Source organism: Streptomyces sp. NPDC091292 (assembly GCF_044757265.1).
Taxonomy (GTDB): domain Bacteria; phylum Actinomycetota; class Actinomycetes; order Streptomycetales; family Streptomycetaceae; genus Streptomyces.
In genome coordinates, this window is the sequence record NZ_JBIVUQ010000004.1 from 1 (window position 1) to 56,660 (window position 56,660).

General features: G+C 71.6%; 51 protein-coding genes (1 of these 51 running past the window's edge). 19 read left to right on the top strand and 32 right to left on the bottom strand.

Going from position 1 to position 56,660, the window contains the following annotated elements:
* Positions 1-196 (top strand): hypothetical protein (locus ACIQNU_RS14155; protein ID WP_401365657.1); only part of this gene is annotated, 196 nt, incomplete at its 5' end.
* Between the two features lie 413 nt (positions 197-609).
* Positions 610-1,632 (top strand): tryptophan--tRNA ligase, encoded by a 1,023-nt coding sequence (trpS, locus tag ACIQNU_RS14160; protein WP_401365659.1) that lies wholly within the window; start codon positions 610-612, stop codon positions 1,630-1,632.
* Here trpS and ACIQNU_RS14165 read toward each other — a convergent pair.
* On the bottom strand, positions 1,583-2,563 hold the full coding sequence (locus tag ACIQNU_RS14165; protein WP_401366388.1) for a GlxA family transcriptional regulator: 981 nt from the start codon (positions 2,561-2,563) through the stop codon (positions 1,583-1,585). The genes trpS and ACIQNU_RS14165 overlap by 50 nt on opposite strands.
* Positions 2,564-2,778: 215 nt before the next feature.
* Between ACIQNU_RS14165 and ACIQNU_RS14170 the strand changes: the two genes are divergently transcribed.
* Positions 2,779-3,369, top strand: a complete 591-nt coding sequence (locus ACIQNU_RS14170) for a cysteine hydrolase family protein (protein ID WP_401365661.1) — start codon at positions 2,779-2,781, stop codon at positions 3,367-3,369.
* A gap of 16 nt (positions 3,370-3,385) precedes the next feature.
* On the opposite strand, the gene ACIQNU_RS14175 is transcribed toward ACIQNU_RS14170, so the two are convergent.
* Positions 3,386-4,360 (bottom strand): transcriptional regulator, encoded by a 975-nt coding sequence (locus ACIQNU_RS14175; RefSeq protein ID WP_401365663.1) that lies wholly within the window; start codon positions 4,358-4,360, stop codon positions 3,386-3,388.
* 58 nt (positions 4,361-4,418) lie between these two features.
* Here ACIQNU_RS14175 and ACIQNU_RS14180 point away from each other — a divergent pair, with 58 nt between their 5' ends.
* On the top strand, positions 4,419-5,729 hold the full coding sequence (locus ACIQNU_RS14180) for an MFS transporter (protein ID WP_401365665.1): 1,311 nt from the start codon (positions 4,419-4,421) through the stop codon (positions 5,727-5,729).
* Here the strand turns inward: ACIQNU_RS14180 and proC are convergent.
* From proC to ACIQNU_RS14195, 3 genes are all read right to left on the bottom strand, one after another.
* Positions 5,668-6,504: a pyrroline-5-carboxylate reductase gene (gene proC / locus ACIQNU_RS14185; protein WP_401365667.1), complete on the bottom strand. Its 837-nt coding sequence runs from the start codon at positions 6,502-6,504 to the stop codon at positions 5,668-5,670. The two genes, ACIQNU_RS14180 and proC, sit on opposite strands and share 62 nt — an antisense overlap.
* A gap of 165 nt (positions 6,505-6,669) precedes the next feature.
* A complete protein-coding gene (locus ACIQNU_RS14190; RefSeq protein WP_401365668.1) occupies positions 6,670-7,407 on the bottom strand; it encodes an ABC transporter permease in 738 nt (245 codons plus the stop codon).
* Positions 7,404-8,270, bottom strand: coding sequence for an ABC transporter ATP-binding protein (locus ACIQNU_RS14195; protein ID WP_401365669.1), 867 nt, complete (start codon positions 8,268-8,270; stop codon positions 7,404-7,406). Before ACIQNU_RS14195 ends, ACIQNU_RS14190 begins: the two co-directional genes overlap by 4 nt.
* Before the next feature lie 281 nt (positions 8,271-8,551).
* Here ACIQNU_RS14195 and ACIQNU_RS14200 point away from each other — a divergent pair, with 281 nt between their 5' ends.
* A complete protein-coding gene (locus ACIQNU_RS14200; RefSeq protein ID WP_401365670.1) occupies positions 8,552-10,162 on the top strand; it encodes a SulP family inorganic anion transporter in 1,611 nt (536 codons plus the stop codon).
* Here the strand turns inward: ACIQNU_RS14200 and ACIQNU_RS14205 are convergent.
* The gene (locus ACIQNU_RS14205) at positions 10,123-10,875 is read right to left on the bottom strand and encodes a class I SAM-dependent methyltransferase (RefSeq protein WP_401365672.1); all 753 of its coding nucleotides are present in this window, start codon (positions 10,873-10,875) and stop codon (positions 10,123-10,125) included. The two genes, ACIQNU_RS14200 and ACIQNU_RS14205, sit on opposite strands and share 40 nt — an antisense overlap.
* Before the next feature lie 61 nt (positions 10,876-10,936).
* Complete coding sequence (locus ACIQNU_RS14210) at positions 10,937-11,491, bottom strand: EamA/RhaT family transporter (protein WP_401365673.1); 555 nt, start codon at positions 11,489-11,491, stop codon at positions 10,937-10,939.
* A gap of 149 nt (positions 11,492-11,640) precedes the next feature.
* Between ACIQNU_RS14210 and ACIQNU_RS14215 the strand changes: the two genes are divergently transcribed.
* Positions 11,641-13,881, top strand: a complete 2,241-nt coding sequence (locus tag ACIQNU_RS14215; protein ID WP_401365675.1) for a protein kinase — start codon at positions 11,641-11,643, stop codon at positions 13,879-13,881.
* A 50-nt stretch (positions 13,882-13,931) separates the two neighbouring features.
* On the opposite strand, the gene ACIQNU_RS14220 is transcribed toward ACIQNU_RS14215, so the two are convergent.
* The 5 genes from ACIQNU_RS14220 to ACIQNU_RS14240 form a co-directional block, all read right to left on the bottom strand.
* Entirely contained in the window at positions 13,932-14,219 is a 288-nt protein-coding gene (locus tag ACIQNU_RS14220; RefSeq protein WP_401365676.1) for an SH3 domain-containing protein, read from the bottom strand.
* Between the two features lie 207 nt (positions 14,220-14,426).
* The gene (gene ilvD, locus ACIQNU_RS14225; protein WP_401365678.1) at positions 14,427-16,277 is read right to left on the bottom strand and encodes a dihydroxy-acid dehydratase; all 1,851 of its coding nucleotides are present in this window, start codon (positions 16,275-16,277) and stop codon (positions 14,427-14,429) included.
* A 1,187-nt stretch (positions 16,278-17,464) separates the two neighbouring features.
* Entirely contained in the window at positions 17,465-18,106 is a 642-nt protein-coding gene (locus tag ACIQNU_RS14230) for a TetR family transcriptional regulator (protein WP_401365680.1), read from the bottom strand.
* Complete coding sequence (locus ACIQNU_RS14235; RefSeq protein ID WP_401365682.1) at positions 18,103-18,927, bottom strand: sugar phosphate isomerase/epimerase family protein; 825 nt, start codon at positions 18,925-18,927, stop codon at positions 18,103-18,105. Before ACIQNU_RS14235 ends, ACIQNU_RS14230 begins: the two co-directional genes overlap by 4 nt.
* 555 nt (positions 18,928-19,482) lie before the next feature.
* The gene (locus ACIQNU_RS14240; RefSeq protein ID WP_401365684.1) at positions 19,483-20,403 is read right to left on the bottom strand and encodes a hypothetical protein; all 921 of its coding nucleotides are present in this window, start codon (positions 20,401-20,403) and stop codon (positions 19,483-19,485) included.
* Positions 20,404-20,474: 71 nt separating this feature from the next.
* On the opposite strand from ACIQNU_RS14240, the gene ACIQNU_RS14245 reads away from it, so the two are divergent.
* Positions 20,475-21,407, top strand: a complete 933-nt coding sequence (locus ACIQNU_RS14245) for a Ppx/GppA family phosphatase (RefSeq protein ID WP_401365686.1) — start codon at positions 20,475-20,477, stop codon at positions 21,405-21,407.
* A gap of 11 nt (positions 21,408-21,418) precedes the next feature.
* Here ACIQNU_RS14245 and ACIQNU_RS14250 read toward each other — a convergent pair whose 3' ends face one another.
* Positions 21,419-23,179 carry a hypothetical protein gene (locus ACIQNU_RS14250; RefSeq protein ID WP_401365688.1) on the bottom strand — a complete coding sequence of 587 codons (1,761 nt, stop codon included), beginning with the start codon at positions 23,177-23,179 and terminating at the stop codon, positions 21,419-21,421.
* A gap of 243 nt (positions 23,180-23,422) precedes the next feature.
* Here ACIQNU_RS14250 and radA point away from each other — a divergent pair, with 243 nt between their 5' ends.
* Positions 23,423-24,832 carry a DNA repair protein RadA gene (radA, locus tag ACIQNU_RS14255; RefSeq protein ID WP_401365690.1) on the top strand — a complete coding sequence of 470 codons (1,410 nt, stop codon included), beginning with the start codon at positions 23,423-23,425 and terminating at the stop codon, positions 24,830-24,832.
* A 68-nt stretch (positions 24,833-24,900) separates the two neighbouring features.
* Positions 24,901-26,025 (top strand): DNA integrity scanning diadenylate cyclase DisA, encoded by a 1,125-nt coding sequence (disA, locus tag ACIQNU_RS14260; protein ID WP_401365692.1) that lies wholly within the window; start codon positions 24,901-24,903, stop codon positions 26,023-26,025.
* An 885-nt stretch (positions 26,026-26,910) separates the two neighbouring features.
* Here disA and ACIQNU_RS14265 read toward each other — a convergent pair.
* Positions 26,911-27,732, bottom strand: coding sequence for a hypothetical protein (locus ACIQNU_RS14265; protein WP_401365694.1), 822 nt, complete (start codon positions 27,730-27,732; stop codon positions 26,911-26,913).
* 202 nt (positions 27,733-27,934) lie between these two features.
* Here ACIQNU_RS14265 and ACIQNU_RS14270 point away from each other — a divergent pair, with 202 nt between their 5' ends.
* The 5 genes from ACIQNU_RS14270 (at position 27,935) to cseC (ending at position 32,695) form a co-directional block, all read left to right on the top strand.
* Positions 27,935-28,918, top strand: a complete 984-nt coding sequence (locus ACIQNU_RS14270) for an A/G-specific adenine glycosylase (RefSeq protein ID WP_401365696.1) — start codon at positions 27,935-27,937, stop codon at positions 28,916-28,918.
* A 296-nt stretch (positions 28,919-29,214) separates the two neighbouring features.
* On the top strand, positions 29,215-29,754 hold the full coding sequence (locus tag ACIQNU_RS14275) for a SigE family RNA polymerase sigma factor (protein WP_401365698.1): 540 nt from the start codon (positions 29,215-29,217) through the stop codon (positions 29,752-29,754).
* Positions 29,755-29,774: 20 nt separating this feature from the next.
* Entirely contained in the window at positions 29,775-30,437 is a 663-nt protein-coding gene (locus ACIQNU_RS14280; protein WP_401365699.1) for a hypothetical protein, read from the top strand.
* Between the two features lie 84 nt (positions 30,438-30,521).
* Complete coding sequence (cseB, locus tag ACIQNU_RS14285) at positions 30,522-31,238, top strand: two-component system response regulator CseB (RefSeq protein WP_401365700.1); 717 nt, start codon at positions 30,522-30,524, stop codon at positions 31,236-31,238.
* A 32-nt stretch (positions 31,239-31,270) separates the two neighbouring features.
* A complete protein-coding gene (cseC, locus tag ACIQNU_RS14290) occupies positions 31,271-32,695 on the top strand; it encodes a two-component system sensor histidine kinase CseC (RefSeq protein ID WP_401365701.1) in 1,425 nt (474 codons plus the stop codon).
* 19 nt (positions 32,696-32,714) lie between these two features.
* On the opposite strand, the gene ACIQNU_RS14295 is transcribed toward cseC, so the two are convergent.
* The 3 genes from ACIQNU_RS14295 to ACIQNU_RS14305 form a co-directional block, all read right to left on the bottom strand.
* The gene (locus ACIQNU_RS14295) at positions 32,715-33,164 is read right to left on the bottom strand and encodes a VOC family protein (protein WP_401365702.1); all 450 of its coding nucleotides are present in this window, start codon (positions 33,162-33,164) and stop codon (positions 32,715-32,717) included.
* 73 nt (positions 33,165-33,237) lie between these two features.
* A complete protein-coding gene (locus ACIQNU_RS14300) occupies positions 33,238-33,666 on the bottom strand; it encodes a helix-turn-helix transcriptional regulator (protein WP_401366389.1) in 429 nt (142 codons plus the stop codon).
* 141 nt (positions 33,667-33,807) lie between these two features.
* Positions 33,808-35,451, bottom strand: coding sequence for an MDR family MFS transporter (locus ACIQNU_RS14305; RefSeq protein WP_401365704.1), 1,644 nt, complete (start codon positions 35,449-35,451; stop codon positions 33,808-33,810).
* Positions 35,452-35,666: 215 nt separating this feature from the next.
* Between ACIQNU_RS14305 and ACIQNU_RS14310 the strand changes: the two genes are divergently transcribed.
* A complete protein-coding gene (locus ACIQNU_RS14310; protein WP_401365706.1) occupies positions 35,667-36,272 on the top strand; it encodes a TetR/AcrR family transcriptional regulator in 606 nt (201 codons plus the stop codon).
* An 83-nt stretch (positions 36,273-36,355) separates the two neighbouring features.
* Here the strand turns inward: ACIQNU_RS14310 and ACIQNU_RS14315 are convergent, their stop codons facing one another.
* Positions 36,356-37,033, bottom strand: coding sequence for a M23 family metallopeptidase (locus ACIQNU_RS14315; RefSeq protein ID WP_401365707.1), 678 nt, complete (start codon positions 37,031-37,033; stop codon positions 36,356-36,358).
* Between the two features lie 491 nt (positions 37,034-37,524).
* On the opposite strand from ACIQNU_RS14315, the gene ACIQNU_RS14320 reads away from it, so the two are divergent.
* A complete protein-coding gene (locus tag ACIQNU_RS14320) occupies positions 37,525-40,470 on the top strand; it encodes an NACHT domain-containing protein (protein WP_401365709.1) in 2,946 nt (981 codons plus the stop codon).
* 90 nt (positions 40,471-40,560) lie between these two features.
* Here the strand turns inward: ACIQNU_RS14320 and ACIQNU_RS14325 are convergent, their stop codons facing one another.
* The gene (locus ACIQNU_RS14325) at positions 40,561-43,089 is read right to left on the bottom strand and encodes an ATP-dependent Clp protease ATP-binding subunit (RefSeq protein WP_401365710.1); all 2,529 of its coding nucleotides are present in this window, start codon (positions 43,087-43,089) and stop codon (positions 40,561-40,563) included.
* A 432-nt stretch (positions 43,090-43,521) separates the two neighbouring features.
* Here ACIQNU_RS14325 and ACIQNU_RS14330 point away from each other — a divergent pair, with 432 nt between their 5' ends.
* Entirely contained in the window at positions 43,522-44,163 is a 642-nt protein-coding gene (locus ACIQNU_RS14330; RefSeq protein ID WP_401365712.1) for an SCO3374 family protein, read from the top strand.
* Here the strand turns inward: ACIQNU_RS14330 and ACIQNU_RS14335 are convergent.
* From ACIQNU_RS14335 to ACIQNU_RS14380, 10 genes are all read right to left on the bottom strand, one after another.
* Entirely contained in the window at positions 44,136-44,477 is a 342-nt protein-coding gene (locus tag ACIQNU_RS14335; protein WP_401365714.1) for an Lsr2 family protein, read from the bottom strand. The genes ACIQNU_RS14330 and ACIQNU_RS14335 overlap by 28 nt on opposite strands.
* Positions 44,478-44,720: 243 nt before the next feature.
* A complete protein-coding gene (locus ACIQNU_RS14340) occupies positions 44,721-45,254 on the bottom strand; it encodes an amino-acid N-acetyltransferase (protein WP_401365715.1) in 534 nt (177 codons plus the stop codon).
* A 9-nt stretch (positions 45,255-45,263) separates the two neighbouring features.
* Positions 45,264-45,758, bottom strand: a complete 495-nt coding sequence (locus ACIQNU_RS14345) for a BlaI/MecI/CopY family transcriptional regulator (protein WP_401365717.1) — start codon at positions 45,756-45,758, stop codon at positions 45,264-45,266.
* Positions 45,759-45,883: 125 nt separating this feature from the next.
* Positions 45,884-46,057 (bottom strand): hypothetical protein, encoded by a 174-nt coding sequence (locus ACIQNU_RS14350; RefSeq protein ID WP_401365718.1) that lies wholly within the window; start codon positions 46,055-46,057, stop codon positions 45,884-45,886.
* Positions 46,058-46,070: 13 nt separating this feature from the next.
* Positions 46,071-46,799 (bottom strand): hypothetical protein, encoded by a 729-nt coding sequence (locus ACIQNU_RS14355; RefSeq protein WP_401366391.1) that lies wholly within the window; start codon positions 46,797-46,799, stop codon positions 46,071-46,073.
* A 122-nt stretch (positions 46,800-46,921) separates the two neighbouring features.
* The gene (locus ACIQNU_RS14360; protein WP_401365719.1) at positions 46,922-47,719 is read right to left on the bottom strand and encodes a type III pantothenate kinase; all 798 of its coding nucleotides are present in this window, start codon (positions 47,717-47,719) and stop codon (positions 46,922-46,924) included.
* 5 nt (positions 47,720-47,724) lie between these two features.
* Positions 47,725-48,747, bottom strand: a complete 1,023-nt coding sequence (gene nadC / locus ACIQNU_RS14365; RefSeq protein WP_401365721.1) for a carboxylating nicotinate-nucleotide diphosphorylase — start codon at positions 48,745-48,747, stop codon at positions 47,725-47,727.
* A 3-nt stretch (positions 48,748-48,750) separates the two neighbouring features.
* Positions 48,751-50,475, bottom strand: a complete 1,725-nt coding sequence (locus tag ACIQNU_RS14370) for an L-aspartate oxidase (protein WP_401366392.1) — start codon at positions 50,473-50,475, stop codon at positions 48,751-48,753.
* An 86-nt stretch (positions 50,476-50,561) separates the two neighbouring features.
* Positions 50,562-51,491, bottom strand: a complete 930-nt coding sequence (panC, locus tag ACIQNU_RS14375) for a pantoate--beta-alanine ligase (protein WP_401366394.1) — start codon at positions 51,489-51,491, stop codon at positions 50,562-50,564.
* 128 nt (positions 51,492-51,619) lie between these two features.
* Positions 51,620-52,561: a Rossmann-like and DUF2520 domain-containing protein gene (locus ACIQNU_RS14380; protein WP_401365722.1), complete on the bottom strand. Its 942-nt coding sequence runs from the start codon at positions 52,559-52,561 to the stop codon at positions 51,620-51,622.
* Positions 52,562-52,697: 136 nt separating this feature from the next.
* Here ACIQNU_RS14380 and ACIQNU_RS14385 point away from each other — a divergent pair, with 136 nt between their 5' ends.
* On the top strand, positions 52,698-53,849 hold the full coding sequence (locus tag ACIQNU_RS14385; RefSeq protein ID WP_401365724.1) for a threonine aldolase family protein: 1,152 nt from the start codon (positions 52,698-52,700) through the stop codon (positions 53,847-53,849).
* A gap of 65 nt (positions 53,850-53,914) precedes the next feature.
* Here the strand turns inward: ACIQNU_RS14385 and ACIQNU_RS14390 are convergent, their stop codons facing one another.
* Positions 53,915-54,136 carry a hypothetical protein gene (locus tag ACIQNU_RS14390; protein ID WP_401365725.1) on the bottom strand — a complete coding sequence of 74 codons (222 nt, stop codon included), beginning with the start codon at positions 54,134-54,136 and terminating at the stop codon, positions 53,915-53,917.
* Positions 54,137-54,301: 165 nt separating this feature from the next.
* Here ACIQNU_RS14390 and ACIQNU_RS14395 point away from each other — a divergent pair, with 165 nt between their 5' ends.
* Entirely contained in the window at positions 54,302-55,429 is a 1,128-nt protein-coding gene (locus tag ACIQNU_RS14395; RefSeq protein WP_401365727.1) for a DUF5937 family protein, read from the top strand.
* A 44-nt stretch (positions 55,430-55,473) separates the two neighbouring features.
* On the opposite strand, the gene ACIQNU_RS14400 is transcribed toward ACIQNU_RS14395, so the two are convergent.
* Together ACIQNU_RS14400 and ACIQNU_RS14405 are read right to left on the bottom strand one after the other, a co-directional pair.
* Positions 55,474-56,106 (bottom strand): AAA family ATPase, encoded by a 633-nt coding sequence (locus ACIQNU_RS14400; RefSeq protein ID WP_401365729.1) that lies wholly within the window; start codon positions 56,104-56,106, stop codon positions 55,474-55,476.
* A 96-nt stretch (positions 56,107-56,202) separates the two neighbouring features.
* Positions 56,203-56,660: the 3' portion of a response regulator gene (locus tag ACIQNU_RS14405; RefSeq protein WP_401365731.1), read on the bottom strand. Its footprint extends 220 nt past the window's final position; 458 of the gene's 678 nt are visible here — the last part of the coding sequence; its start codon lies off the right edge, out of view — the gene reads right to left on this strand; it ends in the stop codon at positions 56,203-56,205.

The window sequence follows — 56,660 nt, forward strand, 5'->3', positions numbered from 1 at the left end:
ATATCTGGCGTTGACTTTTAGCACGCTGTTGAGTTCTCAAGGAACGGACGCTTCCTTTGTACTCACCCCAGAACACTCTCTGCGGCTTTCCTCCGAGCTTCCCTTCGGTGTTTCCGACTCTATCAGACTCTTTCAGAACCTGATCCCCAGTCAGCGGGGTCCGTCTTCGCGGCTGTTGGGCCGTTCCGACGAGTGAGACTTTAGCGGAATCTCGGCTCCCGAGCTAATCGGGCTGCGTTCTTCGAACGCGGATTCCTCATTACGCAAAGACGCAAGAAAACGTATCGACGACGGATCGTCGATCGCTAGTTGGTTGGTGCGGAATGACTGTCCGGGGACCGACCGGAAGTCGGCGCTCACGTCGGACAGCCCGGAGAACATTACGTAGGCGAGGGAAGTGTGTCAACTCGGTGCCGGGTCGGGCCCGGATGCGTAGTCTTGAGGGCGTGACTACGCATGCGTACACCCAGCAGTGGTGGGCCGCCTGACAGGCGGCCGAGTTCACGTATGCGCTCAACGGCCGCCGCCCCGGCGGCCGTTTTTCGTTCTCCTCCTGGAGTCCTGGAGCCCGGCCGGCGGGTAGCGGTGGCCCGACCAGGAGGTGGAGAGATGACACGGGTCTTCAGTGGGGTCAAGCCGACGGGGCATCTGACGCTGGGGAACTATCTGGGGGCCGTTCGGCGGTGGGCCCAGGTCGATCAGTACCGCTCCGACGCTCTGTTCTGTGTGGTCGATCTGCATGCCCTGACCGTGGATCACGATCCCGGGCGGGTACTGCGGCTCAGTCGGCAGGCGGCGACGCTGCTGCTCGCGGCCGGCCTCGACCCCGAGCAGTGCACCGTGTTCGTGCAGAGCCATGTGGACGAGCACGCCCGGCTCTCGTATCTGCTGGAGTGCGTCGCGAACGACGGTGAGATGCGGCGGATGATCCAGTACAAGGAGAAGTCTGCGCGGGAGCGGGAGCGGGGCGGGAGTGTGCGGCTGTCGCTGCTGACGTATCCCGTGCTGATGGCGGCGGACATCCTGGCGTATGCGGCGGACGAGGTTCCGGTGGGCGACGACCAGACGCAGCATGTCGAGCTGGTGCGGGATCTGGCGGTGCGGTTCAACCAACGGTACGGACATACGTTCGTGGTGCCGCGGGCGACGCGTCCGAAGGTGGCCGCGCGGGTGATGGATCTTCAGCAGCCGATGTCGAAGATGGGCAAGTCCCACGAGAGCGCCGCCGGGATCGTCTATCTGCTGGACGAGCCGGACGTGGTGCGGAAAAAGATCATGCGGGCCGTGACGGACAGCGGGCAGGAGGTCGTGTACGACCCGGAGAACAAGCCCGGGATCTCGAATCTGCTGGAGATCCTTGCCGCCTGCGAGGCGGTTCAGAACTCGGGTGCGCAGAGTGGGAACCCCGAGGCGCTGAGCGGTGTACACACTACGTACGGGGCTTTGAAGAAGGACACCGCCGACGCCGTGGTGGAGCTGCTGAGGCCCGTGCAGCAGAGGCATAAGGAACTGATGGCTGATCCCGCGTATGTGGAAGGGGTGTTGCGGCGGGGAGCCGAGAAGGCGAGGGCGATGGCCAGACCTACGGTCGACGCTGCCTACCGAACGATCGGTCTTCTCCCGCCTGCCTGAAGGAGGCGCGGTAGGAGCGGGGGCTGGTGGCGAGGCGCGATGCGAAGTGCTGACGCATGGTGACCTCGCTGCCGAAGCCCGTGCGGTGGGCGATGTCGGGCATGGGGAGGTCGGTGCGTTCGAGGAGTTTCTGGGCAGCGGCGATGCGCTGGTCGAGGAGCCAGCGGAGAGGGGTGGTGCCGGTCGCGGAGGTGAAGTGGCGGGCGAAGGAGCGTGGTGACATGCCGGCCTGGTGGGCGAGGTCGGTGACGGTGAGCGGTTCGTGGAGGTGACGGAGGGCGTATGTCCGGACGGATGCGAGGGCGTCGGCGTCGCGGTCGGCGCGGGGAGTGGGGTGCTCGATGAACTGAGCCTGGGTTCCGGTGCGGAAGGGGGCGGTGACCATCGATCGGGCGATGGCAGCGGCTGCTTCGGCTCCGTGGCTCAGCCGGACCAGATGCAGGCACAGGTCGATTCCGGCGGCGGTGCCCGCAGCGGTCCAGATGTTGGCGTCCTCGATGAACAGGGCGTCGGGTTCGACGGTGACGAGGGGGTGATGGGCGCGGAAGAGGTCGACGAGGTTCCAGTGCGTGATGGCGCGGCGGCCGTCGAGTAGGCCGGCCTGGGCGAGCGTGAACGCGCCGCCGCAGAGGGCCGCGATGGTGGTGCCGCGTGCGTGAGCGCGGCGGAGTGCGGCGAGTACGGGTTCCGGTGCGGGCGTCAGGTGGTCGTCGAGGCCGGGGACGACGATCAGGTCGGCGCGGGGCAGCCAGTTGAGGGTGCGATCGGGGGTGAGGGTGAGGGAGCCGCGCATGGGGACGGGCGCGGGGTCGGCGGCGACGCGCCGCAGGTCGAATGCGGGGACGTCACGGTCGGTGCGGTCCGTGCCCCAGACCTCTGTGATGACGGAGACGTCGAAGGCGCGGATGCCGGGGAAGGTGAGGAGGGCGATGCGTTGCGGGGCGGCGGTGTCCGCTGCGGCGTCTGCCGGGTCTGCGTCGGGGGCGCGCGTGGGGGTGCCGTCGGCGTGGGTCCCGGTGGTACCGGGGGCGGCGGTACGCGGCTCGGCGGTGGGTGTCGTCGGAGTGGGCACGGTGGCAGTAAACCATCGATCGCTGACTTTTGTGGCTCTGGGGTGCGGTGCTGCGGGGCGGCAGGATCGTGCGTATGGAGATCACAGGGAATGCGGCGCTGATCGTGGTGGACGTGCAGAAGGGCTTCGAGGAGCCGGGCTTCTGGGGGCCTCGGAACAATCCGGGGGCCGATGGCAACATCGCCTCGCTGATCGGTGCCTGGCAGGCGACGGGACGGCCGGTCGTGTTCGTACGGCACGACTCGGTCTCGCCCGGGTCGCCGTTGCGGCCGGGGCAGGAGGGCAATGGACTCAAGGAGTACGTCGAGGAGCGGCGTGGGAAGGGGGGAGCGGCGGAGCTGTTCGTGACGAAGAGTGTGAACTCGGCCTTCTACGGGACGCCGGATCTGGATGCCTGGCTCAGGGAGGCGGGGATCTCGCAGATCGTGGTGGCGGGGATCCAGACCAATCAGTGCGCGGAGACGACGGCGCGGATGGGCGGGAATCTGGGGTACGACGTGGTGTTCGCGTGGGATGCGACGTACACGTTCGATCTGGAGGGGCCGTTCGGCTGGCGGTTGGGGGCGGAGGAGTTGGCGCGGGCGACGGCGGTGTCGCTGCACGGTGGGGGGTTCGCGAAGGTGGTGATGACGGAGGAGGTGGTCGCGGGGGCGCTCGGGGGGTAGGCGCGGCCCGTCGGGGTCAGGGCGGGGGTTGGGGGCGGATCAGGGTTTCGCCGGTCGGGGTGCGGTAGTAGAGGACCGAGCGGCCTGTGCGGCGGCGGGCGATGAGGTGGGCGTCGTGCAGGACCTTGAGGTGGCGGCCGACCGAGCCGAGGCCCTGGCCGGTGAGGGCGGTGAGTTGGGTGGTGCTCTTGGGGGTGTCGAGGAGGGCGAGGACGGTGGCGCGGGCGGGGCCGATGAGGCGGCGCAGGCTCTCGGGTGCGTGGGTGGGGGTGAGGGGGTCGGCGAGGGCGCCCGCGCAGGGGTAGACGACGGCGTGGCGGTGGCCGGAGTCCCAGGAGACCCAGCCGTGGCGGGGGGTGACGGGGACGAAGAAGAGGTGGGAGCCGGTGAGGTCGCGGGGCGGGTACTCGTGGGCGTTGACCTGGAGGCGGCTTTGGCCGAGCCAGCGCATGCCGGGGCGCATGTCGTCGATGGCGGCGGCCCAGCCGCCCTGGGCGAGGTGTTGGATGCGGGCGACGACGTCGGCTTCGAGGATGCGGCGGCGGCGTGGCCAGTCGGGGAGGACGGTTTCGGTCCAGACCCAGTCGAGGAGGTCGGCGGTGCGTTCCGGCAGGTCGGGGCGGTGGAGGCGGGCTGGGAGGGGGCCGGCGAGGGAGAGGGTGAGGTGGGCGTGGGCGGCCTCGGGGGGTGTGGCGCGGATGGCGGCGAGTTCGTCGTGGAAGGTGGGGGCGCCGTCGCCGGTGGGGGTGGGGGTGAGGAAGTCGGCGAGCCAGGCGTGGCCGAGGGCGGAGCGGATGAGGAGGGCGGTGACGGGGTCGGCGGCGAGGCGGTCGCGGTAGGCGGGGCGGTGGGTGGTGAACCAGGGGTGGTCGCCGGGGTGGGAGGGTTCGCCGCGTTCGAGGGCGATGAGGGCGGCGGTGGCCTCGGCGAGGGGGGAGACGACGAAGCGGCTGCTCGCGAGGGTGTCCGCGGTGATCTGCCACCAGCCCATGGTTTCGCCTCCCCGCGAAACATTAACGCTCCTGGGGTGGGCGGCTGAGACTCCCGGCATGCGGACGTATCGGGAGTTGTTCGGGGCGGCGGAGTTCGGGCCTTTGTTTCTGACGAGCACGTTGAAGGTCGCGGCGTCGACGGTGAGTGGGCTGGCGTTGGGGACGCTGGTGTATGGGGCGACGGGGTCGCCGTTGCTGGCGGCGCTGAGCATGTTCGGGCCGTCGTTGGCGCAGGTGGTGGGGGCGACGTTGTTGTTGTCGGCGGCGGACCGGTTGGCGCCGCGGGCGGCGTTGTCGGGGCTGGGGTTGGTGTTCGGGGTGGGGACGGGGGTGCAGGCGGTGCCGGGGATGCCGGTGTGGGGGATGTTCGCGATCGTGCTGGCGTTGGGGGTGGCGGCGTCGGTGCGGGGCGGGGTGACGTACGGGCTGTTGAACGAGGTGCTCGCGCGGGACGGGTTTCTGCTCGGGCGGTCGGTGATGAACATGTCGGTCGGGCTGATGCAGGTGTGCGGGTACGCGGTCGGGGGTGTGCTGGTGGGGGCGTTGTCGGCGCGCGGTGCGCTGGTGGTGGGGGCGGTGCTGTATCTGGGGTCGGCGGGGGTGGCGCGGTGGGGGTTGAGTGCGCGGGCGGCGCGGGCGACGGGGCGGGTGTCGCTGCGGGAGAGTTGGCGGGGCAGTGTGGCGTTGTTGTCGTCGCGGCCGAGGCGGTACGTGTATCTGGCGCTGTGGGTACCGAACGGGTTGATCGTGGGGTGTGAGGCGCTGTTCGTGCCGTATGCGCCGGAGCGTGCGGGGGTGCTGTTCGCGTGTGCGGCGGCGGGGATGCTGGTCGGGGACACGGTGGCGGGACGGTTCGTACCGCGGGGGTGGCGGCGGGTGGATGCGCCGTTGCGGTTGTTGCTGGCGACGCCGTATCTGGTGTTCGTGCTGGAACCCGGGTTGCCGGTGGCGATGGGGGTGGTGGCGCTGGCGTCGGTGGGGTTCGCGGCGACGCTGTTGCTCCAGGACCGGTTGATGGCGCTGACCCCGGAGGAGTTGAGCGGTCATGCGCTGGGGCTGCATTCGGCGGGCATGCTCACGATGCAGGGGGTGGGGGCGGCGCTGGCGGGCGCGGTGGCCCAGGTGACGTCGCCGGCGACGGCGATGGCGGTGATGGCGGGCGTGTCGGTGGTGGTGACGTTGGGGTTGTCGCGGGGGCTCCGGGACCCGAAGCCCCCGCGCTCCGATCCGGGTCCCGGCTCCTGTTCGGGCTCCTCTTCGGGCTCCTGTTCCGGCGCCGGGTCCCGAGCGCGGGCGGTCCCGGTGTTCAGTTGGTGCCGGAGGCCAGTTCGCGGCTGCGGTCGCGGGCCGCTTCGAGGGCGGCGATGAGGGCGGCGCGTACGCCGTGGTTCTCCAGCTCGCGGATGGCGTTGATCGTCGTGCCGGCCGGGGAAGTGACGTTCTCGCGGAGTTTGACGGGGTGTTCGCCGCTGTCGCGGAGCATCACGGCGGCGCCGATCGCGGCCTGGACGATGAGTTCGTGGGCCTTGTCGCGGGGCAGTCCGAGGAGGATGCCGGCGTCGGTCATGGCCTCGACCAGGTAGTAGAAGTAGGCGGGGCCCGAGCCCGAGAGGGCGGTCGCCGCGTCCTGTTGGGTCTCCGGGACGCGGAGGGTCTTGCCGACGGCGCCGAAGATCTTCTCGGCGCGTTCGAGGTGCCGGCCGGTGGCGTGGGTGCCCGCCGAGATGACGGACATGGCCTCGTCGACGAGGGCGGGTGTGTTCGTCATGGTGCGGACGACGGGGGTGCCGTCGGGCAGGCGTTCCTCGACGAACGTCGTGGGGATGCCGGCCGCGCCGCTGATGACCAGGCGGTCCGTGGGGATGTGCGGGGCGAGTTCGTCCAGGAGTGAGCCCATGTCCTGCGGCTTGACCGTGAGGATCAGGGTGTCGGCGGTCTTCGCGGCCTCCGGGTTGGTCACGGGCGTGACGCCGTGCCGGATGCGCAGCTCTTCGGCGCGTTCCGGGCGGCGGGCCGTGACCAGCAGGTCGGCGGGGGCCCAGCCGCCCCTGATCATGCCGCTGAGCAGGGCCTCGCCGATCTTTCCGGTGCCGAGGACTGCGACTTTGTCAACTTTGTCGACTTTGTCTACTTTATGGCTCATGCTCATGAGGGGTGCCCTTCGGGCTTCGGGGGTGCGTGGTCCGGGTGGTCCGGGGTCCGACCTCGTTCCCATCCTCGCAGAACTCCCCCGGGGTCCCCGGAGTCCCCGGTCGGCCAGGACCCCCGTACACCTCCCAGCCCCGTACACCTCACCCCCGTACCCCTCTCACGCCGTGCGCCGTCGTAGTGTCGCCGCGCCCAGGGTCAGGACCAGGAGGGCGCAGCCCGCCACGATCACGGTGTCGCGGACGAAGTCGCCGGTGATGTCGGAGTGGTGGAGGACCTGGTTCATGCCGTCGACGGCGTAGGACATGGGCAGGACGTTGGAGATCGCCTCCAGGATGGGTTGCATGTTCGGGCGGGCGGTGAAGAGGCCGCACAGGAGCAGTTGAGGGAAGATCACCGCGGGCATGAACTGGACCGCCTGGAACTCGGATGCCGCGAACGCCGAGACGAACAGGCCGAGGGCGGTGCCGAGCAGTGCGTCGAGCAGGGCCACCAGGAGGAGCAGCCAGGTGGAGCCGGTGACGTCGAGGCCGAGGCCCCATACGGCGAGCGCGGTGGCGAGGACCGACTGGACGACGGCGAGGGCGCCGAAGGCGAGGGCGTAGCCGGCGATGACGTCGGCCTTGCCGATCGGGAGGGCGAGCAGGCGTTCGAGGGTGCCGGATGTGCGTTCGCGGAGGGTCGCGATGGAGGTGACCAGGAACATCGTGATCAGCGGGAAGATGCCGAGCAGCGAGGCGCCGATGGAGTTGAAGGTGCGGGCGCTGCCGTCGAAGACGTAGCGGAGCAGGAAGAGCATCACGCACGGTACGAGGATCATCAGGGCGATCGACCGCGGGTCGTGGCGGAGCTGGCGCAGGACGCGGGCCGCGGTGGCGAGGGTGCGGGAGAGGTTCATCGGACCGGCTCCTTGGCGGGCGCGTCGCCCTGGGCAGGGGGGCCGCCGACCGTCGCGGCGGATGTCATGGCGGCGGCCTCGTCCACGAGGCGCAGGAACGCGTCCTCGACGGTCTCGGTGTCCATCCGGTGCCGCAGGGCGTCGGGCGTGTCGTCGGCGAGGATCTCGCCCTCGCGCATGAGGAGCAGCCGGTGGCAGCGTTCGGCCTCGTCCATGACGTGCGAGGACACCAGGATGGTGACCTGGCGGTCGGTGGCGAGTGCGTGGAAGAGGTTCCAGAGGTCGCGGCGGAGTACGGGGTCCAGGCCGACGGTCGGCTCGTCCAGGACGAGCAGTTCGGGGGTGCCGAGGAGGGCGACGGCGAGGGAGACGCGGCTGCGCTGGCCGCCGGAGAGGTTGCCGGCGAGGGCGTCGGTGTGCGAGGTGAGGTCGACGTCGTCGATGGCGCGGGTGACGTGTTGCCTGCGGCGTTCGGCCGCCGGGCGGCCCGGGTCGAGGATCGCGGCGAAGTACTCCAGGTTCTGGCGCACCGTCAGGTCGTCGTAGACCGAGGGGGCCTGGGTCACGTAGCCGACGCGGGAGCGTAGGGGTTTGGCGCCCGCCGGGTGACCCAGGACGTCCAAGGTGCCGGTGACCTTGGCCTGGGTGCCGACGATCGCGCGCATCAGGGTCGACTTTCCGCATCCGGACGGGCCGAGGAGTCCCGTGATCTGGCCCCGGGGGACCGTGAAGTCGATGCCGTGCAGGACGGTACGGGTGCCTCTGATCACGGTGAGGTCGGCGGCGGTGACGCATGCGCCGGGCTTGGCGGGTGGGGCCGTGTCCGGAGGCGGTCCTTGTGGGTGAGCCGCGTAATTCATCATGCGATGAATAATCCACCGGAGGGTGTCGCGCGTCAACCGAAGGCACGGGACGTGACGGCACACCGCGGGAGTCGGTGACCGGGGCGAGGGGCGCGTCAGGCCGTTTCTGGGTGAGCCCCGCGCGGGGTTCGCGCCCCCGCCGCCTCCTCACTCCCGCCGTCACACATCCGCAACACCCCGCTCCCGTTCGTGGCAACTCCCCTTGCTGACAATGGATTTCAGTGCCGTGACGTCCCCCGCCGACCGGCACCCACGCACCCCCTCACCCGGAGGTGCACCTCATGCGCGTCCCGTTCAGCCGTGGCCCGTCCGCCCAGAGCCCTTTCAGCCGTGGCCCGTTCACCCGTGGCCCGCTCGCCCGAATATCGCCGACCCGCATACCGTCCGGCGCCCGCGCCGACTTCGCCGCCTCGCTCGTCGTCTTCCTCGTCGCCCTGCCGCTCTGCGTCGGCGTCGCCGTGGCCTCCGGGGTCCCCGCCGAACTGGGGCTGATCACCGGGATCGTCGGAGGGCTCGTCGCCGGGGCGCTGCCCGGCAGCAGCCTCCAGGTCAGCGGGCCCGCCGCCGGGCTGACGGTGCTCGTGTACGAGGCGGTACGCGCGTACGGCGTCGGCACGCTCGGGCTGCTCGTCCTCGGCGCCGGGCTGGTGCAACTTGCCCTCGGCGCGGCCCGGCTCGGCCGCTGGTTCCGGGCCGTGTCGGTCGCCGTCGTCCACGGCATGCTGGCCGGTATCGGCCTGGTCCTGGTCGCGGGCCAGATCTACGCGATGGCCGACGCGCCGGCGCCCGCGACCGGCCTCGCGAAACTCGCCGGGCTGCCCGGGTTCGCGGGCCTCGCGCAGCCCGTCGCCCTCGGCGTCGGCTGCGGCACCCTCGCCGTACTGGTCCTCTGGCCCCGTTGGCGGCGCGGTGCGCGGCTGCTGCCCGCGCCGCTGGTCGCCGTCGGGCTCGCGTCCGCCGCGACCGCGCTGCTCGATCTTCCGGTGCGCCGGATCGAGGTGGGGGCGCTGCTCGACGCCGTACGGCCGCCGTCGGATGTCGGGCGGCTCACGGAAGTGGGCGTCATCGGCACGGTCCTCGCCTTCGCGCTGATCGCGTCCGCCGAATCGCTGTTCAGCGCGGCGGCCGTCGACCGGCTGCACGACGGACCGCGCACCGACTACGACCGGGAACTCGTCGCCCAGGGCGCGGGCAACACCGTCTGCGGGCTGCTCGGCGCGCTGCCGATGACCGCCGTGATCGTGCGCAGCGCGGCCAACGTCCGCGCGGGCGCCCGCACCAAGGCGTCCCGGATTCTGCACGGGGTGTGGCTGCTCCTGTTCACCGCGCTGCTCCCCGGGCTGCTCGGTTTCATCCCGGTGGCCGCGCTGGCCGGGCTGCTCGTGCACGCGGGCTGCAAGCTCGTCCCGGTGCGGGAGCTGGGGCCGCTGTGGCGGACGCATCGCGGTGAGGCGGTGATCCTCGCGGTGACGGCCGGGGCGATCGTCGTCGGGAACCTGTTCGAGGGCGTCCTGATCGGGCTCGCCCTCGCCGTGGCCAAGACGGCGTGGGACATCAGCCATGTGCACGTCGAGACGGTGGACCGGGGCGCCGAAGGGCTGGTCGTACGGGTCACCGGCAACGCCACCTTCCTGCGGCTGCCCAAACTGCTCGACGCCCTGGAGGCGCTGCCCGCCGACCGTGCCGTACGGCTCGACGTCGGTGGGCTGCGGCACGTCGACCACGCGTGTGCGGCGGCGCTGGAGGGGTGGGAGCTGGGGCGGGCCCCCGTGAGGGCCCCCGTGACGGAGACCGGCGGAGAGGCCGGCGCGGGGACCGGTGCAGGGACGACCGGCGGAGAGGCCGACGGCGGTCAGGACGGGCGGTGCGCGAGCAAGAGGTCGACCGTGTAGTACTCGTCCACCACCCCGTGCGGGAAGATCCGCGTCAGCTCCGTCCGCTCCTCGGCGAGGAACTCCGCAGCGCCCTCCTCGCCGAGGACCAGGAAGAGCGAGTGGCTGCCGAGGTTCGCCAGATGCGTGTCGAGCGGGACGCGGCGGCTCCAGGACACCCGGTGCCGTACGAAGTCGACGGCGCCGGAGAGCCCGTGGGTGCGCTCGGCGGTGCCGTGGGCGCCGGTGCCCGCGCCGAATCTGCGCTCGACACGGGCCTCCTGAGCGGCGACCCACGGCACGGTCCGGTCCGGCACGTTCCACCACAGGGCGAGCGCGCCGCCGGGCCGCAGTACGCGGACGGCCTCCGGGACGGAGCGTTCCGGATCAGTCCAGTGCCAGGACTGGGCGTAGGTGAGGAAGTCTGCCGAGGCGTCCGCGATCGGCAGGGCGTTGCCGTCGCCGCGCACGATCGGTACGCCGGGCAGGGCGCGGCGGAACTGGGCCGCCATTCCGTCGCCCGGCTCCACGGCGACGACCTGGGCCCCGCGCGCGTACAGCTCGGCGGTCGCGATGCCGGTGCCCGCGCCGACGTCGATCACGCGGGCGCCCTTGAACGGGTGGCCTGCGAGTTCTTCCACGGCGTCGAAGAGGGCGGGCGGGTACGAGGGGCGGTTGGCGGCGTACTGGGCCGCGGCGGCGTTGAACGAGTGAGCGCGGGAGGTGGCGTCCATAGCGGACATCCTCGCGGGCGGCGGCGCCGGACGTCAGCCCCGGAACCGAGGGGGACTCAGGTCACCCGCGGCTCTTCTTGGCCGGGTTCCCGGTGCGGCGGCCCGCGCGGCGCTCGTACCGCGCCATGGCCTCCTCGTACTCGGCGCGGCGCAGGCCCTCGCCCGGGGCCTCGACGAGGCAGCGCACGAAGTACGCGAGGAGGCTGCCGACGAAGCCGATGGCCAGCAGGCCGCGCAGCGCGTCCGGCTCGTCCGGCTCGGGCCGCTTCACGTACCCCTGCCAGGTGCGGCGGAAGGCGAGGGCGCCGCAGATCGCGAACATGACGACCGTGAGGACGCTCACGAAGGAGCCGACGGCCGCGATCGTCAGGCCCTGGAAGGCGAAGCGGAGTACCAGGGCGCCGGCGACGGCGGCGAGCAGCGCCGCGGTGGCGGCTGCCGCGCGGCGGGCCGCGTAGCCGCCGTCGTGCCGCAGCCAGGTCGTGCCGAAGAAGCGGAGGGGTTCGGGGCGGGGGCCCGCCGTCGTGGCTGAGGCATCGGGAGTGGCGGCGGGGACGGCTTCGGTCGTGGCCGGGGCGTCGGTGGGGCGTTCGCGGGTTCCGGAATGTTCGCTCACGGGTCGATTATCACCTCCGGTCCCGCACATACGGAGCTGCCGCTACCGCACCGGCGATGCCGGATCCCCGCACCCGAACCGCTAGTTTGTTCAGAGCCGACGGCACGCGACACGGCACGGGACAAGGGCGACAGGGGAGGTGGGCGGCGGTGGAACTGCGCGGAGGGGACCCGGAATCCATCGGCGGCTACCCGCTGGAGAAACGGCTCGGCGCGGGTGGCATGGGCACGGTCTATCTGGCGCGTACGGCGTCGGGACGGCCCGTCGCGATCAAACTGATCCACCGGCAGTTCGCGGACGACGAGGAGTTCCGCATCCGCTTCCGGCAGGAGGTGTCGGCGGCCCGCCGGGTGAGCGGTGTGTTCACGGCGGCCGTGGTCGACGCCGACCCGGAGAGCGACCACCCGTGGATGGCCACCGCGTACATCACCGGGCCGACGCTCGCCCAGCGGATCGCCCAGAACGGCGCGCTGACCGGCGCTGAGCTGCGGACCCTCGCGATCGGGCTCGCCGAGGCGTTGCGCGAGATCCACCGCGCGGGCGTGGTGCACCGCGACCTGAAGCCGTCGAACGTCGTGCTCTCGCCGGACGGCCCGCGCGTCATCGACTTCGGCATCTCGCGCGCGGCGGGGAACCAGACGCTCACCATGACGGGCCGCGTCATAGGGACGCCGCCGTTCATGTCGCCGGAGCAGTTGCAGTCGCCGCGTGAGGTCGGGCCCAGGTCCGACGTGTTCTCGCTGGCCACGCTGCTCGTCTACGCGTCCACCGGGCAGGGGCCGTTCGACGCGGACAGCCCGTACATGACGGCGTACCAGGTCGTGCACGAGGCGCCGGAGCTGCGGGCCGTGCCGGAGATGCTGCGCGCGATCGTGGAACCCTGCCTGGCCAAGGAGCCGGACGGACGGCCGTCCGCCGACGAACTCCTCGGACGGCTGCGGGCCCTGCCGGAGGACCTCGGGCCGACCGCCGAGGAGTCGGGTACGGCGAAGGTCGACGAGGACACGCAGGCGCTGACGGACGCCACGGACCCGACTCCTACGCCCACGTCGTCCACACCCCCGGAAGGTTCCGCGCGCCGGTCCCGTCCGTCCCGGCCGAGCGCCCGTACCCGCCGCCGTAGCGTCATGGCCGTCGTCGTGACCGTGGCCGCCATCGCGGGCGGGGTCGCGCTGCTGAAGTCCGGTGGGGGCGCGGACGCGCAGGAGCCGGTGGCGGACCGGAGCACGTCGGACAGCCGGATGGCGTCGCCCACCGGGGCCGCGCTGCCGGACGGGTTCCGGCCGTGGCTGCGGACCGTGCGCGGCGGGCAGCCGGACATCCCCGACGAACTGCGCTGTGTCGCGCACGACACCGCCGTGTACTGCGGGGGCGGGGGTGTCCTGGCCACACGGCTGCGGGCGTCCGACGGCAAGGAGATGTGGCGCCGCACCAGCCCCGGGGTGCCGATGCAGGGCGTACGCCTCGTGGGCGCCACCGACGACACGGTCATCGGCTACCGGATGCCCGCCGACAACTCCGACCGGTTCGAGATCGTGGCCCTCTCGGCGGACAAGGGCCGGGAGCGGTGGAACGCCCGGGTCGGCGGCAGTGCGACGACCCTCACCGGGCAGTCCGACCTCGCCGTCGTGGCCGGCACCACCGTGCTCTCCGTGGACCCTGAGCGGTCCCGGATCGAGGCGCGTTCCGCGCGCGACGGCACGGTGTCGTGGACGAGCCCGTTCCGCGCCGGTACGGAGTGCGTGCCGTTCGTGGCGGGCGGCACGCCGTTCGCGATGTGCTCGCCGCGGGCCGAGGTCGATGCGGGTGAGGTCGACAACGCGACCGTGCACACGCTCGACGTGAAGACCGGGGCGCTCGGTGCCGCGATGGCGGTCGGGCAGCGCGCCCAGCCCATGGGCACCGTCGCCGGGCGGCTCGTCCTGCTCCAGGAGCACCGGGTCGGCCCGGGGTTCGACGGCTGGTCGAAGATCGTCAGGGTCGACCCCGCGACCGGCGGCGTCACCTCGGTGCCGGTCAAGCGGTACTCGGGTACGACGGCGGGGTTCGCGGGCGGCACGCTCTACTTCGCCGGGGTCACCGGGCGGGTCAGCGCGGTCGACCCGGCGAACGGGAAGGAGCGGTGGTCGACGCAGACCGCCGCCGAGTCCGCGTCCGGGCCGGTCGCGGCGCACGGGGCCGTGTACTTCAGCTCCGCGAGCGGGCGGGTCGCCGCGCTCGGCGTGCGCGACGGCGCCCTGCTGTGGGGCACCGATCCGCGCGCGGACAGTGTCAGCGGTGAGGTGAACGCGAGCGCGCGGGTGGTGGTCGCGGGCCGTGCGCTGGTCGTCGCGGCGGGCCAGAACACGGTGTTCTCCTTCGACGCGGCCGAGCCGCCGAAGACCGGCTGAGGTCCCGGCGGCCCGGTAGCGGTAGGACGTGTACGGGTGTCAGGGACCGGTCAGCAGCGCGGCGCCACGTACCCGTCGTTGCCCGTACGGACATAGGTGTCGGACACATAGCGGCCGGTGCCGATGCGGTCCCAGATGGCGGAGGTCCCCAGGGGACCGGTGATGGTCTGGCCCGAGGTCTGGCAGCCGATGCTGACGCGGGCGCCGGAGGCGAGGCTGCCGACCTTGGCGTACTGGGTGCCGGGGCCGGAACGGACGTTGACGTCGGCGACGACCGGGTAGGTCGCCGCGGCGGCCAGGGTGGTGGTGGGCTCTGGTGCCGTGAGGTTCTCGCTCATGGTTGTCTCCCCCCGTGGAGCGCGATGGGCGGTTTCCGGCCAGTGGTACGGGTGAGCGTACGGGGGCCGGAGCGCCGCCCGTTGTCTTTACTTACTCCATACAGACGCCCCCCATCGGCGAACAGTTGCACGATGAGGGGCGTAGAAAGCCTGTATTTCCGGGGCTTTTCCGGGGCTTCTCCGGGGCTTCTCCGGGGTCGGCGGGGGTCAGCCGAGCTGGCTCACATCGCGCACGGCGCCCTTGTCGGCGCTCGTCGCCATGGCCGCGTAGGCGCGCAGCGCGGCCGAGACCTTGCGCTCGCGGTTCTTCGGCCGGTACGCCCCGGCCAGCGCCGTGCGCCGCTCGGCGAGGGTCGCGTCGTCCACGAGGAGGTCGATCGTGCGGTTCGGGATGTCGATGCGGATGCGGTCGCCGTCCTCGACGAGCGCGATCGTGCCGCCGGACGCGGCCTCCGGTGAGGCGTGCCCGATGGACAGGCCCGACGTACCGCCGGAGAAGCGGCCGTCGGTGATCAGCGCGCAGGACTTGCCGAGGCCGCGGCCCTTGAGGAACGACGTCGGGTACAGCATTTCCTGCATACCCGGGCCGCCCTTGGGGCCCTCGTAGCGGATGACGACGACGTCGCCGTGCGTGATCTCCTTGCGGAGGATCTTGTCGACGGCCTCCTCCTGGGACTCGCAGACCACGGCCGGGCCCTCGAAGGTCCAGATCGACTCGTCGACGCCGGCCGTCTTCACGACACAGCCGTCGACGGCGAGATTGCCCTTCAGGACGGCCAGACCGCCGTCCTTCGAGTACGCGTGGGCGACATCGCGGATGCAGCCGTTCGCCGCGTCCGTGTCGAGGGTGTCCCAGCGCTCGGACTGCGAGAACGCCTCGGCGGAGCGGACGCAGCCGGGCGCCGCGTGCCACAGCTCCCACGCGTCGTCGGAGGTGGCGCCGCTGCGGATGTCCCAGGCGTCCAGCCACTGCTTGATGGACGGCGCGTGGACGGTGTGCACGTCCTCGTTGAGCAGACCGCCGCGGTACAGCTCGCCGAGGATCGCCGGGATGCCGCCCGCGCGGTGCACGTCCTCCATGTAGTACGTGGTCGTCGGCGCGACGTTCGGCGCGACCTTGGCCAGGCAGGGGACGCGGCGCGAGACGGCGTCGATGTCGGTGAGGTCGTAGCCGACCTCGGCCTCCTGGGCGGCGGCCAGCAGGTGCAGGATCGTGTTCGTGGAGCCGCCCATGGCGATGTCGAGGGCCATGGCGTTCTCGAACGCGGCGTGCGTCGCGATGTTGCGCGGCAGCACGGAGTCGTCGTCCTGCTCGTAGTAGCGCTTGGTCAGCTCGACCACGGTGGCGCCGGCCCGCTCGTACAGCGCCTTGCGGGCGGTGTGGGTGGCGAGGACGGAGCCGTTGCCGGGGAGGGAGAGGCCGATCGCCTCGGTGAGGCAGTTCATCGAGTTGGCGGTGAACATGCCGGAACAGGAGCCGCAGGTCGGGCAGGCGTTCTCCTCGATACGGAGGATGTCCTCGTCCGACACGTTCTCGTTGACGGCGTCGCTGATGGCGTTGATCAGGTCGAGTTTGCGGACCGTGCCGTCGACCAGCGTGGTCTGGCCGGCCTCCATGGGGCCGCCGGAGACGAAGATCGTGGGGATGTTGAGGCGGAGCGCCGCCATCAGCATGCCGGGGGTGATCTTGTCGCAGTTCGAGATGCAGATGAGGGCGTCCGCGCAGTGCGCCTCGACCATGTACTCGACCGAGTCCGCGATCAGGTCGCGGGACGGGAGCGAGTAGAGCATGCCGCCGTGGCCCATCGCGATGCCGTCGTCCACGGCGATGGTGTTGAACTCGCGCGGGACGGCGCCGGCGGCCTTGATCGCTTCGCTGACGATACGGCCGACCGGCTGGAGGTGGGTGTGGCCGGGCACGAACTCGGTGAAGGAGTTGGCGACCGCGACGATCGGCTTACCGATGTCCTCACTGGCTACCCCGGAGGCCCGCATCAGGGCGCGGGCGCCCGCCATGTTGCGGCCGTGGGTGACTGTGCGAGACCTCAGCTCGGGCATCGTCGCTCGCTCCTTCGGGGCCGACGCTCAGCCGCGCGGGTGAGCGGGGGCTTCTGTGGGGTGGGGTGGGGTGGGGTGGGGTGGGGTGAGGTGGAGTGGGGTGGGGTGGGGTGGAAGTCGATGAGGCGGAATAGCTTGTGCCGAGGGTACGCCCGTGGGGGGCGGGGTTGGGGAGGGGTCCGACATTTGGGATGACTGTCTCATGGGGGCGGGGCCCTCCGGGGGTGGGTGGGGATTTCGGGGGTGGGGGATCGGGGGAAGGGTGATCGGGGGCGGGGGTGATTGGGGCTGGGGTGATCGGGGCTGGTGGGGGGCGAGGGCTGGGGTTCGACAGTGGGGTTCCGGGGTGGGGGGCGAGGGGAGGGGTGGTTTGGTGGGTGGCCGGGTGTGCGGTGAGGGTGGCGGCGGGGGCGGAGGGTTGACCCTGGCGGGTCGAGGGCGGGGCGGGTGGATGCCGTCGGGGTGGGGCGCCGGGGTGGGGCGGGGCTGCCGACGACTAATGACTCACCCAGGCAGACCGGGACAACGCAGGTGGATACCACGGGGCAGGACGCCATGGCGGGGCGGGGCTGTCGATGGCGATTGACGAACCCTCTCGGACCGGGAATGAGGCGGGTGGGTGCCGCCGGGCGGGGCTGCTGACGGGGAATGACTGAGCCTGGCTGACCGGGACGCGGCAGGTGGGTGCCGGGGCGGGGCGGCAGGGCGGAACAGGGCCGCCGACGACTAATGACTCACCCAGGCAGACCGGGACGAGGCAGGTGGATGCCACCAGGCGGGGCGCCGGGGCGGGGCTGTCGATGGCGATTGGCGGACCCTCTCGGACCGGGAACGAGGCGGGTGGGTGCCGCCGGGCGGGGCTGCCGACGGGGAATGACTGAGCCTGGCGGGTCGGGAGCGAGGCGAGGTCGGGGCGGGGTGGCGTTGGCGGGGCGCAGCGTCGGAGCCGTGTGCCGCCGGAGCCCTCCGCGCTCCCGACCAGGCCGCTCCCGCCCCGGCACCTACCCGCCGTCCGTGCGCCGCCGGGGCTGGTGATCGCTTCCGGCGGTCCGGCCCGGCAGTCCCCTTCCGCGACCTGGGGCTCTCGCCCTGGCCACGGGCGGGCGACGACAGGCACGGACCCGGCAGGGTCGCCTCGCGGGAGTCGGGCCGGGTGCCGCTGCGGGAAGTGGAAGCGACCTTGCCGGTCAGGCGTGGGGGTCCGGATCTGTCAGGTAGCGCTGGAGGGTGGGGGCGACCAGCTTGACGATCTGTTCCGGGTCGGCACCCGCCAGGGGTTCCACCCGGACCACGTAGCGCAGGATGGCGATGCCGATCATGTGGGACGCGGCGAGTTCGGCGCGGAACTTCGGGTCGGGGACGTCCAGATCCCGGGCGACGCGTTCCAGGATCTGGCGTAGGACGAACTGGCGCAGGATCTTCGCCGCCGCCTCGTGCGTCAGCGCCGAACGGATGACGGCGAGCAGCGGGGCCCGGGTGGCCGGGTTCTCCCAGATGGCCAGGAAGTTACGGGCCAGCCGTTCGCCGATGCCCTCGCTGCCGCGCCCGAGGATGGTGGTGAGCAGCAGCGCCGGCTCGAACGACACCTCGATGGCCGCCGCGAAGATCTCGTCCTTGGTACCGAAGTAGTGGTGCACCAGCGCCGGATCCACCCCGGCCGCCTTGGCGATGCCCCGTACCGAGGTCTTGTCGTAACCGCGCTGCGCGAACTCCTCGCGGGCGGTGCGCAGGATGCGTTCGCGGGTGTCCGGGCCGTCCGCCGTCTCCTCGCGGGTGGGACGGCCCCGGCGGCGCGGGGCGGGGCCTTTGCCGTCGGCGGTGCCGGTCATGAGCGGTGGGCCTTGACGGCCGACGCCAGGTGGAGCCGGGTGAAGGCAAGGGCCTCGGCGAGGTCGGCCTCGCGTTCGGCGCTGGACATCGCGCGGCGCGTATTGACCTCGACGACGACATGGCCGGCGAAGCCGGTGGTCGCCAGGCGCTCCAGGACCTCGCCGCAGGGCTGGTTGCCGCGGCCAGGTACGAGGTGTTCGTCCTTGCCCGACCCCGTGCCGTCGGCGAGGTGGACATGGCCGAGGCGGTCGCCCATGCGATCGACCATGGCGAGCGCGTCGTTGCGGGCGGTCGCGGTGTGGCTGAGGTCGATCGTGTAGTGCCGGTAGTCCTCGGTGGTCGGGTCCCAGTCGGGCGCGTACGCGAGCATTTCGCGGTCGCGGTAGCGCCAGGGGTACATGTTCTCGACGGCGAACCGTACGTCCGTCTCGCCGGCCATCCGCCAGATACCGCGGACGAAGTCACGGGCGTACTGGCGCTGCCAGCGGAAGGGGGGGTGGACGACGACGGTGGAGGCGCCGAGCTTCTCGGCGGCGGCCCTCGCGCGCTGGAGCTTGACCCAGGGGTCGGTGGACCAGACGCGCTGGGTGATGAGGAGGCAGGGGGCGTGTACGGCGAGTACGGGGACGCGGTGGTAGTCCGAGAGGCGGCGCAGGGCCTCGATGTCCTGGCTGACGGGGTCCGTCCAGACCATGATCTCGACACCGTCGTATCCGAGCCGCGCGGCGATCTCGAAGGCGGTCGCCGTCGACTCCGGATACACCGAGGCCGTGGACAACGCGACCTTCGCATCCGGGATCCGCACGACTGGTTCTGCCACGAGGGACAGCGTACGGGGCGCGGCGCTGGCTGGACCGGGGACGGCGGGTGCCCGCGGCGCCGACCGGGGAGGATCCCCGGACCCCTCCTTGTCTCGGGCGGGGGCGACCTTGCCATTCCCTGGCGGGGGTGGGGCTTGGCGTCGCCGGGCGGCGGGAGGGGGTGACCCTGGCGGGTCTACCGCCTGTCGACCAGACGGGCGGTCGGGGATTCCGCCGGACACCCGGCACGGGGGCTGGGGCCCGTGGCGGCGGGAGAAGGTGACCCTGGCGGGTCCACCGCCTGTCGACCAGACGGGCGGTCGGGAATTCCGCCGGACACCCGGCGTGGGGGCTGGGGCCCGTGGCGGCGGGAGAAGGTGACCCTGGCGGGTCCACCGCTTGTCGACCAGACGGGCGGTCGGGAATTCCGCCCGGACACCCGGCACGGGGGCTGGGGGCCGTGGCGGCGGGGAGAAACGACCCCGGCGGGTCGACGGCCTGCCGACCAGGGCGGGGCGGTCGCGGGGGTTCCGGGCGAGTGGCCGTTCCTCTTTCCCGCCAGGGTGACGGCAAGGTCAGGGCTTTGGTGGGGGGTCCGCCGGGTGGGGGGCCAGGAGGGGGAGGTGGGCGGCGAGGCGTTGTTCGCAGAGGGTTGCCAAGTGGTCGTAGCCCGCCTTGCCCATCAGTTCGGTCAGCTCCGCGCGGTAGGAGACGTAGACCGGGTCGCCCGCGCCGTGCGCCGACGTCGCGGACGTGCACCACCAGTGCAGATCGTGGCCGCCGGGGCCCCAGCCCCTGCGGTCGTACTCACCGATCGACACCTGGAGCACCCGCGTGTCGTCGGGCCGGTCGATCCACTCGTACGTCCGGCGTACCGGCAGCTGCCAGCACACGTCCGGCTTGGTCTCCAGCGGTTCGCGGCCCTCCTTGAGGGCGAGGATGTGCAGCGAGCAGCCCGCGCCGCCCGCGAAACCGGGGCGGTTCTGGAAGATGCAGGAACCGTTCCAGCGACGGGTCTGCCGGTCGCCGTCGCCGCCGTCTTCCTCGTCGGCCTCCTGGGTCCAGCCCGACTCCGTACCCACGTCGTGGTGCTGCCAGATGTCCGGCGTGAGCCGTGCCACATGGCCCGCGACCCGCTTCTCGTCGTCCTCGTCGGAGAAGTGGGCGCCGAGCGTGCAGCAGCCGTCGTCGGCGCGGCCCGCCTCGATGCCCTGGCAGCCGCTGCCGAAGATGCAGTTCCAGCGCGAGGTCAGCCACGTCAGATCGCAGCGGAAGATCTGCTCGTCGTCCGACGGGTCCGGGAACTCGACCCAGGCGCGCGCGAAGTCCAGCCCCTGTTCGTCGGGCGCCCCGGCCCCCTTCTTCCGCCCCTTCGTCACCCCGGGCACCGCCACCGCATCCTTCAACGCCTTACCCGCCTTACCCGACCCCCGGCTCTTACCGGAATGACCGGAACCACCGGGATTGCTGTCCTTCGCCTTTTTCGTCTTGGGCACGTGTCCAGGGTATGCGCGCGGGAGGGCTCCCGCGGACGTCACGGTGCCGCACGCGCAGTAGCGTTCCGTACATGAGACTCGGTGTCCTCGACGTGGGTTCGAACACAGTGCATCTGCTCGTGGTGGACGCCCACCCGGGTGCCCGGCCGCTGCCCGCGCACTCGCACAAGGAGGAGCTGCGGCTCGCCCAACTTCTGGACGCGCGAGGTGCCATCGGCCCGGAGGGTGTCGCGCAACTGATCTCGACCCTGCACGACGCGCTCCAGTCCGCGGAGGACAAGGGCGTCGAGGATCTGCTGCCGTTCGCGACGTCGGCCGTGCGGGAGGCCAGCAACGCGGACGAGGTACTGGCCCGGATCGCCGCCGAGACCGGGGTCGAGCTTCAGGTCCTCACCGGCGAGGAGGAGGCCCGGCTCACGTTTCTCGCCGCCCGCCGCTGGTTCGGCTGGTCGGCCGGGAAGCTCCTGGTGCTGGACATCGGCGGGGGGTCGCTGGAGATCGGGTACGGGATGGACGAGGAGCCGGACGCGGCGGTGTCGCTGCCGCTGGGCGCCGGGCGGCTCACGGCCGGATGGCTGCCTGGGGATCCGCCCGACGCGGCGGACGTACGGGCGCTGCGGCGGCATGTGCGGGCACAGATCGCGCGGACGGTGGGCGAGTTCGCGCGGTTCGGGAAGGCGGACCACGCGGTGGCCACGTCGAAGACGTTCAAGCAGTTGGCGCGGCTGGCGGGGGCCGCGCGGACGGCGGACGGGCTCTACGTCCAGCGGGAGCTGAAGCGGGAGTCCCTTGAGCACTGGGTGCCACGGCTCGCCGCCATGACGGTGGACGAACGGGCCGAACTGCCCGGCGTCTCCGACGGCCGCGCGAACCAGCTCCTCGCCGGCGCCCTGGTCGCCGAGGGCGCCCTCGATCTCTTCGGTCTGGAGTCGGTGGAAATCTGCCCGTGGGCGCTGCGGGAGGGCGTCATCCTCCGCCGTCTGGACGCCCTCCCGGGACTGTGATCCACGACGGTCTACCGTCCCTCCGTCCCCCCGTCGGACGGCGGCGCCGACCCGCCCGGGTCGGACGGGTCGGACGGGCCACCCGGGTCGGAGGGCGTCGGCTCCGACGGTGAGGGTGTGCCCGGGTCGCTCGGGCTCGGGCCGGGGTCGGTCGGGGTGCCCGGATCGGTCGGGGTCGGGTCGGGGGTTGAGGGAGTGCCGGGGTCGGTCGGGGTCGGGTCGGGGTGCTGGGTGTGCGGCGGGCGGTGCGGTCGGCGGCCGTGCCCCTCGACGAGGATCACCGCGCCGGAAGGGTCGATCGCGATCCGCGCGCTCCAGTGGCCCCGGGGTGCGGCGCGGTGGTCGACGTACACCTGAAGCGTGAACGACTCGCCGGGTGCCAGGGTTCCCGAGGAGTGGCTGAGGCGGAGCCAGGAGGCGTTCACTCGGGCGGACCAGTTCACCGGTGAACCCCCGGACGCCGTCAGCGTGACGAGGGTGGTGCCCCCGCCGGGCCGCGCGTCCACGGTGAGCCGCCCGGGGCCGGTCCCGGCCCGGGAGGGCGACGCTCCGGGGCTGATCACCTCGACCGACACGTCCGGCGAACCGTCGCCTGTGGTGAAGTGCGGGTCGGGCGTCGTCTCCGCGTTCCCCGCGTTCTCGTACGCGTCGCCCCGCCGCTCCCCGCCGGGCCCGCCGGGCTCCTCCGACTCGCTCGCCGTCACGGACCGCCCGTCGGTGCCCTCGCCGGTCACCGGGGCGCCCCGGTAGGCGGCCCACAGGGCGAGGACGGGGGCGGCGACCACGGTCGCGACGACCGTCGTGGTGACGGCCCGCGCGCGCAGCCGGTCGCGGCGCGCGGCCCGGTCCTTGGGGTCCATGGGGAAGCCGCGCCGGTCGAACCGGGGGCCGCCGCCCCGCGCGCGTGGAGCGCGGGCCAGCGCTGCGTGCAGCGCCGCGCGCGGGGCCACGATCACGGGCAGCGCGCCGGGGCTGACGGCGGTGCCCGGCCAGGTGCCGGGCGACGCGCGTTCGGCGGTACGGCGGCAGCGCGGGCAGTCGTCCACGTGCCGGACGAGTTCGCCGCGCAGTGCGGTGCCGAGGAGCAGTTGGTCGTCGCCGGTGAGCCGGGCGACGCTCGGGCAGGTGCCGGTCTCGACGACGGCGAGGGCGGCGCGGGTGCGTTCGACCTCACAGGCGGCCGACGCGAGGAGTTCGCGGGCGCCGGAGAGGTCGAGGCCGGTGACGGCGGCGACCTCGGGTGCGGAGAGCCGGTGGCGGACGGCCAGTTCGAGGGCTTCGCGCTGCTCTGGTGTGGTGCCGGCGGCCTCCGGCCAGGCGAGCAGGGCGAGTTCGCGGCGCCGCTGCCGTTCGGTCTCCTCGGGGAGGGGCGCGGGAGCGTCCGGGGCGTGGCCCGCGCGCGTGGCACTGGTCGATCCGGTGGGTGCGGTGGGTGCGGTGGATCCGGCGTGACGTTTCCTCTTGGCTTCGGCCAGCTTCCGCAGACAGGCCCAGCGCGCCAGGGCGTAGAGCCATGCCCGGCGGTCTGACTCGGCCTCCGGGCCGCGCCCGCCGCGCCGTTCGGCGAGGGCGAGGACGTCGGCGAGGGCCGCCGTCGCCGCGTCGTGGTCGCACAGGACGGACAGGCAGTACGTGAACAGGCCGTCCAGATAGGGCTCGTGGAGCGCGGGCGGGCGCTGGGGCACGGTACGGGGCGCTTCCGGCTTCCGCGCGTCCCGGTGCGCCCGGTGTGCGCCGGTGGTGTGCGTGGGGGTCTGCGTCCTGCTGCTCATCACCCGTGCGACCGTACGGTGCCCCCGAAGGGCCCTTCCCGGGACTTGAGCGTATTTAATCCTTACGGGTGAACAGATCCCTCGATAGGGGACAGGAACCCCCTATTCCATGGCCTGGCCTCTCACGGAGCGCGGCCGGAACGCCCCGGAAGACCCGGTTCCGGCGTTCCGCCGCCCGGAGGAGGGCACAGGGAGCACGGGGGGAGCACGGGACTGTCGGTGGGGCCGGTTACGGTTCGGTCCATGGCCACCCGTACGAAGACCGCCAAGGACCGTCCGTCCTACCGCTGCACCGAGTGCGGCTGGCAGACGGCCAAGTGGCTCGGCCGCTGCCCCGAGTGCCAGGCGTGGGGGACGGTCGAGGAGTACGGCGCGCCCGCGGTGCGTACGACGGCGCCGGGCCGGGTCACCACGTCGGCCGTGCCCATCGGCCAGGTCGACGGCCGGCAGGCGGCGGCCCGCTCCACGGGCGTGCCCGAGCTGGACCGCGTCCTCGGCGGCGGTCTCGTACCGGGGGCGGTCGTCCTGCTCGCCGGTGAGCCCGGCGTCGGCAAGTCCACCCTCCTTCTGGACGTCGCCGCGAAGGCCGCGAGCGACGAGCACCGCACCCTGTATGTGACGGGTGAGGAGTCGGCGAGCCAGGTGCGGCTGCGCGCGGACCGCATCAAGGCCATCGACGACCATCTGTATCTGGCCGCCGAGACCGATCTCGCCGCCGTGCTGGGGCACTTGGACGCCGTGAAGCCGTCCCTGCTGATCGTGGACTCCGTACAGACCGTCGCCTCACCGGAGATCGACGGCGCGCCGGGCGGCATGGCGCAGGTGCGGGAGGTCGCGGGCGCGCTGATCCGCGCGTCGAAGGAGCGCGGCATGGCCACGCTCCTTGTGGGCCATGTCACCAAGGACGGCGCCATCGCGGGCCCGCGCCTCCTGGAGCACCTGGTCGACGTGGTGCTGTCCTTCGAAGGCGACCGGCACGCGCGCCTGCGCCTGGTCCGTGGCGTCAAGAACCGGTACGGCACGACGGACGAGGTCGGCTGTTTCGAGCTGCACGACGAGGGCATCACGGGCCTCGCCGACCCTTCGGGCCTCTTCCTCACCCGCCGGGACGAGCCGGTGCCCGGCACCTGTCTGACCGTCACCCTGGAGGGCCGTCGCCCTCTCGTCGCCGAGGTCCAGGCCCTCACCGTCGACTCGCAGATCCCCTCGCCGCGCCGCACCACGTCCGGTCTGGAGACCTCGCGGGTGTCGATGATGCTGGCCGTCCTGGAGCAGCGGGGCCGGATCAGCTCCCTCGGCAAGCGGGACATCTACTCCGCGACGGTCGGCGGGGTGCGTCTCTCGGAGCCCGCCGCCGACCTCGCCATCGCGCTCGCGCTCGCCAGCGCCGCGAGCGACACTCCTCTGCCGAAGAACCTCGTCGCCATCGGCGAGGTCGGCCTCGCGGGCGAGGTCAGACGGGTCACGGGCGTCCAGCGCCGGCTGTCCGAGGCGCACCGGCTCGGCTTCACGCACGCCCTCGTACCGGGCGATCCGGGCAAGATCCCGGCCGGTATGAAGGTCACCGAAGTCGCCGACATGGGGGACGCGCTGCGGGTCCTACCGAGGAGCCGTCGCCGAGACGCCCCACGGGAGGACGGAGACCGCCGGTAGACTTTGCCCCGGTCTCGCCCGTCCGTGCGAACAACGGGCGCCCACGAACCCGCGACCGGAGGAGAGCAGTGGCAGCCAACGACCGGGCAGCAGCTCCCGGAAAGTCCGGCGGTAGCTCCGGTTCCGATGGGCTGATGCGTGCCGCCCTGAGCGCGGTCGCGCCCGGCATGGCGCTCCGCGACGGCCTGGAACGCATCCTCCGCGGCAACACCGGCGGGCTCATCGTCCTCGGCTCGGACAAGACGGTCGAGGCGATGTGTACGGGCGGTTTCGTGCTGGATGTCGAGTTCACGGCGACGCGGCTGCGGGAGCTGTGCAAGCTCGACGGCGGCATCGTCCTCGACAAGGACATCACCAAGATCCTGCGCGCCGGGGTGCAGCTCGTCCCCGATCCGACGATCCCCACCGAGGAGACCGGCACCCGCCACCGCACCGCCGACCGCGTCAGCAAGCAGGTCGGCTTCCCGGTGGTCTCGGTCTCCCAGTCGATGCGGCTGATCGCGTTGTACGTGGACGGGCAGCGGCGGGTCCTGGAGGACTCGGCGGCGATCCTGTCCCGCGCGAACCAGGCCCTGGCGACCCTGGAGCGGTACAAGCTCCGTCTGGACGAGGTCGCCGGTACGCTCTCCGCGCTGGAGATCGAGGACCTGGTGACGGTCCGGGACGTCAGCGCGGTCGGGCAGCGCCTGGAGATGGTACGGCGCATCGCCACCGAGATCGCCGAGTACGTGGTGGAACTGGGCACCGACGGCCGTCTGCTGACCCTCCAGCTAGACGAGCTGATCGCGGGGGTCGAGCCGGAGCGGGAGCTGGTGATCCGGGACTACGTTCCGGAGCCCACCGCGAAGCGGTCGCGTACGGTCGAACAGGCACTGTCCGAGTTGGACGCGCTGTCGCACGCGGAGTTGTTGGAACTTCCGACGGTGGCACGTGCGTTGGGCTATACGGGGTCGCCCGAGACCCTTGATTCGGCGGTGTCGCCGAGGGGGTTCCGGCTCCTCGCCAAGGTGCCCCGGCTGCCCGGGGCCATCATCGACCGGCTGGTCGAACACTTCGGCGGCCTGCAGAAGCTGCTCGCGGCAAGCGTGGACGATCTCCAGACGGTGGACGGCGTGGGCGAGGCCCGCGCACGAAGCGTCCGCGAGGGGCTTTCACGGCTGGCGGAGTCGTCGATTCTGGAACGGTACGTCTAGCCGACGGCTGACCGGTGTGGGGACCGGTAGGTGATGACCGCCGGTCGGGTATCGCGGTGGCTGAGCACCACGGCGGCGGAGAGAATCCGGCTGCGCCGTAACCCATCGGCTGCGCCGAAGCCGCGGTGAGTGATGACCGCCGGTCAGGGGTCGCGGGCGGCTGAGCGCCACTGCGGCGGAAATGAATCCGGCTACGCCGGAACCCGACGGCTGCGCCGAAGCAGCGGAGAGTGACGACCGCCGGTCAGGCATCGCCGTAGCTGAGCACGGCTGCGGCGGAAAGAATCCGGCTGCGCCGGAACCGACGGCCGCGCCGAAACAGCGGCGAGTCATGACCGCCGGACACACATCGCCGTAGCCGAGCACCACTGCGGCAGAAAAGAACGGCCCAGACTTCCCAACACGCCCCCGTCCACCCGGCCGCGCCGAGGCCCCCAGAGACTGCCGTGTGTGATGACCGTCGGTCGGGCATCACCCTCGCCGATCACCACTGCGGCGGGATTGAAGGGCGGGGCTTCCCCGCGCGCCCCACGTCCACCCGGCCGCGCTCGAAGCAGCCGCAACTGACGACCGCCCGTCAGGCATCACCCTCGCCGAGCGCCACTGCCGCAGAAAGGAAATGCCGCAACTTCCCAGCACACCCCCACATCCGCCCGGCCGCGCCGAAGGCAGCCGCTGCTGACGACCGCCGGTCGGGTATCGCCGTGGCTGAGCACCGCTGCGGCGGGATTGAAGGGCCGGGGCTTCCCCGCGCGCCCCCACGTCCGCCGGGCCGTCCCGGAACTCCATCGGCTGCGCCGAAACAGCGGCCACTGACGACCGCCGTTCAGGCATCGCCCTCGCCCATCACCACTGCGGCGGAAAGGGATCCCGCCGCCCCGGTCCCTAGTCCTGCGTCAGTACGAACGACGTCCGGGCCACCGGCATGCCCGGGGTGCTGGCCTCCACCAGGTAGGTGCCTGCGCCTGCCGGGGTCGCCGGAGGTGTGGCGCAGTTGGGGGCCGACTGCTTGCGGTCCCATTCGACCGTGTGTGTCACTCGGCCGTCGCCCGGCACGCGGAGCAGAAGGCTTCCGGAGCCCGACGGGCAGTCCTTCGAGGACCAGATCTGTTTGTCGTCGCCGGACTGAGTGATCGTCAGTACGGCCTGCCGGGGCCCGAGGTCGAGCTTGCAGGCGGTGCCCGACGAGTTCTCCGCGATCAGCTCGAACTTCGGCTTCGCACCCGGCGCGTACGAGTTGCGGACGCTGCGCAGCGTCAACTTCACCGAGCTGGTGGTGCAGTTGGGGAGGCTGGAGCCCGCCGGAACCCGGTCGCCCGAGCCGGAGCCGCCGCCGGCACCGTCGGCACCGTCGTCCGATCCCGTACCCGATGAGTCACCGGACCCGGCCGTCGCGCCGGAACCGCCGGAGCCGCCCGTGTCCGCGCCCGATGAGTCGCCGGAGCCGCCGCCGGTCCCGGACTCCTCGCGCCCGCCCGGGTGTTCACTGATGGCGGGTCCGGACTCGGAGGGGCCGGGGGTGATGGTGGACGGCGCCGTGTTCTTGCCGTTGGCGTCGCCCGCGTTGTCTCCGCCACCGCCGCCGCCCGAGGTGACGATCCAGGTGACCAACAAGGCGAGGAGCGCGGCCATGGACAGCAGAACGGCCCTCCGACGCCAGTAGATGGTGGAGGGAAGCGGCCCGACCGGATTGCGCAGAGATCCCACGGGCCAAACTGTACGAGAGATCCGGGGCTTCTCCTGCCCCACCCGCCGCTCTGGACGGCAACTTTTGCGGATCATCATCCCGGCACCCGCCCGAATCGGACGCCGAAACGCGTCGCGCGCGGGGCCGAACCGGTCGCGAACCGGCCCCGCCCCTCGGTCCTTCGCCGGTTCGCCGGCCGGCCATGGCAGGATCGGGACCGCCATGACTGCGCCCACGAAGCCCCTGCCCCGTACCGGCGGTGCCGGCCGCAACAGCGGTGCCGGCCGCACCGCACCCGAGCCCCGTACCGCTTCCGAAACCGCTCCCGAAGCCCACCACGCCCTGCATGAACCCGTCATCGACTGGTTCGACGAACACGCGCGCGATCTGCCGTGGCGGCGCCCCGAAGCGGGCCCGTGGGGCGTGATGGTCAGCGAGTTCATGTTGCAGCAGACCCCGGTCAACCGGGTGCTCCCCGTGTACGAACAGTGGCTGGCCCGCTGGCCGCGCCCCGCCGACCTCGCCAAGGAGGCGTCCGGCGAGGCCGTGCGCGCCTGGGGGCGGCTCGGGTACCCCCGGCGCGCGCTGCGGCTGCACGGTGCCGCCGCCGCCATAACGGAACGGCACGGCGGCGACGTACCCACGGAGCACGCGCAGTTGCTGGCGCTGCCCGGCATCGGTGAGTACACGGCGGCGGCCGTGGCCTCGTTCGCGTACGGGCAGCGGCACGCGGTGCTCGACACCAATGTGCGGCGCGTCTTCGCGCGGGCCGTCACCGGTGTCCAGTACCCGCCGAACGCGACGACCGCCGCCGAACGCAAGCTGGCCCGCGCGCTGCTGCCCGACGAGGAGCCGGTCGCCGCGCGCTGGGCCGCCGCCTCGATGGAGCTGGGCGCGCTGGTGTGCACGGCGAAGAACGAGAGCTGTGCGCGCTGCCCGATCGCCGCGCTGTGCGCCTGGCGGCTCGCGGGAAAGCCCGAGCACGAGGGTCCCGCGCGGCGCGCGCAGACCTATGCGGGGACGGACCGGCAGGTGCGGGGCAAGCTGCTCGCCGTGTTGCGGGACGCGGTCGCCCCGGTGCCGCAGGCCGTGCTCGACCGGGTGTGGCACGAGCCGGTGCAGCGGGCCCGCGCGCTCGACGGTCTCGTGTCGGACGGTCTGGTCGAGCCGCTGCCCGGCGGTCTCTACCGGCTGCCCCAGGTCTGAGGACGGCACGGCCCAGCACGGCCCGTTACGCGACCTGTTACGGAATCCGGCGGGAGACCCCCCGAGACGTCACGAGACCTCGCGGGACAAATCACCCCAAAGGATTCCTTAACACCCTTGAAAACGGGCCGCCTTACCCCGTACCTACATCTGTTACACAACCGACGGCCAGCCGTGCGCCCGCCGCGTGCTGCCTCGCACAGCCTCGTGACAACTCCTCCGTAGCTTCATTCCTGTGCCGCGGAGGCACAGGAATTGACGCATCGACCACGGGTCGGAACGGGAGGCGGTTGATCATGGCGCACGGCGAGGTGCTCGAATTCGAAGAGTACGTCCGCACGCGGCAGGACGCCCTGCTGCGCAGCGCCCGCCGCCTGGTCCCGGACCCGGTCGACGCGCAGGACCTCCTCCAGACCGCGCTCGTACGGACGTACGGCCGCTGGGACGGGATAGCGGACAAGCGGCTCGCCGACGCCTATCTGCGCCGCGTGATGATCAATACGCGCACGGAGTGGTGGCGGGCCCGCAAGCTGGAGGAGATCCCGACCGAGCAGCTTCCGGAGGCGCCGGTCGAGGACTCCACCGAGCAGCACGCCGACCGCGCCCTCCTGATGGACGTCATGAAGGTGCTGGCTCCGAAGCAGCGCAGTGTCGTCGTACTGCGACACTGGGAGCAGATGTCCACGGAGGAGACGGCCGCCGCCCTCGGCATGTCGGCCGGAACGGTCAAGAGCACGCTGCACAGGGCACTGGCCCGGCTCCGCCAGGAGCTGGAGAGCCGCGACCTCGACGCACGCGCGTTCGAACGTGAGGAGCGGGAGCGTTGCGCGGCGTAGGTACCGGGACGAGAGCACCCATGCCCGACGGAGCGGCCGGACCGGCCGCCCCGGGCGGGCACCGGCGCGGAGCGCTGAAGGCGGGGGGTACGGCGGCGGCCGTGCTCGCCGCCATCGGCCTTTTCATGGTCGCCTGCTCCACCGGCGGCACGGGCACCCGCGACGAGGGCCCGGCCCGCACCGACGGCGTCGCCCGGACCACGGAGCCCGCCTCACCCTCGCCGTCGCCCGCCCCGAAACGGATCGACGCGGTCAAGCTGGTGCTGGAGGACCCGGAGGTGAGCCCCGCGGTCAAGCGCGACCTGCGCCCCTGCGTCGCCGACGAGTACCCGATCGACGTGAGTTACGGGAACCTGACGGACGTGGGGGCGGACGACGTCGTGGTGAACGTGATGACCTGCGGTGACGCGGTCGGCATCGGCTCGTACGTCTACCAGCCCGAGGGCGGTACGTACCACAATGTCTTCAAGTCCGAGGAGCCGCCGGTGTACGCCGAGATAGACAGGGGCGACCTGGTGATCACCAAGCAGGTGTACGCGAAGGGCGATTCCGTCGCCTTTCCGTCCGGCGAGGACGTGATCACGTACCGCTGGGCCGCCCGCCGCTTCACGGAGCAGGCCCGCACGCACAACGACTACAGCAACGCGGTCGGCGGCGGCACCAGCGCTCCGTCGGCGAACTGACCGTGAACTGACGGGCCCCACCCACCGCGCCCGGATGACGCGACAGACCCGAGAGACCCGAGAGAGCCGAGGGAACAGAGTCGGATGGCAGAGCAGACCCATGTCCTGTTCGTGGAGGACGACGACGTCATCCGCGAGGCCACGCAACTCGCGCTGGAGCGTGACGGCTTCGTGGTCACGGCGATGCCCGACGGGCTGTCGGGCCTGGACGCGTTCCGCGCGGACCGCCCCGACATCGCCCTGCTCGATGTGATGGTGCCGGGTCTGGACGGCGTGAGCCTGTGCCGCCGTATCCGCGACGAGTCCACGGTCCCGGTGATCATGCTCTCGGCGCGGGCCGACTCCATCGACGTGGTCCTCGGTCTGGAGGCCGGGGCCGACGACTATGTGACGAAGCCGTTCGACGGTGCCGTGCTCGTCGCCCGGATCCGGGCGGTGCTGCGGCGATTCGGGCACGCGAGCGGGCCCCTCGGCGGTTCGGCGAGCCACGCCGACGACCAGCCGGCGCCGCTCGGCGGGACGCTCACCTTCGGCGATCTGGAGATCGACACCGAGGGCATGGAGGTGCGGCGCGCGGGCTCCCCTGTCGCGCTGACGCCCACCGAGATGCGGCTGCTCCTGGAGTTCTCGGCCGCGCCCGGCACCGTACTGTCCCGCGACAAGCTGCTCGAACGGGTCTGGGACTACGGCTGGGGCGGTGACACGCGGGTCGTGGACGTCCATGTGCAGCGGCTGCGGACGAAGATCGGCCAGGACCGGATCGAGACGGTCCGCGGCTTCGGCTACAAGTTGAAGGCCTGAGCGGGGACATGGGCGGGGACATGGGTGGGGACATGGGCCGTGACAGGCGGGGGATGCGTCGCCGCTTCACGGTCCATGCGGCCGGGGATGTCCTGGCGGCCGGCGATGCCCGTACGCCTGCCAACGCCCGTACGGGACCGGGCATCCGGACGCGGCTGAGCATCCGTACGGGGCTGAAGTGGAAGCTGAGCGCCGCCATCGCGCTGGTCGGCGCGCTGGTCGCACTCGCGCTGAGCCTGGTCGTGCACAACGCGGCCCGGGTGTCGATGCTCGACAACGCGCGCGATGTGCAGGACGAGCGCGTCCAGTTCGCCCAGCGGATCTACGAGTCCACCGGCCGGTTCCAGTTCGGTACGAAGATCGACGACCCGGCGATGCCGCGCGAGCTGCTGGCGAAGGCGTCGGAGGGGCGGCGCGCGACCTTCGTCGCCGAGCACGGCAACGGCGTCCCGGACATCTGGGCGGCCGTGCCGCTCAAGGACGGGCGGGTGCTGTCGCTGCACACACGGTTCACGGACCGCAGCGCGACGGTGATGAAGGACCTCGACCAGGCCCTCGTCATCGGCTCGATCGCCGTCGTCTTCGGCGGCTGCGCGCTCGGCGTCCTGATCGGCGGACAGTTCTCGCGCCGGCTGCGCAAGGCGGCGACGGCCGCCGAACAGGTCGCCCAAGGGCAGACCGACGTCCGGGTACGGGAGGCGATCGGCGGGTTCGTCCGGGACGAGACGGACGACCTCGCGCGGGCGGTCGACGCGATGGCGGACACGCTGCGGCAGCGCCTTGAGGCCGAGCGGCGGGTCACCGCGGACATCGCGCACGAGCTGCGGACACCGGTCACCGGGCTGCTCACCGCCGCGGAACTGCTGCCTCCGGGGCGGCCCAGCGAACTGGTCAAGGACCGCGCGCAGGCGATGCGCACGCTCGTCGAGGACGTCCTCGAAGTGGCCCGCCTGGACAGCGCGACCGAGCGTGCCGAGCTGCACGACATCATGCTCGGCGAGTTCATCACCCGCCGGGTCGCGGTGCGCGGCGGCGATGTCACGGTGCGGGTGGTGCACGAGTCGGAGGTCACCACCGATCCGCGCCGCCTGGAGCGGATACTCGGCAACCTCCTGGCGAACGCCGCGAAGCACGGCAAGCCGCCGGTGGAGGTGACCGTCGAGGGCCGGGTGGTGCGGGTACGGGACCACGGGCCCGGGTTTCCGGAGGCGCTGCTCGACGAGGGACCGAGCCGGTTCCGCACCGGCAGCAGTGACCGGGCCGGGCACGGGCACGGGCTGGGGCTGACCATCGCGGCGGGGCAGGCGCGAGTGCTCGGGGCGCGGCTGACCTTCCGGAACGTGCGCGTCCCCGGGGCCGGGGACGAGGCACCGGCCGAGGGGGCGGTGGCGGTGCTGTGGCTCCCGGAACACGCGCCGACAAGTACGGGGAGCTTTCCGATGCTGGGGGTTCCGTAGCCCCAGCATCGGATCCGGGTCAGCCCGCCCAGCTCTTGGTCTCGTCCAACTCGCCTTCGCGCCGCTCCGTGAACGAGAACCAGTTGCCCGAGTCGTCGCGGAAGATGGCCTCCGTGCCGTACGGCCGCTCCTGCGGGGGCTGGATGAACTCGACGCCCCGCGCCTTCAGCGTCTCGTAGTCCGCGTGGATGTCGTCCGTCGTCAGGACGCCCGCGCCGAGGATGCCCTTGGCGACCAGCGTCCTGACGGCCTCGGCCGACTCCGCGTCCATCGCGGGCGGGCCCGGCACCATCAGGGTCAGCACCACATCGGGCTGGTCCTTGGCGCCGACCGTGAGCCAGCGCATTCCGCCCTCGCCGCCCATGGTCATGTCGTGACGGACCTCCAGGCCCAGCTTCTCGGTGTAGAACTCCTTGGCCCGGTCCTGGTCGAGGACCCAGACGGTGGAGATGGCAAGTCCCTTGATCATGGTGCGCTCCTGGGGAGGTGGTTCGAAACGACTTCCCTGTCACCGTAGGCAGTCGGCCCCTCAGCCCGCTTCTTCAGAATTGCGGCGCTCGCTCTCCCTCTTCGCACCCCCGCCCACCCCCGCCCTCTCCCCCGCCGCCCCCTTTCCCCCGCCCCGGAAACCCACCCGCCCACAACATCGCGTAACACCCCGGAATCAGCGCCGCCCCGCGCCCCACATACCGCTCCCGGTACGCGCTCGGCGTCAGCCCCGTCCGCTCCTTGAACCGCGTCGAGAACGTACCGAGGCTGCTGAAGCCGACGAGATGGCAGATCTCGGTCACCGTGAGATTCGCCGACCGCAGCATCTCCTCGGCCCGCTCGGTTCTGCGCCGCGACAGATACTGGCCGGGCGTCTCCCCGTACGCCCCCTTGAACGCGCGCACGAAGTGGTACCGCGAATAGCCCGCGTGGGCCGCCACCGCGTCCAGATCGAGGTCCGGGTCGGCCCAGTCGCGGTCCATCGCGTCCTTCGCGAGTCGGAGCTGCCGCAGTCTGTCCACTCCCGCATGCTGACACGCCCCACTGACAACAGCCGGGCCGGAAAGGCGACAGCCCCCGGGCGCTCGCGCACCGGGGGCTGTCGGACCGAGGGAAAGACCAGGTCAGACGGCCTCTGCAACCGCTTTCCCGTCCGGCGCGGAGTCCCCGTCCGCGCCCTCGGCCGGCTTGGTGGCGGGTCCGGCGCCGCGCAGCGGGACCTCCTTCACGAAGAAGGACGCGGCCAGGGCGGCCACCGCGACGATCGCGCCGAGCAGGAACGCGGAGTGCGTACCGGCCGACACCGCGAACTGGTACGCCTCACGCGCCGCCGCCGGCAGCTTCGCCAGGCTCGCCGCGTCGAGCTGCGCCGACTTCTCGGTGATGCTTCCGCCGAGCTGCCCGGCGCGCTCCGCCATCACGTCCTGCACCCGGTTGTTGAACAGGGCGCCCATGATCGCGACACCGAAGGAGGAGCCGAGCGTGCGGAACAGGGTGGTCGAGGAGGAGGCGACGCCCATGTCCTTCATTTCCACGCTGTTCTGCGCGACCAGCATGGTGATCTGCATCAGACAGCCCATACCGGCACCGAGGACCGCCATGTACACGCCCGAGGTGAAGCGGCTCGTACCGGTGTCCATCTGGGCGAGCAGGAAGAGTCCGGCGACCAGCAGCACACCGCCGACGATCGGGAAGACCTTGTACCGGCCGCTGTTGGTCGTGACCCGGCCCGCTATCAGCGAGACGACCATCATCGCGAGCAGCATCGGCAGCAGGAGCAGCCCGGAGTTGGTCGCGGACGCGCCCTGCACGGACTGCTGGTAGAGCGGCAGGAAGAGGACCGCGCCGAACATCACGAAGCCGGTGATGAAGCCGATGATCGACATGAGGGTGAAGTTGCGGCTGCGGAAGATGTGCAGCGGCATGATCGGCTCGGCGGCCCTGGTCTGCACGAAGACGAAGCCGATGAGCGAGGCCACGCCGATGCCGATCAGCTCCATGATGACGGCCGACGTCCACTCGTACTCCGAACCGCCCCACGTGGTGACCAGGACGATCGAGGTGATGCCGACGGTGAGCAGCGCGGCGCCGAGATAGTCGATACGGCCCTTGGAGCGCTTCTTCGGCAGATGCAGCACGGCGGTGACCATGATCAGCGCGACGGCGCCGAGCGGCAGGTTGATGTAGAAGGACCAGCGCCAGCCGAGGTGGTCGGTGATGGTGCCGCCGACCAGCGGGCCGCCGATCATGGCGAGCGCCATCACGCCGGCCATCATGCCCTGGTACTTGCCGCGCTCCCTGGGCGGGATCAGGTCGCCGATGATCGCCATGACGCCGACCATCAGACCGCCGGCGCCGAGGCCCTGGATGGCGCGGAAGCCGATGAGCTGGCCCATGTCCTGGGCCATACCGCTGAGCGCGGAGCCGATCAGGAAGATCACGATCGAGGTCAGGAAGGCGCCCTTCCTGCCGTACATGTCGCCGACCTTGCCCCAGATCGGGGTCGATGCGGCGGTGGCGAGGGTGTAGGCGGTGACGACCCACGAAAGGTGCTCCAGACCCCCCAGCTCACCGACGATCGTCGGCATCGCGGTGCCCACGATCATGTTGTCGAGCATCGCGAGGAGCATCGCGATCATCAAGGCGAGCAGGACGACGCGGACGCTGCGGGGCTGCTTGCCCCCGGGCAGCGCGTCCTGCGCGGATTCGGGTTCGGGTACGGGCTCGGGTACGGCTTTCGCCGTGGACTTGACCTCGACCTCGGACATGGCACTCCCCCTGGGACGCAACGGAACGTGAAAGGAAGCGGGGCGAACGTTCCTGTGCTTCCTCGCGGTTCCGGCCGATCAATTCGGTCTTGCTTCCGCGGGCACTTACTTGCCGCCCGGCTAGTTGGCTACACTAGCGGAAGTTAGCCGCGTAACTAGCCGGGCGTCAAGTAAGTTTTTGGCAATGGGCGCGAGCATGCGAGGGAGCAGCCACGATGGACAGCGGCAGGCAGCAGCGCAGGGGGAACACCCGCCAGCGCATCCAGGACGTGGCCCTCGATCTCTTCTCCGAGCAGGGGTACGAGAAGACCTCGCTGCGGGAGATCGCCGAACACCTCCAGGTCACGAAGGCGGCGCTGTACTACCACTTCAAGACCAAGGAGGACATCCTCCTCAGCCTCTTCGAGGATCTGACGCGGCCGATCGACGAGCTGATCGAGTGGGGCAAGGAGCAGCCGCACACCCTGGAGACCAAGCGCGAGGTGCTGCACCGCTACAGCGACGCGCTGGACAAGGCGTCACCGCTCTTCCGCTTCATGCAGGAGAACCAGGCGACGGTACGGGAGCTGAGCATCGGGAACCTGTTCAAGGACCGGATGCTGGGGCTGCTGACGATCATCAAGGATCCGAACGCCGCGTTGACCGACCAGGTCCGCTGCGTGAGCGCCCTCTTCACGATGCACGCGGGGAAGTTCGCCCTCTCAGAGGTCGACGGCGCCCCCGAGGAGAAGCGCAAGGCCGTCCTGGAGGTCGCCGTCGGCCTGGTGACCCAGGCACACGCGGGGACACACAGCGGGACGGGCGCCGACACTCACGAATGAGCGACCGGCACCCGTCCCGGGTGGATCAGATGGTGACCTGGATCACCGTTCGATGACCTGGTTCACTTTTTCGGCGGTGCGGATCAGATGGAGACGCCCGCGGACCGCAGGAACGCCATCGGGCTGATCGCGGAACCGTAGTTCGGGGTCGTACGGATCTCGAAGTGCAGGTGCGGACCGCTGGAGTTGCCGGTGTTGCCGGACGCCGCGATGTTCTGGCCCGCGGACACGGACTGGCCTATCTTCACGTTGACCTTCGACAGGTGGGCGTACTGCGAGTACTTGCCGTTGCTGTGCTTGATCACGATGGCGTTGCCGTACGCGGGACCGTCACCGGCGCCGTTGCCGCCGGCCTTGACCACGGTGCCGGCGCTGACGGCCTTGACCGGGGTGCCGGTCGGGACGGCGAAGTCCTGGCCGGAGTGCTTCGAGGCCCACATGCCACCGGCCTGGGCGTACCCGGCGGAGAGCGAGTAGTTGTCGACCGGCTTGACCCACGCGGGGGCGGCCTTCGCGGCGGCGGGCGCCTTGGCCGCGACGGTCTGAGCGTTGGCCTGGGCGGCCTTCGCCTGGGCTTCGGCCTGGGCGTGCACGGAGGCCGCGACGGACGACGGCGCGGCGGTCACCGCCTGGCCGGGGCTCGCCGCAACCGCGACCCCGACACCCAGCAGCATCGAAGCTCCCAGACCACCGGCGAGGACGGCCTTGCGGGTGCGGAGCAGGGACGGGGCGGAGCGGGGGGACGTGGCGCGCTTGAACATTCGATTCCTCCGGGATGAGCGGACCCGGTACCTCCGGGACGGTGATGAGCGGACCCGGCGGACGAGACGTACCTGCCGGGCTGGCCATCCCTTGGTAACCCGCCCCCCGGCGGACGCCCAAACACCCCCACTACTAGGCGAAGTCGTACATAGACCCCAGGAAGTTGACCTCTTGACTACCTCGGGAGAGGTGGGGTCGATTCGGACATTTCACCTCAGAAGGTCCGTTTAACCGCACTTCGCGAGGGGTTCGCGCGGGGTGCGGGGGTGGGCCCGAAGGACCGGCCGTGACGGCCCGGTGACCCAGCCCGGTTCGGGACCGAAGCTCCTGCCCGATTCCGGGGCACGAGTCCACTATTCCGGCTAGTACGGGACAAAACGCCTGTGCGCCATGTCACCGGAAGGCAAGATCGACCACCCCCGGAATGTGACGCGGGCTACTCTCGACAGGCCGTACAGGAACCCGTTCGCGGCCTTCGGGGGGACGCCAGATGGACCCGGCAGTACTCGGCACACGGCTGGCGTCGAGCGCGATATCACCGCTGGTCAGGAAGCTGTTCGTGGCCGAAGGGCCGGGCGCGGGCCTGGCGGAACGGCCCATCCGGCTCTCCTCCTACGTCTCCTTCCGGGGCGAGCACCGCACCCTCACCGACCAGGACGTACGCAAGCTCGCGGGCCGCCTGGTCGACCGGGCCGTCGACTCCCCCGGCGAGCGGCCCTTCCCCGCCGACGAGGAGACAGCGGTCGCCGACGCCCTGGCCCGTACGCTGCTCGGCCTCGGCGACCTCGACATGGACGACGTCCAAGCGATCCGCCTCGGCCACCGCGAACTGGCCCGCACACTCCTGGCCCACTCCCCCGACGCCGGCCGCGAACTCTCCGCCGACGCCTCCGTCTTCCTCACCTCGGCCATCGAATGGGCCTGCCTGCACATCCTGCACTTCTTCACCCAGCGCTCGACCTTCGTCGCCCGCACCCTGGTGGAGCAGAGCCGGGGCCAGGCCGAACTCATCGCCAGACTGGACGAGTTGATCACGCGAATGCCGCGCCGCGACGCCCGCGACGCGTCGTTCGAGCGCCGGTACGGGACGTATCTCGCCACCCGGCACGGCAAGTTGATGATCTACGGCATCGACCTGACGGACTCACCGGGGGCCTGGCCGCTGGATGTGGCGTATCTGAGCCTGGAGGTGACGGGGTGGCCGGACGGGCCGGCGCGGGCGTATCCGGATCCGACGATGCCCTACCGGGAGTTCGGCTCCCCGTCCCCCCGCCCCGCCGACCAGATCCTCGCCACCCACGACAAGGTCCTGCTCCGCGGAGTCGCCGGCTCCGGCAAAACCACACTCGTCCAGTGGCTCGCGGTCTCGGCGACCCGCGCCACCCCGGACGGCCCCCTCGCGTACCTGCACGGCCTGATCCCCTACGTCCTGCCGCTGCGCACCCTGATCCGGCACGGCGAACGGCTGCCCGGCCCGGAACGGTTCCTCGAAGCCGCCGACTCCCCGCTCGGCGGCGCCCAGCCCGACGGCTGGGCGGACCGGGTGCTGGGCGCGCGGCGCGGGCTCGTCCTGGTCGACGGGATGGACGAGATCCCCGACAGCGAGCGGGAGCGCACCCGGGCCTGGCTCCAGGGCCTGATCACCGCGTACCCGGGAAACCGCTGGCTGGTCACCTCGCGCCCGTCCGCCGTACGCGAGAACTGGCTCGCCGACGACGGCTTCACCGAACTGACGCTCTCCCCGATGAACCCGGCGGACGTCACAGCCTTCATCCACCGCTGGCACGAAGCGGCCCGCACCGGCGCCCCCGAAGACGGTGGCCTCCTGGACACGTACGAAAGGCAGTTGCTGACCGCGGTCCGCACCAAGGCCGACCTCGGACGGCTGGCCACGAACCCTCTCATGTGCGGCCTGATCTGCGCCCTGCATCGCGACCGCCGAGGCTATCTCCCGCACGGCCGCAAGGAGTTGTACGAGGCCGCCCTCGCGATGCTCCTGACCCGCCGGGACCGCGAACGCGATCTGACGGCGACGGGCGTCGGGCTCCGCCAGGAACCCCAGATGCAGTTGCTCCAACGCCTGGCGTACTGGCTCATCCGCAACGGCCGCACCGAACTCGACCGCACCCACGCGGAACGCATCATCGGCGACGCCCTCCCGTCGGTACCGGAAGCGGCGGCACTCGGCGACGCGCCCACGGTCTTCGCCCACCTCCTGCTCCGCAGCGGCCTTCTGAGGGAACCGGCCCCGGGCGCCGTCGACTTCGTCCACCGCACCTTCCAGGACTACCTGGGCGCCCGCGCGGCCATCGAGACCTGGGACATCGGCCTCCTGACCGACCACGCGGCGGACGACCAGTGGGAGGACGTGATCAGGATGGCGGTGGCACACGGACGGCCACGGGAGCGGGCGGAGATCTTGGAGGGGTTGCTGCGGGCAGGAGACGCGGCCGAGGAGGGTCCCGTACGCCACCGGACCTATCTTCTGGCGGCGGCTTGCCTGGAGCATGCGACGGAGTTGGATCCGGGGGTACGGGGGCGGGTCGAGGCGCGTGCGGCCCGGCTCATCCCGCCGATTACCGAGGAGGACGCCAGGGACCTGGCCAGAGTCGGCCACCTGACCCTGGGCCTGCTGCCGGGCCCGGAGGGCCTGACGGACGAGGAGGCCCGCCTGGTCGTCGTGACGGCGTCCCACCTGGACTCGGAGGCAGCGATCCCGTACCTGGCACGCTTCGCCCGCCACCCGTCCCTGAGGGTCCGCTCCCAGCTCGTCTGGGCCTGGCATCGCTTCGACACCGAGCGGTACGCGGAGGAGGTGATCGGGGAACTCGACGCCGAGGAGCTGCACTTCACCGTGCAGGACACAGCTCAGTTGAAGGCGCTGGGCGACCTGGGTGGGCGACCGATGGTGGAGTTCAGGGGAGAGTTCGCCGTGGACCAGATGGCGGCGTACATCGCGCGCTTCTCGCCCACCACACTGCTCCTCACCTTCAATTCAGCCCTCATGGACTTGGCGTTCCTGGCGGGAGCCGAATCCGTGCGCGCTCTCCTGGTCATCGGCTGTGACAACTTGATGGACGTATCGGCCCCGGCCGGACTGGCTCTTCACGACCTCGCGCTCAGTCCCCCGCTTCCCTCGCTCTCAGGTCTGGGTTCCTCACGCGAACTGGTGTCGTTCAACTCCAGCAGAGCCACCCTCGCTCCGGACGACTGGTCAACCCTCGCGAACCTGCCGCAGCTGACCCAGATTTACGTCACCGCAGACTCCTGCCGGACGATCCCGACGTCTCTCACCCTGCCAGGCATCACCCAGTTGAATCTCTTCGACGCCACCCCCGACGCCGACCTTTCGAAGATCCCGTACCACTTCCCCTCCCTCACCAGCCTCCACGTGAACGGCAAACTCGTCCCGACCCCCGGCGTGCGGAAGCAATAAGGGCGGGTGGGTGGGGGCAAAAAAAGAGGACCGCCCCCGGAACCGAAGTCCCAGGGGCAGCCCACTACCGGTCACGCAGCCCGCGAAGGGCTACGCCTCCTTGCTCAGGTTGGGCCCCGCGCCGCCACCCGTAGCCTGCTCGATCGGCGGGACATCCGGCAGCGCCGTCTTCTCCTCGCCCCGGAACGTGAAGGACTTGGTCTCGCCCTCACCCTCCGTACCGACGACCACGATGTGACCCGGACGCAGCTCACCGAAGAGGATCTTCTCGGAGAGCACGTCCTCGATCTCGCGCTGGATCGTCCGGCGCAGCGGCCGGGCGCCCATCACCGGGTCGTACCCCTTCTTGGCGAGGAGCGACTTGGCCTCGGAGCTGAGCTCGATGCCCATGTCGCGGTCCTTCAGGCGCTCGTCCACCTTGGCGATCATGAGGTCGACGATCTGGATGATGTCTTCCTCGGTGAGCTGGTGGAAGACCACGGTGTCGTCGACACGGTTGAGGAACTCGGGGCGGAAGTGCTGCTTCAGCTCTTCGTTGACCTTGTTCTTCATCCGCTCGTACGTCGACTTGGTGTCGCCCTGGGCGGCGAAGCCCAGGTTGAACCCCTTGGAGATGTCCCTGGTCCCGAGGTTGGTCGTCATGATGATGACCGTGTTCTTGAAGTCCACGACCCGGCCCTGGGAGTCGGTCAGGCGACCGTCCTCCAGGATCTGGAGCAGGGAGTTGAAGATGTCGGGGTGGGCCTTCTCGACCTCGTCGAAGAGGACGACGGAGAACGGCTTGCGGCGGACCTTCTCGGTGAGCTGGCCGCCCTCTTCATACCCCACGTAGCCGGGGGGCGAGCCGAAGAGGCGCGACACCGTGTGCTTCTCGCTGAACTCCGACATGTCGAGGGAGATCAGCGCGTCCTCGTCACCGAACAGGAACTCGGCGAGGGTCTTGGACAGTTCGGTCTTACCGACGCCGGACGGGCCGGCGAAGATGAACGAACCACCGGGGCGCTTGGGGTCCTTGAGACCCGCGCGCGTACGACGGATCGCCTGCGAGAGCGCCTTGATGGCGTCCTTCTGGCCGATGACCCGCTTGTGCAGCTCGTCCTCCATGCGCAGCAGACGCGAGGACTCCTCCTCGGTCAGCTTGAAGACCGGGATGCCGGTGGCCGTCGCGAGGACCTCGGCGATCAGCTCGCCGTCGACCTCGGCGACGACGTCCATGTCGCCGGCCTTCCACTCCTTCTCGCGCTTGGCCTTCGCCGCGAGGAGCTGCTTCTCCTTGTCGCGGAGCGATGCCGCCTTCTCGAAGTCCTGGGAGTCGATGGCCGACTCCTTGTCGCGGCGCACGCCCGCGATCTTCTCGTCGAACTCGCGGAGGTCCGGCGGCGCGGTCATCCGGCGGATCCGCATCCGGGAACCGGCCTCGTCGATCAGGTCGATCGCCTTGTCCGGCAGGAAGCGGTCCGAGATGTACCGGTCGGCCAGGGTGGCGGCCTGGACCAGGGCCTCGTCCGTGATCGAGACGCGGTGGTGCGCCTCGTACCGGTCGCGGAGGCCCTTGAGGATCTCGATGGTGTGCGGCAGCGACGGCTCGGCGACCTGGATGGGCTGGAAGCGGCGCTCCAGGGCCGCGTCCTTCTCCAGGTGCTTGCGGTACTCGTCGAGCGTGGTGGCACCGATGGTCTGGAGTTCACCACGGGCGAGCATCGGCTTGAGGATGCTGGCCGCGTCGATCGCGCCCTCGGCGGCGCCCGCTCCGACCAGCGTGTGCAGCTCGTCGATGAACAGGATGATGTCGCCGCGGGTGCGGATCTCCTTGAGGACCTTCTTCAGGCGCTCCTCGAAGTCACCGCGGTACCGGGAGCCGGCGACCAGGGCGCCCAGGTCGAGGGTGTAGAGGTGCTTGTCCTTGAGGGTCTCGGGCACCTCGCCCTTGACGATGGCCTGCGCCAGGCCCTCGACGACGGCGGTCTTGCCGACGCCGGGCTCGCCGATGAGCACCGGGTTGTTCTTGGTGCGGCGCGAGAGCACCTGCATGACCCGCTCGATCTCCTTCTCGCGCCCAATGACCGGGTCGAGCTTGGATTCGCGGGCCGCCTGGGTGAGGTTGCGGCCGAACTGGTCGAGCACCAGCGAGGTCGAGGGCGTGCCCTCGGCGGGGCCGCCGGCGGTGGCGGTCTCCTTGCCCTGGTACCCGGAGAGCAACTGGATGACCTGCTGCCGCACCCGGTTGAGGTCTGCGCCCAGCTTGACCAGGACCTGGGCGGCGACGCCCTCGCCCTCACGGATCAGGCCGAGCAGGATGTGCTCTGTGCCGATGTAGTTGTGGCCCAGCTGAAGAGCCTCGCGGAGCGACAGCTCCAGGACCTTCTTGGCACGGGGGGTGAAGGGGATGTGACCGGACGGCGCCTGCTGGCCCTGTCCGATGATCTCCTCCACCTGCTGGCGGACCGCCTCAAGCGAAATGCCGAGGCTCTCCAGGGCCTTTGCGGCGACACCCTCACCCTCGTGGATCAGGCCCAGGAGGATGTGCTCGGTGCCGATGTAGTTGTGGTTGAGCATCCGGGCTTCTTCCTGAGCCAGGACGACAACCCGCCGCGCGCGGTCGGTGAACCTCTCGAACATCGTTAATCGCTCCTCAGAGCGGTCAGGCAGTAAGGGGTCGGTCCCCTCCCTGTCCTTCCGCAGCTTAGTCCCGCAAGCGGGGACCGCTCATTCCAACTGCCGACACCCGTGGATGGCCTCCTGACCCGGAACGCCGACAACTGCTCCAACCCGATGGTGCGAGACGATGTTCCCGCAGGCCAGGCAGTTACCCCAGTCACCACTACGCCGATGGCGAACGTGAGGCTGCTTCGGGCTTGCGTGTCGCCCCTCCCACTAGGGATGTCTTACCCGCAGCTACCGACAGTCCATGCGGCGTACCCGGGTTCCCTCCGCTACGGGCGAACAACCTTGCGCGCGTACCCACGTCCACACCTGCCCATTTCAGACACTCTGCGCATATATCAGGGCACGGTGCGTAACCGCAGAGACGTTACGGCGGTTGGCCGGGGCATGGAATCCACCGTCCCGCATCCACGTCGGCCGCTCGCCTCGGAAGACTCGCACCACGGAGAAGACTCGGCAGGCCCGGAGGACCCGGTGCAGCGGTGGTACGTGAACGCGCTCGGCTGGGCCGCGGTGCGCGGCACGCCCGCACGGCCCGCCCAGTTGCTGACGGGGCTGCGGTTCGACGTCCTGGAGATGCCGGCCGAAGCGGGCCGGGAGGTGTTGCGGCGGCTGCCGCTGCGGTGTCCGGTGGCCGTGCAGGGGCGGCGGATGCGGCTGCTGGTGGCCGCGGGGAGCGCGGACGAGCTGCCGGGGCTGCTCGACTGGCTGGAGTGGGGCACCCTGCCGCTTGATCTGAGGGCGATCGGTGCGGGCGGGCGGTTCGACGCGCCGCTGCCTCCGGGGCGGCCGGTGCCCGGCGGGCGGGTGGGTCCGCGGGGGGCGGCCGTGTGGCTGCGCCCCCCGGAGCCCGGGTGTGCGGTGGAGCCGACGCTGCCGGCTCCGCCGTTCCTGGCGGCGCCGACGGCACAGGGGGGCGTTGGGGGCGCCCCCGATCTCGTGCGGCTGGTGGACACGGCGGCGACTCAGTGCCATCGGGTCCGGCTCGGGCGCGCCCGGGATCAGCGGTGGGCGTCCTCGTACGCCTGACGGATGTTCGCGGGGACGCGGCCCCGGTCGTTCACGTCGAAGCCGTTGTCCTTCGCCCAGGCGCGGATCTGCGCCGTGTCCTGGCCGCCACCGGCCGCAGCCGCCGCACGGGCCTTTCCACGGCCGCCCGCGGCCCGGCCGCCGGTGCGCCGCCCGCTCTTCACATAGGGCTCAAGAAGACCGCGCAGCTTGTCCGCGTTCGCCGTGGTGAGGTCGATCTCGAATGACTTCCCGTCCAGCGCGAACGTCACGGTCTCGTCCGCCTCGCCGCCGTCGAGGTCATCGACAAGAAGGACCTGAACCTTCTGTGCCACTGGATTTCCTTTCATCGATAACGTGCGGGTCGGTCCGTGCGGCTCGGCCGCTGATTCGCCGTCCCTTGTTATATGCAGTACAGCAGTACGTCGGAAAGCAAACCGCTTTTGCGGGAAAAACACAAACCCCTGGGAGTGACGAACCGCGCCAAGAGGCTCGGAAACATGCGCGTTTCGGACATAGGGCGCGGGGGCAGGGACTGTGCGGAATACCCGTACCGATCGATCACGGATGCCGTTCGCTCACAGATGCAGGAGCATCCGGCTGTTGCCCAAGGTGTTCGGTTTCACCCGTTCGAGTCCGAGGAACTCGGCGACACCCTCGTCATTGGAGTGCAGCAGCTCGCTGTACACATCGGTGTCGACAGGAGTCTCACCGATCTCCACGAAGCCGTGCTTGGCGAAGAAGTCGACTTCGAAGGTGAGACAGAAAACGCGGCGAACACCGAGCCAGCGTGCGGTCTGGAGCAGCTTCTCCAGGACTTGATGTCCGACTCCGCCGCCCTTCACCGAGGGGTTCACGGCAAGAGTGCGGACTTCCGCCAGGTCTTCCCACATCACATGGAGTGCGCCGCAGGCCACGACCTGCGCGTTGTCGTCCCGTTCCGCGACCCAGAACTCCTGGATGTCCTCGTAAAGCGTGACCGTGGCTTTGTCGAGCAGGATGCGCTTGGCGGCGTACGAGTCGAGGAGTCGGCGCACCTCGGGGACATCGCTGGTCCTGGCCCGGCGTACGGTGACCGCTTTCCCGGGGACTTCGGGGAGGTGTGCTGCCATGTGCGGACGCTATCGCCCGTCCTCCGCGCGCGAGGAGTCGGGGTTCTCGGTGGGATTCGGGTTCTGCGAAGACTCCCCGGAAGACGTCTGGGAAGACGCCGGGGAAGGGGGCTGGGAAGGAGCCTGGGAAGGGGGCTGGTTCTCGGGGCCCTGCACCATCCGCACGGCATCGTTGAGAGCTTCGCGCTGTTCCGGGGACATCATGCCGAAGAACGCGACGAGAGCCGCCGCCGGGTTGTCGCTCTGGGACCATGCGTCGTTCATCAGTGCGGCTGCGTACGCGGCCCGTGTGGAGACGGCCTCATATCGATAGGCACGCCCTTCCGCCTCCCGCCGGACCCAGCCCTTCTGATGGAGATTGTCCAGAACGGTCATCACGGTCGTGTACGCGATCGACCGTTCCTGCTGAAGGTCTTCCAGGACTTCTCGAACGGTCACCGGGCGGTTCCACTTCCAGACCCGCGTCATGACAGCGTCTTCGAGTTCTCCCAAGGGGCGAGGCACACTCGCACCCTAGTAGGAGAATCCCCCGATGACGCGATGAACGTGGCATGAGGGACAAAAAGGGCGTACGACTCGGAATTCCGGTGAGCCGTACGCCCTGGTGGCGCAGGTGGTGCCGCGTGGGGTCAGGTGTCGCGCCGGGCCTGGCGGACCGCCTCGGCGCGGGCCATGGCGCTGTCCACGGCCGCGTCCTCCTTGGCCTTGTTGGCGCCGCCCTGGGTCTTCACGATCGTCACGATCAGACCGACGAAGAACACCGCCATGACTACGGGGGGCACGAGCGCGGAGACATAGTCCATGCCCCCAGGGTAGCTACCCGGCCGCGAGCTGCTGCGGCGGGTTCTCCTCGGGCGCGGGGTCGCGCTCCCGCTCGCGCCCGGGGTGGGCCGGGTCGGCCGGGGGCGCCGGGCGCTTGCGGGGCGGGAAGACCTCGGCCGGCGTGGGCACCGGGCGCTGCGGGGCGGGTTCCTGGGGCTTCGGCGCGGGCTTGTCCGACGGCTTCCTGTCGGCCTGTACGGGCCCGTACGCGCGCCGGGCACCCGATGCACCGGGAGCGGTGAGTACGGCCGACAGACCGCCGGGGAGGGCCGTCAGACGGGTACGGGACGCGGGGACCGAGGGCCGCCGGGCGGCCACCCCCGCCGGGCGACCGCAGGACACCGGCACCGCGCGGCCCGCGAGCTTGGCGCGGACCGCCAGCTCGGCGAGGTCGCGGCAGCGCTCCAGGAGCGCGGCGGCGGCCGGGTTGCCGCGCAGCGCGCGCAGGGCGGCGAGGTCGTCGGGTACGGGCTGGTAGCCGGCGGCGAGTACGTCCTCCAGGAGCGCCAGGTACCCGCTCGCGGTGCCGGGCAGGGCGGCCCGGTAGCGGACGAGGTCGGCCAGCAGGAAGGCGCGGAGCCGGGCACCCTCGCGGGCCGCCTCGTCGACGGCCCCGGCGAGCCGGTGACAGTCCTGGACGTCCTCTGCGGAGGCGGGACTCGGGTGGAGGGCAAGGGCGAGGGCGCGACGGAGCACTCGAAGCTCCTCCACACCGAACGCCATGCCGCCGCGTGATCCGTAGGGCGTGGGCATGCCGTGACGATACGCGCTAATCAGACAAAATCCGGTCATCACGACACGGGTGTTGCGGGGAGCGGGGCCCTCAGGTGCGGTGCGCGGGACCCTCAGGTGCGGGAGATGTTGCGTTCGTAGACCAGGCGGAGGCCGATCAGGGTCAGCCAGGGCTCGTGTTCGTCGATGACGGACGCCTCGCCCAGGACCATCGGCGCCAGACCGCCCGTCGCGATCACGGTGACGTCCTCCGGGTCGTCGGCGAGTTCGCGCGCCATGCGGCTCACCACGCCGTCGACCTGCCCCGCGAACCCGTACAGGATGCCCGACTGCATGGCCTCGACGGTGTTCTTGCCGATGACGCTGCGCGGGCGGGCCAGCTCGATCTTGCGGAGCTGGGCGCCGCGTACGCCGAGCGCCTCGACGGAGATCTCGATGCCGGGCGCGATGACCCCGCCCGCGTACTCCCCGCGCGCGGAGACCGCGTCGAACGTCGTCGCGGTGCCGAAGTCGACGACGATCGCCGGGCCCCCGTACAGCTCGACCGCCGCGACCGCGTTGATGATGCGGTCCGCGCCGACCTCCTTGGGGTTGTCCATCAGGATCGGCACGCCGGTCTTGATGCCCGGTTCGACGAGGACGGCGGGCACGTCGCCGTAGTACCTGCGGGTGACCTCGCGCAGTTCGTGCAGGACGGACGGCACGGTGGAGCAGATCGAGATGCCGTCGATGCCGTCGCCGAGTTCCTCGCCGAGCAGCGGGTGCATGCCCATCAGGCCCTGGAGCAGGACCGCCAGCTCGTCGGCGGTGCGCCGGGCGTCGGTGGAGATGCGCCAGTGCTCGACGATCTCCTCGCCGTCGAACAGGCCCAGCACGGTGTGGGTGTTGCCCACGTCGATGGTCAGCAGCATGGCGCCTACTCCGCCCCGCCCAGGGAGCCGGTGTCGGTCGCGCGCAGGTCCAGGCCGATGTCGAGGATCGGCGAGGAGTGCGTGAGGGCGCCCACGGCGAGGTAGTCGACGCCGGTCTCCGCGTACGCGCGCGCGTTGTCCAGCGTGAGGCGGCCCGACGACTCCAGGGTCGCGCGGCCGTGCACGACGGCGACGGCCTCCTCGGTCTCGCCGGGCGTGAAGTTGTCCAGGAGGATCAGGTCGGCGCCCGCGTCGACGGCCTCGCGCAACTGGTGCAGCGTGTCGACCTCGACCTCGATCGGGACGTCCGGGAAGGTCTCCCGTACCGCCTTGAACGCCTGGCTGACGCCGCCGGCGGCTACCACGTGGTTGTCCTTGACCAGGGCCGCGTCCGACAGCGACATCCGGTGGTTGACGCCGCCGCCGCAGCGGACCGCGAACTTCTCCAGGGAGCGCAGCCCCGGCGTCGTCTTGCGGGTGTCCCGCACGCGTGCCTTGGTGCCGTCCAGGGCGTCGGCCCACGCGCGCGTGGCGGTCGCGATGCCGGAGAGGCGGCACAGCAGGTTCAGGGCGCTGCGCTCGGCGGTCAGCAGGTCCTGGGCGCGGGTCGTGACGCTGAGCAGCTTCTGCCCCGCCTCGACCCGGTCGCCGTCCTCGACGTGCCGCTCGACCTCGAACTCGTCGGTGCACACGATGGAGATGACCGCCTCGGCGACCCGCAGCCCGGCGACGGTGCCCGCCTCGCGCGCGGTGAAGTCGCCGGTGGCGACGGCGTCCTCGGGGATCGTGGCGACGGTCGTGACGTCGACGCCGCCGTCCAGGTCCTCGTCGATCGCGAGGTACGCGATGTCCTCGACCTCGACGGGGTCGAGTCCGGCGTCGGCGAGGAGCGCGGCGAGCGCGGGGTCGAGGCCGCACTCGTCGGCGGTGTCGACGCCCTCCATGTCGATGGCCCCGTCACCCCCGGAGCAGGCGCAGCCGTCGCCGCAGCCGTCGGCGGGAACGAGGGGAAGGTCGGGGGTACTCACGGCTCACTGCTCCTGGGGACGGGTCGGGGGCTCCGTGCGCGTGGGCGGGAGCGCCTGGGTCGGGGTCGCGTGCACGGCGAGCGTGCGGTCCGGGTTGAGGCGTACGACGATATGGCGCCGCCACGCGGTGTCGTCGCGTTCCGGGTGGTCCTCGCGCCAGTGGCAGCCACGGGTCTCCGCGCGGCGCTGGGCGGCGGCCACCAGGACCCGGGCCACGCACAGGAGGTTGGTGGCCTCCCAGGTGTCGACGCCGGGCTCGGCGGTCTTGCCGTTCTCGGCGAGCGCGTCCTTCGCCTCGGTGTGCAGCAGCCGCAACTGCTCGGCGGCGCGGTCGAGGGACGCGGCGGACCGCAGCACCCCGGCGCCGTCCGTCATGATCCGCTGGATCGCGAACCGGGCCTCCGGTGCGAGCAGCGGGTGCGCGGGCGTGCGCGGGTGCGCGACGGGCAGCGCCGCGCGCGCGTGGTGGCCGGTTCCGGCGATGTCCGCCGCGATGCGCTCGGCGTAGACGAGCCCTTCGAGGAGGGAGTTGGACGCCAGCCGGTTCGCGCCGTGCACACCGGTGCAGGCGACCTCCCCGCACGCGTAGAGCCCCGGCACGGTGGTGCGGCCGTACTCGTCGGTGCGGACGCCGCCGGAGGCGTGGTGCGCGGCGGGGGCGACCGGGATCGGCTCGGTGACCGGGTCGAGGCCGTGCGCGCGGCAGGCGGCGAGGACCGTCGGGAAGCGGTGCTCCCACATGGCGGCGCCGAAGTGCCGCGCGTCGAGGTACATGTGCTCGGCGCCCTGCTCCTGCATCCGGCGCGTGATCGCCTTGGCGACGATGTCCCGGGGCGCCAGCTCGCCGAGTTCGTGCTGCCCGATCATGAAGCGCACGCCGTCCGCGTCCACGAGATGGGCGCCCTCGCCGCGTACCGCCTCGGACACCAGCGGCTGCTGGCCTTCCGCGTCGGAGCCGAGGAACAGCACCGTGGGGTGGAACTGCACGAACTCCAGGTCGCTGACCTCGGCGCCCGCGCGCAGGGCGAGCGCGACGCCGTCGCCGGTCGACACGGACGGGTTCGTCGTCGCCGAGAACACCTGGCCCATGCCGCCGGTCGCGAGGACCACGGCGGGCGCGTGCACGGCCCCGACACCGTCGTGCTGGCCCTCGCCCATGACGTGCAGCGTGACGCCCGCCGCGTGGCCTTCGGCGTCGGACAGGAGGTCGAGGACGAGCGCGTTCTCGACGGTGGGTATGCCCCGCGCGCGGACCGCGTCGACCAGCGCGCGGGAGATCTCGGCGCCCGTCGCGTCGCCGCCCGCGTGCGCGATACGGCGGCGGTGGTGGCCGCCCTCGCGGGTCAGCTCCAGATCGCCGTCGGCCGACTCGTCGAAGTGGGCGCCCGTGTCGATGAGCCGCCGCACCGCGTCGGGCCCCTCGGTGACGAGGATCCGTACGGCGTCCTCGTCGCACAGGCCCGCGCCCGCCACGAGCGTGTCGTCCAGGTGCTGTTCGGGGGTGTCGCCCTCGCCGAGGGCCGCCGCGATACCGCCCTGCGCCCAGCGCGTGGAGCCGTCGTCCAGGCGGGCCTTGGTGACGACGACGGTCCGCAGCCCGGCCGCCGCGCAGCGCAGGGCCGCGGTGAGCCCGGCGACGCCGGAGCCGACCACGACGACGTCCGCGGTGAGGGACCAGCCGGGGGGCTGGGCGTGCAGCCTTATGCCGGTCGCCGCGGAGGTTCCCAGGGGTCTCGGGTTTTCCGGGTTCTCGGGGGTTACGGGGTTCTCGGGGGTTACGGGGTTTTCGGGGGTTTCCGGAATCGCTGTGCCGGTCACGAGGCGGCTCCGAAGGTTCCGAAGGTCAGGGGCAGGTTGTCGATCAGCCGGGTCGCACCCACGCGCGCGGCGACGGCGAGCACCGCTTCGCCTGTGTGGTCGTCGGCGATCTCGGTGAAGTCGGAGGGGTCGACGAGGGCCAGATAGTCCAGCTCCAGGGGCGGCCTGCGGCGGGCGGCCTCGTCCAGGACGAGCCGGGCCGCCGCGCGGACCGCGTCGGGGGTGCCGGGCAGCGCGGTGGCGACGGCGTGCGCGTCGGCCGCCGCGCGGGACTCGCCCAGCGCGCCCAGCGCCTCCGCGCGCGCCTGCGTGGTCGGCTCCAGGGCCGCACGCGCGCGAAGGGCCTCCTGCGCGGCGTGCCGGTCGCGGCCCGCGAACAGGGCCTCGGACAGCGCGAGGGCGGTACGCCGCTCGGCGGGCGACAGATAGCGGTTGCGGCTGGACAGGGCCAGGCCGTCGTCCTCGCGCACGGTGGGCACGGCGACGATCTCCGTACCGAAGTCGAGATCGCGCACCATGCGGCGGACCAGGGCGAGTTGCTGGGCGTCCTTCTGCCCGAACAGCGCGATGTCCGGGCGGGTCAGGTGCAGCAGCTTGGCGACGACGGTGAGCATGCCGTCGAAGTGCCCCGGACGGGACGCCCCTTCGTACCGCTCGCCGAACGTGCCGGCCGTGATGCGGACCCGGGGTGCGCCGCCCGGGTAGACCTCGTCCGCCGATGGCGCGAACACGACGTCGGCGCCCGCCTGTTCGGCGATCTTCAGATCGGCGTCGAGGGTGCGCGGATAGCGGTCCAGGTCCTCGCCCGCGCCGAACTGGAGCGGGTTAACGAAGACCGTGACGACGACCTCGCCGGACGGGCCCGCGAGCCGGCGGGCCGAGCGGATCAGGGTGGCGTGGCCCTCGTGCAGGGCGCCCATGGTCATGACGACGGCTCGCCGGCCGCGCCCCGCGCGCGTACCTGTGGCGTCCGTCGCCCCGGCGTTCGTAGCCGTGGCGTCCGTACCCGTGGCGCCCTCGGTGTCCAGCTCGGCGGCGGTGTGCACCAGCGCGGTCATGAGGCGGCTCCGTTTCCGCTTCCGCCGTTTCCGCTTCCGCCGTCGGCGAGGACGCCGAGGAGGTCTTCGGCGAGTTCCGGCTTGAGCAGTCCGTGGGCGAGGGCGCGGTCGGCGGTGGCGCGCGCCATCGCGAGATAGCCCGCGACGGTGCCGGGCGCGTGCTTGCGCAGTTCGGCGACGTGCGCGGCGACCGTACCGGCGTCCCCGCGCGCGACAGGGCCCGTCAGGGCGGCGTCACCGGAGCGCAGGGCGTTGTCGAGCGCGGCGCCCAGGAGCGGGCCGAGCATCCGGTCGGGGGCCTCGACGCCTGCCGCACGAAGCAGCTCCATGGCCTCCGCGACCAGCGTCACCAGGTGGTTCGCGCCGAGCGCGAGCGCCGCGTGGTAGAGCGGCCTGGACTCCTCGGCGATCCATTCCGGTTCGCCGCCCATCTCGATGACCAGCGCCTCGGCGGCCAGCCGCAGTTCGTCGGGCGCGGTGACCCCGAAGGAGCACCCGGCGAGCCGCTGCACGTCGACAGGGGTGCCCGTGAACGTCATCGCGGGGTGCAGCGCCAGCGGCAGCCCGCCGGCCCGCAGCACCGGGTCGAGCACCCGCGCGCCATAGCGCCCCGACGTGTGCGCGACGAGCTGCCCCGGGCGGACCGCTCCGGTCTCGGCCAAGCCCTCGATCAGGCCGGGCAGCGCGTCGTCGGGGACGGTCAGCAGGACGAGGTCGGCGCGCTCCATGACCTGCGCGGGCGTCACCACGGGCACATCGGGCAGCAGCAGGGCCGCACGGCGCACGGAGGCGTCGGAGACCCCCGAGACGGCGACCGGACGGTGCCCGGCCAACTGGAGCGACGCGGCGAGCGCGGGGCCCACCCGGCCCGCGCCGACGACCCCCACCGAGAGCCGCGCGGGGCGGTCCCTGGGGTCGGGCTGTTGAGGTGTGTTCACTCGTCGACGGCCTTCCGTTCCAGTCCGCTCGGGGTACCGGACGCATTTCTCGTCATGCTAACGCGAATCCCCGGCGCTGCCCGTCCGTCGTCCACAGGCTGTGGGCAGGCGCACACACGTACGCCATGATCGGGCCATGAGCGAATCGGAAGAGCGGGAGCGCGCACGGCGGCTCGCGGCGGTGCGCGGCGCCGAGAGGATCCTGGCCCGGCAGGGGAACGACGCCACGGTGGGGCAGCGGCTGACCGACCTGGTGTCGGCGGCGGGCGGTGCGTACGACCTGGACGACACCGTCGACCTCTACGGCGACGGCGTGGTCGGCGCCCTGGAGGACCGGGTCGCCGGACTGCTCGGCAAGGAGGCGGCGGCCTTCTTCCCGTCCGGGACGATGGCGCAGCAGGTCGCTCTGCGCTGCTGGGCGGGGCGTACGGGCAACGCGACGGTGGCGCTGCACCCGCTGGCCCACCCCGAGGTGCACGAGCGGGGCGCGCTCGGCGCGGTGAGCGGGCTGCGTACGGTGCACCTCACCGCCGAGCGCCGCCCGCCCACCGCCGACGAGGTGGCCGGCTTCCCCGAGCACTTCGGGACGCTGATGCTCGAACTGCCGCTCAGGGACGCGGGGTTCCTGCTGCCGACGTGGGACGAGCTGACGGCCGTGGTCGACGCGGCACGCGCGCGGGACGCCATCGTGCACATCGACGGCGCGCGCCTGTGGGAGTGCACCCCGCACTTCGGACGGCCCCTGGACGAGATCGCGGGCCTCGCGGACAGCGTGTACGTGTCGTTCTACAAGTCGCTGAACGGCCTCGGGGGCGCCGTCCTGGCCGGGCCCGCGCCCCTGGTGGAGGAGGCCAGGACCTGGCGGCACCGGTACGGCGGGCAGATCTTCCAGCAGTTCCCGACCGCCCTGTCCGCGCTGATCGGGCTCGACCGCGAGCTGCCGCGCCTCCCGGAGTACGTGGCGCACGCCGAGGTCGTCGCCGCCGCGCTGCGCGACGGCTTCGCGCGCGCGGACGTGTCCTGGTCCCGGATCCACCCCGAGGTACCGCACACGCACCAGTTCCGGGTGTGGCTCCCGTACGAAGCCGACGTGCTGACGCGCGCGGCGGTACGGCAGGCCGAGGACACCCGCACCTCGCTGTTCCGGCGCTTCTTCCCCGGCGGCCCGCCCGGGGTCTCCTTCACCGAGGTCACCGTCGCGGAATCCGGCCTGGAGTGGACGGCGGCGGACGTGACGGATGCGGTCAAGGACTTCGTGGGGCGCCTGGCGGAAGCGACGGCGGAGTGATCTGTACGGGCTGATCCGTACGCGGTGATCCGTACGCGGTAATCCGTTACGCGCGCGGGATGCCGTCAGGCCGGGCGCCGGCGCCGGCGCCACGGCGTCAGCAGGCGGATCAGCGAGTGCCGCCGGCGGCCGTGGGCGGGCCGGCCCTCGACCACCGCGCGGAAGCTCCCGTACTCGCGCAGCTCGCGGACGGTCCGCCAGTCGTACCTGCCGGGGGCGGGCGGCAGGGGCTCGCCCCGCTGACGGGCCCGGTAGAGGTCCAGCGCGTACTGCTGCGTGATGCTCATGGCGTACACCTCGCCCTTCTCGGCCGTGTCCTCGGCGTGCCGGGCCCTTCTGCGGCCCGGCGGGACATTGCCGACACTCCTCCCGGACCGGGCGCCGGTCACGCCGATTGACGGGGCCCGTCAATCGGCGGTGGCGTTGTCAGTGGGCGGGTGCACCATGAGGTCATGAGCGTGAACATCGAGATCGCGGGCCTGCCGCCGGAGCGCATCGTCTTCGAGACGTCGCCCCTGGCCGAGCTGGGTCAGGCGCTGCACGCGCTGGCCGAGCCCGGACACCACCCGGGGCTGCACGGCTGGGCCACGGCCACGTCGGCGTCGCTCAAGCCGGACCTCGCGGACCGCCTCAGCGAGGCGGACTTCCTGTGGCGGACCACGTTCTCGGACGTCTTCATGGCGTTCGCCGGGCTGACCGGGCCCACCGGGCAGGACGGCAGGACGGGGACGACGCTCGCCGAAGACCTGGACCTCCTGGACCGCCTCGACGACGAGCGGTTCGTGGACGCCGCCCTGGAGTTCACGTGCGGCCCGCACTACGAGGAGAGGGGGCCGTCCGCGCTGGCCGACCCCGAGCGCGGGCGCCAGGCGCTGGAGCGGGCGGCCTCCCGGGGGCCGCGCCAGGTCGACTTCACCAGACGGCTGCTGCGGGACCCGGGCACCGTGCGCGCGTGGGTGCGGCGGCTGCTTGAGGACTGCGACGAGGCGTTCTTCGCGGACACCTGGCGGCGGGTGCGGATCCAGCTCGCGGCCGACGCCCGGCACAAGACGGAGCTGCTGCGGCGCAAGGGGCTTCCGGAGGCGCTGACGGCGGTCTCGGCCGCCCTCTCGATGGACGAGGCGGGCACACGGATCACGGTGGACAAGCTGGCGCACGCCACCACCACCGCGCTGGACCCCGCCGTCGGCGCCGGGATCACCTTCGTGCCGTCGCACTTCGGCTGGCCGCACCTGATGGTGCTGCACGCGCCCGGCTGGCGCCCGGTCGTGCACTACCCGGTGGCCGCGCCGGAGCTGCCCGTACCGGCGTCCGTGGAGCTGCTGGAGCGCCGCCTGGAGGCCCTGTCGCACCCGATCCGGCTGCGCATCTGCCGGAACATAGCCCGCGCGCCGTACACCACGGGCGAGTTGGCGCACGCGCACGGGCTGAGCGCGCCCGAGGTGTCACGCCATCTGGCGGTGCTGAAGAAGGCGGGCCTGATCACCACCCGGAGGCACGGGCGGTACGCGCAGCATCAGCTGGACCTCACCGTGGTGGCGCGGCTCGGCTCGGACTTCCTGGAGGGCGTACTGCGCTGACGGGTCGTCGGGCATCTTTCGCGGGCGCTGTCCGGAGGCGCGGTTCAGTCGAACCGTATGTGCCGCACGCTCGTCCAGCTCCTGCGTAGCCGTCCGCGCAGGGCGCCGTCCCGGTTCGGGGTGAGGGTCAGGCCAGCGAGCACGGCGATCCGGTCGGCCGTCTTGGCGACCGTCGTGTCGTCGGTCCACAGATGCTCCGCGAACTCGGGCTCGCGCAGCCGCGCCAGACAGTCGTCGAGGCGTCGCACGGCGAAGCTCTCGCGGCGCAGCGGGGCGTCCTTGCCGCCGAACCGCCGGAGCAGGTGCCCGACTCCGCGCTCCCGCAGACGCCGCAGGACGGTCTCCGGGTCGGCGAGCAGCGAGAAGTGCCGTACGTCATGACCGCGTTCCCGCAGCCTTACGACGGTCTCCGCGAAGTACGTCGGGTCCGTGACCGTCATGGGGGCGATCACCACGCCGTCGTGCTTGGTCAGGGCCAGGTCGAGCACCTCGTAGACGCCCTGGCGCCAGGCGGGCAGGTCCTGGAAGTCGCCGCGCAGTTCGGGGGGCATCATCCGGTGCAGGCCGAAGCCGACGAGTTCGGGGTCGCAGACGACGCTGCCGGGCAGGCGCCGCTGAATCTCGTGCGCGGTCTGTGTCTTGCCGCCGCCGAAGGGGCCGTTGATCCACAGGAGCATGCCGTGACCCTAGGGGTTCGGGCCCGGCCCGGGAAACCCGGGATCCCGGGCCGGACCCGTCACGGATTCCGCCGCCGGGTACGGGTGTGGGTGGAGTTACTGGTGCGGCCCGCCCGCCCGTACCAACCCGGTCTCGTAGGCCAGTACCACCACCTGCACCCGGTCCCGCAGCCCCAGCTTGGTCAGGATTCTGCCCACGTGGGTCTTCACCGTGGCCTCGGAGAGGACCAGGTGGGCGGCGATCTCGCCGTTGGAGAGGCCCTGGGCCACCAGGACCATGACCTCGCGCTCGCGCTCCGTGAGGCGCTCCAGCTCCTTGTGCCGGGGCTGCCCGCCCGTCGACGGGAGCATCGGCGCGAACCGGTCCAGGAGGCGCCGTGTGGTCGACGGCGCGACCACCGCGTCCCCGCTGTGCACCGAGCGGATCGCGGCCAGCAGCTCCCCCGGCGGCACATCCTTGAGCATGAAACCGGACGCCCCGGCCTTCAGCCCGGAGAACGCGTACTCGTCCAGGTCGAAGGTGGTGAGGATCAGCACCTTCGGCGGGTTCGGTT

Coding starts and splice junctions, on each gene's coding strand:
- ACIQNU_RS14180 (WP_401365665.1), top strand. CDS start 4,419: ATGCGGACGTATCGGGAGTTGTTCGGGGCGGCGGAGTTCGGGCCTTTG.
- proC (WP_401365667.1), bottom strand. CDS start 6,504: ATGAGCCATAAAGTAGACAAAGTCGACAAAGTTGACAAAGTCGCAGTC.
- ACIQNU_RS14325 (WP_401365710.1), bottom strand. CDS start 43,089: ATGTTCGAGAGGTTCACCGACCGCGCGCGGCGGGTTGTCGTCCTGGCT.
- ACIQNU_RS14275 (WP_401365698.1), top strand. CDS start 29,215: ATGGCGCACGGCGAGGTGCTCGAATTCGAAGAGTACGTCCGCACGCGG.
- panC (WP_401366394.1), bottom strand. CDS start 51,491: ATGACCATGGGCGCCCTGCACGAGGGCCACGCCACCCTGATCCGCTCG.
- ACIQNU_RS14280 (WP_401365699.1), top strand. CDS start 29,775: ATGCCCGACGGAGCGGCCGGACCGGCCGCCCCGGGCGGGCACCGGCGC.
- ACIQNU_RS14195 (WP_401365669.1), bottom strand. CDS start 8,270: ATGATGAATTACGCGGCTCACCCACAAGGACCGCCTCCGGACACGGCC.
- ACIQNU_RS14170 (WP_401365661.1), top strand. CDS start 2,779: ATGGAGATCACAGGGAATGCGGCGCTGATCGTGGTGGACGTGCAGAAG.
- ACIQNU_RS14175 (WP_401365663.1), bottom strand. CDS start 4,360: ATGGGCTGGTGGCAGATCACCGCGGACACCCTCGCGAGCAGCCGCTTC.
- ACIQNU_RS14330 (WP_401365712.1), top strand. CDS start 43,522: ATGGAATCCACCGTCCCGCATCCACGTCGGCCGCTCGCCTCGGAAGAC.
- ACIQNU_RS14360 (WP_401365719.1), bottom strand. CDS start 47,719: ATGCTGCTGACCATCGACGTGGGCAACACCCACACCGTGCTGGGCCTG.
- ACIQNU_RS14250 (WP_401365688.1), bottom strand. CDS start 23,179: ATGAGCAGCAGGACGCAGACCCCCACGCACACCACCGGCGCACACCGG.
- ACIQNU_RS14315 (WP_401365707.1), bottom strand. CDS start 37,033: ATGTTCAAGCGCGCCACGTCCCCCCGCTCCGCCCCGTCCCTGCTCCGC.
- ACIQNU_RS14205 (WP_401365672.1), bottom strand. CDS start 10,875: ATGGACGCCACCTCCCGCGCTCACTCGTTCAACGCCGCCGCGGCCCAG.
- ACIQNU_RS14200 (WP_401365670.1), top strand. CDS start 8,552: ATGCGCGTCCCGTTCAGCCGTGGCCCGTCCGCCCAGAGCCCTTTCAGC.
- ACIQNU_RS14230 (WP_401365680.1), bottom strand. CDS start 18,106: ATGACCGGCACCGCCGACGGCAAAGGCCCCGCCCCGCGCCGCCGGGGC.
- trpS (WP_401365659.1), top strand. CDS start 610: ATGACACGGGTCTTCAGTGGGGTCAAGCCGACGGGGCATCTGACGCTG.
- ACIQNU_RS14220 (WP_401365676.1), bottom strand. CDS start 14,219: ATGAGCGAGAACCTCACGGCACCAGAGCCCACCACCACCCTGGCCGCC.
- ACIQNU_RS14245 (WP_401365686.1), top strand. CDS start 20,475: ATGAGACTCGGTGTCCTCGACGTGGGTTCGAACACAGTGCATCTGCTC.
- ACIQNU_RS14305 (WP_401365704.1), bottom strand. CDS start 35,451: ATGTCCGAGGTCGAGGTCAAGTCCACGGCGAAAGCCGTACCCGAGCCC.
- ACIQNU_RS14320 (WP_401365709.1), top strand. CDS start 37,525: ATGGACCCGGCAGTACTCGGCACACGGCTGGCGTCGAGCGCGATATCA.
- ACIQNU_RS14190 (WP_401365668.1), bottom strand. CDS start 7,407: ATGAACCTCTCCCGCACCCTCGCCACCGCGGCCCGCGTCCTGCGCCAG.
- ACIQNU_RS14355 (WP_401366391.1), bottom strand. CDS start 46,799: ATGGCGTTCGGTGTGGAGGAGCTTCGAGTGCTCCGTCGCGCCCTCGCC.
- ACIQNU_RS14350 (WP_401365718.1), bottom strand. CDS start 46,057: ATGGACTATGTCTCCGCGCTCGTGCCCCCCGTAGTCATGGCGGTGTTC.
- ACIQNU_RS14400 (WP_401365729.1), bottom strand. CDS start 56,106: ATGCTCCTGTGGATCAACGGCCCCTTCGGCGGCGGCAAGACACAGACC.
- cseC (WP_401365701.1), top strand. CDS start 31,271: ATGGGCCGTGACAGGCGGGGGATGCGTCGCCGCTTCACGGTCCATGCG.
- ACIQNU_RS14295 (WP_401365702.1), bottom strand. CDS start 33,164: ATGATCAAGGGACTTGCCATCTCCACCGTCTGGGTCCTCGACCAGGAC.
- ACIQNU_RS14340 (WP_401365715.1), bottom strand. CDS start 45,254: ATGGCAGCACACCTCCCCGAAGTCCCCGGGAAAGCGGTCACCGTACGC.
- cseB (WP_401365700.1), top strand. CDS start 30,522: ATGGCAGAGCAGACCCATGTCCTGTTCGTGGAGGACGACGACGTCATC.
- ACIQNU_RS14395 (WP_401365727.1), top strand. CDS start 54,302: ATGAGCGTGAACATCGAGATCGCGGGCCTGCCGCCGGAGCGCATCGTC.
- ACIQNU_RS14310 (WP_401365706.1), top strand. CDS start 35,667: ATGGACAGCGGCAGGCAGCAGCGCAGGGGGAACACCCGCCAGCGCATC.
- ACIQNU_RS14270 (WP_401365696.1), top strand. CDS start 27,935: ATGACTGCGCCCACGAAGCCCCTGCCCCGTACCGGCGGTGCCGGCCGC.
- radA (WP_401365690.1), top strand. CDS start 23,423: ATGGCCACCCGTACGAAGACCGCCAAGGACCGTCCGTCCTACCGCTGC.
- ACIQNU_RS14300 (WP_401366389.1), bottom strand. CDS start 33,666: ATGGACCGCGACTGGGCCGACCCGGACCTCGATCTGGACGCGGTGGCG.
- ilvD (WP_401365678.1), bottom strand. CDS start 16,277: ATGCCCGAGCTGAGGTCTCGCACAGTCACCCACGGCCGCAACATGGCG.
- ACIQNU_RS14385 (WP_401365724.1), top strand. CDS start 52,698: ATGAGCGAATCGGAAGAGCGGGAGCGCGCACGGCGGCTCGCGGCGGTG.
- ACIQNU_RS14390 (WP_401365725.1), bottom strand. CDS start 54,136: ATGAGCATCACGCAGCAGTACGCGCTGGACCTCTACCGGGCCCGTCAG.